This window comes from Arthrobacter sp. Dra40 (assembly GCF_059091905.1).
The window spans coordinates 57672-113850 of record NZ_JBNHHB010000007.1 but is presented as its reverse complement, the minus strand read 5'-3'; the positions used below and the strand labels follow the sequence as shown (position 1 = coordinate 113850).

The 56179-nt window shown below is 66.3% G+C and carries 56 protein-coding genes, 1 other RNA gene and 1 pseudogene (2 of these 58 only partly in view); 30 read left to right on the top strand and 28 right to left on the bottom strand.

The features are described from left to right. On the bottom strand, positions 1–267 hold the 5' end (the start) of the coding sequence (locus tag AC5RWT_RS05885; RefSeq protein ID WP_494079520.1) for a glycosyltransferase. Its footprint begins 873 nt before the window's first position; the window shows 267 of its 1140 coding nt (coding positions 1–267); its start codon is at positions 265–267; the stop codon falls past the left edge of the window. Positions 268–507: 240 nt separating this feature from the next. Between AC5RWT_RS05885 and AC5RWT_RS05880 the strand changes: the two genes are divergently transcribed. From AC5RWT_RS05880 to fdhA, 8 genes are all read left to right on the top strand, one after another. Further along, complete coding sequence (locus tag AC5RWT_RS05880; protein ID WP_494079519.1) at positions 508–1644, top strand: glycosyltransferase; 1137 nt, start codon at positions 508–510, stop codon at positions 1642–1644. A gap of 52 nt (positions 1645–1696) precedes the next feature. Then, positions 1697–2362 carry a glycosyltransferase family 2 protein gene (locus tag AC5RWT_RS05875; RefSeq protein WP_494079518.1) on the top strand — a complete coding sequence of 222 codons (666 nt, stop codon included), beginning with the start codon at positions 1697–1699 and terminating at the stop codon, positions 2360–2362. A gap of 4 nt (positions 2363–2366) precedes the next feature. Next, a complete protein-coding gene (locus AC5RWT_RS05870) occupies positions 2367–2750 on the top strand; it encodes a DUF2304 domain-containing protein (protein ID WP_494079517.1) in 384 nt (127 codons plus the stop codon). Beyond that, positions 2747–3916 (top strand): glycosyltransferase, encoded by a 1170-nt coding sequence (locus tag AC5RWT_RS05865; RefSeq protein ID WP_494079516.1) that lies wholly within the window; start codon positions 2747–2749, stop codon positions 3914–3916. The genes AC5RWT_RS05870 and AC5RWT_RS05865 overlap by 4 nt, the downstream gene beginning before the upstream one ends. Further along, entirely contained in the window at positions 3913–5049 is a 1137-nt protein-coding gene (locus AC5RWT_RS05860) for a glycosyltransferase family protein (RefSeq protein WP_494079515.1), read from the top strand. Before AC5RWT_RS05865 ends, AC5RWT_RS05860 begins: the two co-directional genes overlap by 4 nt. A 3-nt stretch (positions 5050–5052) precedes the next feature. After that, positions 5053–6033: a glycosyltransferase gene (locus tag AC5RWT_RS05855; RefSeq protein WP_494079514.1), complete on the top strand. Its 981-nt coding sequence runs from the start codon at positions 5053–5055 to the stop codon at positions 6031–6033. Positions 6034–6202: 169 nt separating this feature from the next. Then, complete coding sequence (locus AC5RWT_RS05850) at positions 6203–7000, top strand: MIP/aquaporin family protein (RefSeq protein WP_494045599.1); 798 nt, start codon at positions 6203–6205, stop codon at positions 6998–7000. Between the two features lie 69 nt (positions 7001–7069). Continuing rightward, complete coding sequence (fdhA, locus tag AC5RWT_RS05845; protein WP_494045600.1) at positions 7070–8284, top strand: formaldehyde dehydrogenase, glutathione-independent; 1215 nt, start codon at positions 7070–7072, stop codon at positions 8282–8284. A 394-nt stretch (positions 8285–8678) separates the two neighbouring features. Here fdhA and AC5RWT_RS05840 read toward each other — a convergent pair whose 3' ends face one another. From AC5RWT_RS05840 to AC5RWT_RS05805, 8 genes are all read right to left on the bottom strand, one after another. After that, on the bottom strand, positions 8679–9092 hold the full coding sequence (locus AC5RWT_RS05840) for a pilus assembly protein TadG-related protein (RefSeq protein WP_494079513.1): 414 nt from the start codon (positions 9090–9092) through the stop codon (positions 8679–8681). A gap of 86 nt (positions 9093–9178) precedes the next feature. Then, entirely contained in the window at positions 9179–9631 is a 453-nt protein-coding gene (locus AC5RWT_RS05835) for a hypothetical protein (protein WP_494045602.1), read from the bottom strand. A gap of 76 nt (positions 9632–9707) precedes the next feature. After that, the gene (locus tag AC5RWT_RS05830; protein WP_494045603.1) at positions 9708–10052 is read right to left on the bottom strand and encodes a TadE family protein; all 345 of its coding nucleotides are present in this window, start codon (positions 10050–10052) and stop codon (positions 9708–9710) included. Between the two features lie 109 nt (positions 10053–10161). Further along, positions 10162–10392 (bottom strand): hypothetical protein, encoded by a 231-nt coding sequence (locus tag AC5RWT_RS05825; protein ID WP_494045604.1) that lies wholly within the window; start codon positions 10390–10392, stop codon positions 10162–10164. A gap of 53 nt (positions 10393–10445) precedes the next feature. Continuing rightward, positions 10446–11387 carry a type II secretion system F family protein gene (locus AC5RWT_RS05820; RefSeq protein ID WP_494045605.1) on the bottom strand — a complete coding sequence of 314 codons (942 nt, stop codon included), beginning with the start codon at positions 11385–11387 and terminating at the stop codon, positions 10446–10448. Then, a complete protein-coding gene (locus AC5RWT_RS05815; RefSeq protein WP_494079512.1) occupies positions 11384–12241 on the bottom strand; it encodes a type II secretion system F family protein in 858 nt (285 codons plus the stop codon). Before AC5RWT_RS05815 ends, AC5RWT_RS05820 begins: the two co-directional genes overlap by 4 nt. After that, the gene (locus AC5RWT_RS05810; protein ID WP_494079511.1) at positions 12238–13464 is read right to left on the bottom strand and encodes a TadA family conjugal transfer-associated ATPase; all 1227 of its coding nucleotides are present in this window, start codon (positions 13462–13464) and stop codon (positions 12238–12240) included. The genes AC5RWT_RS05815 and AC5RWT_RS05810 overlap by 4 nt, the downstream gene beginning before the upstream one ends. A gap of 238 nt (positions 13465–13702) precedes the next feature. After that, positions 13703–15520 carry an ABC transporter ATP-binding protein gene (locus AC5RWT_RS05805; protein ID WP_494079510.1) on the bottom strand — a complete coding sequence of 606 codons (1818 nt, stop codon included), beginning with the start codon at positions 15518–15520 and terminating at the stop codon, positions 13703–13705. A 200-nt stretch (positions 15521–15720) separates the two neighbouring features. On the opposite strand from AC5RWT_RS05805, the pseudogene AC5RWT_RS05800 reads away from it, so the two are divergent. The 3 genes and pseudogenes from AC5RWT_RS05800 to AC5RWT_RS05790 all read left to right on the top strand — a co-directional run. Beyond that, a pseudogene (locus AC5RWT_RS05800) lies at positions 15721–16611 on the top strand (TadA family conjugal transfer-associated ATPase); the annotation flags it as partial. 135 nt (positions 16612–16746) lie between these two features. After that, positions 16747–17229, top strand: a complete 483-nt coding sequence (locus tag AC5RWT_RS05795; RefSeq protein ID WP_494079509.1) for a hypothetical protein — start codon at positions 16747–16749, stop codon at positions 17227–17229. A 197-nt stretch (positions 17230–17426) separates the two neighbouring features. Continuing rightward, the gene (locus tag AC5RWT_RS05790) at positions 17427–17747 is read left to right on the top strand and encodes a pilus assembly protein TadG-related protein (RefSeq protein ID WP_494079508.1); all 321 of its coding nucleotides are present in this window, start codon (positions 17427–17429) and stop codon (positions 17745–17747) included. 144 nt (positions 17748–17891) lie between these two features. Here the strand turns inward: AC5RWT_RS05790 and AC5RWT_RS05785 are convergent, their stop codons facing one another. After that, entirely contained in the window at positions 17892–18773 is an 882-nt protein-coding gene (locus AC5RWT_RS05785) for an alpha/beta fold hydrolase (RefSeq protein WP_494079507.1), read from the bottom strand. A 142-nt stretch (positions 18774–18915) separates the two neighbouring features. Further along, the gene (locus AC5RWT_RS05780) at positions 18916–20220 is read right to left on the bottom strand and encodes a S8 family serine peptidase (protein ID WP_494079506.1); all 1305 of its coding nucleotides are present in this window, start codon (positions 20218–20220) and stop codon (positions 18916–18918) included. Between the two features lie 395 nt (positions 20221–20615). Here AC5RWT_RS05780 and prfB point away from each other — a divergent pair, with 395 nt between their 5' ends. The 14 genes from prfB to smpB all read left to right on the top strand — a co-directional run bounded on the left by prfB (position 20616) and on the right by smpB (position 34737). Next, a complete protein-coding gene (gene prfB / locus AC5RWT_RS05775) occupies positions 20616–21734 on the top strand; it encodes a peptide chain release factor 2 (protein WP_494079505.1) in 1119 nt (372 codons plus the stop codon). A gap of 240 nt (positions 21735–21974) precedes the next feature. Next, positions 21975–23180 carry a substrate-binding domain-containing protein gene (locus AC5RWT_RS05770; protein WP_494079504.1) on the top strand — a complete coding sequence of 402 codons (1206 nt, stop codon included), beginning with the start codon at positions 21975–21977 and terminating at the stop codon, positions 23178–23180. 149 nt (positions 23181–23329) lie between these two features. Beyond that, positions 23330–24094 carry an ABC transporter ATP-binding protein gene (locus tag AC5RWT_RS05765; RefSeq protein WP_494045858.1) on the top strand — a complete coding sequence of 255 codons (765 nt, stop codon included), beginning with the start codon at positions 23330–23332 and terminating at the stop codon, positions 24092–24094. After that, on the top strand, positions 24091–24987 hold the full coding sequence (locus AC5RWT_RS05760; protein WP_494079503.1) for an ABC transporter ATP-binding protein: 897 nt from the start codon (positions 24091–24093) through the stop codon (positions 24985–24987). The genes AC5RWT_RS05765 and AC5RWT_RS05760 overlap by 4 nt, the downstream gene beginning before the upstream one ends. Next, complete coding sequence (locus AC5RWT_RS05755) at positions 24984–25859, top strand: branched-chain amino acid ABC transporter permease (protein WP_494045615.1); 876 nt, start codon at positions 24984–24986, stop codon at positions 25857–25859. Before AC5RWT_RS05760 ends, AC5RWT_RS05755 begins: the two co-directional genes overlap by 4 nt. Further along, complete coding sequence (locus tag AC5RWT_RS05750) at positions 25856–27076, top strand: branched-chain amino acid ABC transporter permease (RefSeq protein WP_494079502.1); 1221 nt, start codon at positions 25856–25858, stop codon at positions 27074–27076. Before AC5RWT_RS05755 ends, AC5RWT_RS05750 begins: the two co-directional genes overlap by 4 nt. Beyond that, complete coding sequence (locus tag AC5RWT_RS05745) at positions 27073–28680, top strand: class I adenylate-forming enzyme family protein (RefSeq protein WP_494079501.1); 1608 nt, start codon at positions 27073–27075, stop codon at positions 28678–28680. The genes AC5RWT_RS05750 and AC5RWT_RS05745 overlap by 4 nt, the downstream gene beginning before the upstream one ends. After that, on the top strand, positions 28677–29321 hold the full coding sequence (locus tag AC5RWT_RS05740; RefSeq protein WP_494079500.1) for a TetR/AcrR family transcriptional regulator: 645 nt from the start codon (positions 28677–28679) through the stop codon (positions 29319–29321). The genes AC5RWT_RS05745 and AC5RWT_RS05740 overlap by 4 nt, the downstream gene beginning before the upstream one ends. Continuing rightward, the gene (locus tag AC5RWT_RS05735) at positions 29314–30066 is read left to right on the top strand and encodes a 3-hydroxybutyrate dehydrogenase (protein WP_494045619.1); all 753 of its coding nucleotides are present in this window, start codon (positions 29314–29316) and stop codon (positions 30064–30066) included. The genes AC5RWT_RS05740 and AC5RWT_RS05735 overlap by 8 nt, the downstream gene beginning before the upstream one ends. Then, positions 30063–30998, top strand: coding sequence for an alpha/beta fold hydrolase (locus tag AC5RWT_RS05730; protein WP_494079499.1), 936 nt, complete (start codon positions 30063–30065; stop codon positions 30996–30998). Before AC5RWT_RS05735 ends, AC5RWT_RS05730 begins: the two co-directional genes overlap by 4 nt. A gap of 89 nt (positions 30999–31087) precedes the next feature. Then, positions 31088–31789 (top strand): cell division ATP-binding protein FtsE, encoded by a 702-nt coding sequence (ftsE, locus tag AC5RWT_RS05725; RefSeq protein WP_494045621.1) that lies wholly within the window; start codon positions 31088–31090, stop codon positions 31787–31789. Beyond that, positions 31786–32700, top strand: coding sequence for a permease-like cell division protein FtsX (ftsX, locus tag AC5RWT_RS05720; protein WP_494045622.1), 915 nt, complete (start codon positions 31786–31788; stop codon positions 32698–32700). The genes ftsE and ftsX overlap by 4 nt, the downstream gene beginning before the upstream one ends. A 100-nt stretch (positions 32701–32800) precedes the next feature. After that, positions 32801–34180 carry a peptidoglycan DD-metalloendopeptidase family protein gene (locus tag AC5RWT_RS05715; RefSeq protein ID WP_494079498.1) on the top strand — a complete coding sequence of 460 codons (1380 nt, stop codon included), beginning with the start codon at positions 32801–32803 and terminating at the stop codon, positions 34178–34180. An 83-nt stretch (positions 34181–34263) separates the two neighbouring features. Continuing rightward, entirely contained in the window at positions 34264–34737 is a 474-nt protein-coding gene (gene smpB / locus AC5RWT_RS05710) for an SsrA-binding protein SmpB (RefSeq protein WP_494045624.1), read from the top strand. Between the two features lie 44 nt (positions 34738–34781). On the opposite strand, the gene AC5RWT_RS05705 is transcribed toward smpB, so the two are convergent. Next, the gene (locus AC5RWT_RS05705) at positions 34782–35921 is read right to left on the bottom strand and encodes a carboxylate-amine ligase (RefSeq protein ID WP_494079497.1); all 1140 of its coding nucleotides are present in this window, start codon (positions 35919–35921) and stop codon (positions 34782–34784) included. A 132-nt stretch (positions 35922–36053) separates the two neighbouring features. On the opposite strand from AC5RWT_RS05705, the gene ssrA reads away from it, so the two are divergent. Further along, positions 36054–36423: a transfer-messenger RNA gene (gene ssrA / locus AC5RWT_RS05700) on the top strand. 67 nt (positions 36424–36490) lie between these two features. Here ssrA and AC5RWT_RS05695 read toward each other — a convergent pair. Next, positions 36491–36862: a hypothetical protein gene (locus AC5RWT_RS05695; protein ID WP_494045626.1), complete on the bottom strand. Its 372-nt coding sequence runs from the start codon at positions 36860–36862 to the stop codon at positions 36491–36493. A 203-nt stretch (positions 36863–37065) separates the two neighbouring features. On the opposite strand from AC5RWT_RS05695, the gene AC5RWT_RS05690 reads away from it, so the two are divergent. After that, positions 37066–37902: an AfsR/SARP family transcriptional regulator gene (locus tag AC5RWT_RS05690; protein ID WP_494045627.1), complete on the top strand. Its 837-nt coding sequence runs from the start codon at positions 37066–37068 to the stop codon at positions 37900–37902. A gap of 61 nt (positions 37903–37963) precedes the next feature. On the opposite strand, the gene AC5RWT_RS05685 is transcribed toward AC5RWT_RS05690, so the two are convergent. From AC5RWT_RS05685 to AC5RWT_RS05640, 10 genes are all read right to left on the bottom strand, one after another. Continuing rightward, complete coding sequence (locus AC5RWT_RS05685) at positions 37964–39064, bottom strand: carboxylate-amine ligase (RefSeq protein ID WP_494079496.1); 1101 nt, start codon at positions 39062–39064, stop codon at positions 37964–37966. Positions 39065–39198: 134 nt separating this feature from the next. Continuing rightward, on the bottom strand, positions 39199–39924 hold the full coding sequence (locus AC5RWT_RS05680) for a metal-dependent transcriptional regulator (RefSeq protein WP_494079495.1): 726 nt from the start codon (positions 39922–39924) through the stop codon (positions 39199–39201). 43 nt (positions 39925–39967) lie between these two features. Further along, positions 39968–40864, bottom strand: a complete 897-nt coding sequence (locus AC5RWT_RS05675; protein WP_494079494.1) for a metal ABC transporter permease — start codon at positions 40862–40864, stop codon at positions 39968–39970. Next, complete coding sequence (locus AC5RWT_RS05670; protein WP_494079493.1) at positions 40851–41630, bottom strand: metal ABC transporter ATP-binding protein; 780 nt, start codon at positions 41628–41630, stop codon at positions 40851–40853. The genes AC5RWT_RS05675 and AC5RWT_RS05670 overlap by 14 nt, the downstream gene beginning before the upstream one ends. Further along, positions 41627–42541, bottom strand: coding sequence for a metal ABC transporter substrate-binding protein (locus AC5RWT_RS05665; RefSeq protein ID WP_494079492.1), 915 nt, complete (start codon positions 42539–42541; stop codon positions 41627–41629). Before AC5RWT_RS05665 ends, AC5RWT_RS05670 begins: the two co-directional genes overlap by 4 nt. A 65-nt stretch (positions 42542–42606) precedes the next feature. Beyond that, complete coding sequence (locus tag AC5RWT_RS05660) at positions 42607–43365, bottom strand: class I SAM-dependent methyltransferase (protein WP_494079491.1); 759 nt, start codon at positions 43363–43365, stop codon at positions 42607–42609. 25 nt (positions 43366–43390) lie between these two features. Beyond that, a complete protein-coding gene (gene hisN, locus AC5RWT_RS05655) occupies positions 43391–44275 on the bottom strand; it encodes a histidinol-phosphatase (RefSeq protein ID WP_494079490.1) in 885 nt (294 codons plus the stop codon). A gap of 66 nt (positions 44276–44341) precedes the next feature. Continuing rightward, positions 44342–45445, bottom strand: a complete 1104-nt coding sequence (gene rsgA, locus AC5RWT_RS05650; RefSeq protein WP_494079489.1) for a ribosome small subunit-dependent GTPase A — start codon at positions 45443–45445, stop codon at positions 44342–44344. A 2-nt stretch (positions 45446–45447) separates the two neighbouring features. Beyond that, the gene (gene aroA / locus AC5RWT_RS05645; RefSeq protein WP_494079488.1) at positions 45448–46773 is read right to left on the bottom strand and encodes a 3-phosphoshikimate 1-carboxyvinyltransferase; all 1326 of its coding nucleotides are present in this window, start codon (positions 46771–46773) and stop codon (positions 45448–45450) included. A 5-nt stretch (positions 46774–46778) separates the two neighbouring features. Beyond that, positions 46779–47360: a DoxX family protein gene (locus AC5RWT_RS05640; protein ID WP_494045637.1), complete on the bottom strand. Its 582-nt coding sequence runs from the start codon at positions 47358–47360 to the stop codon at positions 46779–46781. A gap of 330 nt (positions 47361–47690) precedes the next feature. Between AC5RWT_RS05640 and AC5RWT_RS05635 the strand changes: the two genes are divergently transcribed. Next, complete coding sequence (locus AC5RWT_RS05635; RefSeq protein ID WP_494045638.1) at positions 47691–48395, top strand: sigma-70 family RNA polymerase sigma factor; 705 nt, start codon at positions 47691–47693, stop codon at positions 48393–48395. Continuing rightward, positions 48392–48655: a mycothiol system anti-sigma-R factor gene (gene rsrA / locus AC5RWT_RS05630; RefSeq protein WP_136784606.1), complete on the top strand. Its 264-nt coding sequence runs from the start codon at positions 48392–48394 to the stop codon at positions 48653–48655. The genes AC5RWT_RS05635 and rsrA overlap by 4 nt, the downstream gene beginning before the upstream one ends. A gap of 128 nt (positions 48656–48783) precedes the next feature. Here rsrA and AC5RWT_RS05625 read toward each other — a convergent pair whose 3' ends face one another. The 5 genes from AC5RWT_RS05625 to AC5RWT_RS05605 form a co-directional block, all read right to left on the bottom strand. Beyond that, the gene (locus AC5RWT_RS05625) at positions 48784–48858 is read right to left on the bottom strand and encodes a 50S ribosomal protein bL37 (RefSeq protein ID WP_394940783.1); all 75 of its coding nucleotides are present in this window, start codon (positions 48856–48858) and stop codon (positions 48784–48786) included. A 91-nt stretch (positions 48859–48949) separates the two neighbouring features. Continuing rightward, on the bottom strand, positions 48950–49546 hold the full coding sequence (locus AC5RWT_RS05620) for a PadR family transcriptional regulator (protein WP_494079487.1): 597 nt from the start codon (positions 49544–49546) through the stop codon (positions 48950–48952). Next, positions 49546–50370, bottom strand: coding sequence for a DUF4097 family beta strand repeat-containing protein (locus tag AC5RWT_RS05615; RefSeq protein WP_494079486.1), 825 nt, complete (start codon positions 50368–50370; stop codon positions 49546–49548). Before AC5RWT_RS05615 ends, AC5RWT_RS05620 begins: the two co-directional genes overlap by 1 nt. 190 nt (positions 50371–50560) lie before the next feature. Then, positions 50561–51160, bottom strand: a complete 600-nt coding sequence (locus AC5RWT_RS05610; RefSeq protein WP_241914993.1) for a GDSL-type esterase/lipase family protein — start codon at positions 51158–51160, stop codon at positions 50561–50563. Positions 51161–51245: 85 nt separating this feature from the next. After that, on the bottom strand, positions 51246–55043 hold the full coding sequence (locus AC5RWT_RS05605) for a multifunctional oxoglutarate decarboxylase/oxoglutarate dehydrogenase thiamine pyrophosphate-binding subunit/dihydrolipoyllysine-residue succinyltransferase subunit (protein ID WP_494079485.1): 3798 nt from the start codon (positions 55041–55043) through the stop codon (positions 51246–51248). Between the two features lie 351 nt (positions 55044–55394). On the opposite strand from AC5RWT_RS05605, the gene guaB1 reads away from it, so the two are divergent. After that, a protein-coding gene (gene guaB1 / locus AC5RWT_RS05600) for a GMP reductase (RefSeq protein WP_494045642.1) crosses the window boundary here: on the top strand, positions 55395–56179 show its 5' portion. 670 nt of this gene lie beyond the right edge of the window; 785 of the gene's 1455 nt are visible here — the first part of the coding sequence; it begins with the start codon at positions 55395–55397; its stop codon lies off the right edge, out of view.

Genomic DNA, 56179 nt, shown 5'->3' with positions numbered 1-56179 from the left:
AACGAGCTCGCGGGCCTGCTTGACCGCAGGAGCGCTGAGCTCCACCGCGGAATGCTGGTGCAGCGCCAGCAGCAGCACGCCCAGCGGCGTCTGCGGAAGCGATGGCAGCGACGCGTCGATTTCCAGATGGTGGGTGGCTCCGGGCGGACGTGCGCCGTAGCTGAGCGTGGTGACTTCACCGGCTTCGGCCAGCAGTTTGAGCTGCCGCAGCACGCGGGAATCGGCCTGGATATCCGAGAAAGAGATACACAGGATTTGCTGGGCCACCACTGCTCCTTGTCACCGATGCCGGGCGGATGCCGGACATTGAAAGATTACCGTCCGCTGATCGAACGGCTGTGCGCGGCGGGGCACCCGGCGCGCCGGACCGCCGCACGCTGCTGCCGCACGCTGCTGCCGGACCCTGCCGCGGTGCGGAAGACCCGAGGTGGCGTGCGGGACGCCGAGCTAGGATGGCGATGGAAGCCGGAGTTAGCCGGCTGCTGCCGAAATAGGTCCAGGAGCCCCGTGAAGATCGCCATCACCAAGAGCACGTTGCGGATCCCGCCAACGTACTTCGCCACGGCGCACGCCGAGCGGTTGAAGGATCGGCACGAGTTTCACGTTTTCACCTTGGTGGCCCAGATCGAGGACGCCTCGGTCACCGTCCCTATCACCGACTTCGTCCCGGCCCCGGGGCTGGGCTTCCGCCGCCGCGAGTTGGTGATGCCCGCGTTCATGCGGTCCATGGCCGTGGCCGTAAGCCGCTTTAAACCGGACATCATCCACCAGCACTTCGCCACCTGGTCGGAGCCGGCGGTCAAGGCATCCACCGTCTCCGGAGCCCCGCTGATCACCACCATGCACGGCTCCGATCTGGTGTCCTTGGCGAATCCGGCGGACACGATGATGGCCCGGTGGCACCACCGCAATGTCCTGGCCGCCGCGGCACACAGCACCCGGCTCCTGGTGGTCAGCAACTACATGGCCGGGCGGGCAGCCGACCTGGAACTCGATACCGGAAAGATCCATGTGCACTATCAAGGCGTGGACACCGATTACTTTGTACCGACCCGCCACCACTCCGATGAGATGCCCGTGGTGCTGTTCGTCGGCGCGCTGAACATGCAAAAGGGCATCCGGGACCTGCTGGACGCGTCGCTGGCCGTCTCGCGCAAGGCCAGGCACCGGCTGGTGGTGATCGGCGACGGACCGTTGCGAGACGCCGTGGCCGAGCACGCGGCCAGCCATCCGCACATCGATTTCGTGGGCCGCCAGGACCGAGCCGGTGTCCGGTCCTGGATGCAGCAGGCGCAGATCCTGGTGGCACCCAGCCAGGAAGCCGGCGGCGCGCGGGAAGCGGCCGGCCTGGTGCTGCTGGAAGCCCAGGCCTGCGGGACGCCGGTGCTGGCGTACCGCAGCGGCGGCATTCCCGAAATGATGGAGGACGGCGTCACCGGCCTGCTGGCACCGGAAGCGGACTTCCGCCAACTGCAGGACGGGCTGCAGCAACTGCTGCAACTGGGCAGTGCAGAGTACCTGGCTATGCGCCGGGACGCACGCAAGTTCGTGGTGGACCGGCGGAGCCTGGCGGGCAGTGTCCGGGAGCTGGACGGCCACTATCAGGATCTGGCAGCGCAGGCGCCGGCCCCGCGGCGGGCATGAGCGCTGGGTGCTGCTGCGGCTGGGACTATTCCCGTTGTGGAATACTAGGCGGGTGAGTCGTTGCTGGGTCGTCGTGCCGATGTATAACGAGGCCGCCGTCGTCGGCTCGGTCATTGCGGAGTTGCTGCAGACCTTTCCGAACGTGGTCTGCGTTGACGATGGCAGCACCGACGATTCCGCCGCCATGGCGCGCAAAGCGGGCGCCGTCGTCGTGGTCCATCCGGTGAATCTTGGCCAGGGTGCCGCGCTGCAGACCGGATTCGAATATGCCGTGCAGGATCCGGAAGTGGACGCGGTCATCACGTTCGACGCCGATGGCCAGCACCGGGTCCAGGATGCCGTTGCCATGCTGAACCGGGTCCGGGACGGCGAGGCGGATGTGGTGCTGGGCTCCCGTTTCCTCGACGGCCGGGGCGACGTCTCGGCGCTCAAGCGGCTGGTGCTGCGCACGGCCGCCGTCCAGTCCAGACTGTCCACCGGCTACCGCCTCACCGACGCCCACAACGGACTGCGCGCGATGTCCGCCGAGGTGGCGCGCAAGATCCACCTGACGCAGAACCGGATGGCGCACGCGTCCGAGCTGATCCATCAACTCTCCGCGCTCGAGGCGCGGGTGGTGGAGCAGCCGGTACACATTGTCTATACGGAATATTCCAAGTCCAAGGGGCAGTCCCTGCTCAACGGCGTCAACATCCTCGCAGACCTCTTCTTCCGGTGATCCCATGCTCATAGTCGTCCAAATTGTCCTGGTCCTGGCCGTCGCCCTCGGCGCGCTGGCACTCATGCGCGGGGGCCAGAACGCGCGCCACCAAGCCGTGCGCCGGATCCTGCTGATGCTCTTCGCCGTGCTGGCGGCACTCTCCGTGTTCTTCCCCGGCATGCTGACCGCCGTAGCGAATGCGCTGGGCATCGGCCGCGGCACCGATCTGGTGCTCTACGGGCTCATCGTGTGTTTCCTGATCTTCATGGCCAGCTCGTTCCAGCGCACGCGCCAACTGGAGGCACGGATTACCAAGTTGGCCCGCCGGATTGCGCTGGACGAAGCGCCGCGCCCGGAGGACGCGGCCGGACCCGATGACTCCGCGCGGCCGGGGACCGGCCCATGACGGTGCCGGAAGCCGAGATCGTGATTGCCGTGCACACGGCGGACCGGCCCGTCCGGCGGGCTGTGGAATCCGTGCTGGCCGCCGCGCCCGGACGCGTCGGCGCCACCGTCGTGTGCCACAACATGGATCCCGGGCCGGTGCGCGAACAGCTGGCCGGCCTGCCGGAGACCGTGCGGCTGCTCGAACTGGCCGACGGCATTCCGTCCCCGGCCGGTCCGTTCAACTATGGCCTAAGCCAGGCACGTGCCGGCTTCGTCGGCATCATGGGGTCGGACGACACGCTGGAGCCCGGAGCCGTCTCCGCGTGGCTGGATGCCGCGCAGGCCACCGGCGCCGCCGCCGTCATCGCGCCGGTCCGCTACCGCGGCGGCCCGCGGATCCTGACCCCGCGCGCCCGCGTGTTCCGTGGCCGGCTGCTGGATCCGCTGCGCGACCGGCTGGCCTACCGGACGGCGCCGCTGGGACTGATCCGGCGCGCGGCGATCGGCCAGCTGGGGCTCCGGCTGAGCCAGGGACTGCGCACCGGCGAGGACCTGGAATTCGGCCTGCGGCTGTGGTTTTCCGGTGAGAAGATCGCCTACCCGGCCCACGCCCCGGCGTATCTGGTGGGGCAGGACGCGGACGAACGCGTGACGTCGGCCGTTCTGCCGCTGAGCAGCCAGTTCCAGGACGTCACGTCGCTGGTTTCCGGGACCTGGTATCCGGAGCTGCCCGCTGCCCAGCGGGAAGCCATCGCGGTGAAGCTGCTGCGCGGCCACGTGATCAGCGCCGCCGTCCGCCGAGGTGCGCAGTTCGCCTGGGGAACCGAGGACCGGCAAGCGATCTCCGCCGTCGTGCGCTCCCTCACGGCCGTGGCACCCGGGGCGCCGCGCCTGCTCAGCGCCCCGGACGAACGCCTGCTGCTGGTGCTGCGCGATGCGGTCTCCGGCGAGGAAATATCGGCCGAATTACGACGGCGGGCGGCCGCCAATGCGCTGCAGCGCACCTTCACCCGGCGCTGGCTCGCCAACGCCCGGCGCGAAGCGCCGCTGCGGACCAACCTGAACTCGCTCGTTTTCACCGCGGCGTGCCGGCTGCACCGCTCCCGGCCGTCGGTACGCGCCGCGGCCGCGGGATCACCGGCCGCTCCGGCATCCGACAGAACCGATGGAAGGCAGCCTCGTTGACTGGACCCCGCTCCCTGCTGATCCTCTCGCTCTCGCCGCTGCGCAGCGACCCGCGGGTGCTCAAGCAGATCACGCTGTTCCGCGACACGTACCGGGTGTTCACCTGCGGGTTTGGCCCGGCACCGGACGGCGTCGCCGAGCATTTTGAACTGGATACCGCGCTGGCCAGCTGGCCCCGCGATCCGCAGCGGCTGGCCCTGCGCCGCTACGTGGACGTGTACTGGAACATTGCCGCCGTGGCGCAAGCGCGCAAGCTGCTGCGCGGCCAGCACTTTGATGCCGTGCTGGCCAACGACACCAACACCGTGCCGCTGGCGCTGTGCCTGGAGCCGAAGCATGGCGTGCACGCGGACCTGCACGAGTTCGCGCCGAAGGAGCACTTCAACAAGCCAGCCTGGCGGGCGCTGGTGGCCCCCTACGTGCGCTGGCTCTGCCGCACCTACCTGCCCGCCGTGTGCTCGGTCACCACGGTGGCGGAGGGCATCGCCGAGCAGTACACCAAGGACTTCGGCGTCGCCGCCTCGGTGGTCACCAACGCCGCCCCGTACGCGGACAAGCAGCCGCGGCCCACCGGCGAAAAGATCCGGATGATCTACAGTTCCGCCGGGCAGCGCTACCGCAAGATCGAAGACATCATGGCGGCCATGCGCGGTGCCCCCGAGCACCTGGAACTGGACCTGATCGTGATGCCGAACGAACCGGCCTACGTCGCCGAGCTCAAGGCACTCGGCGAGGAGTTGCCGCGGGTGCGGTTCCGCGAGCCGGTCCCGTATGACCAGTTGGTGGACACCGTGGCCGAATACGACGTCGCCATCTCGATCATCCCGCCCACCAACTTCAACCTCGCGCACGCCCTGCCGAACAAGTTCTTCGAGGCGGTCCAGGCCCGCACCGGGCTGATCATCGGCCCGTCGCCGGCCATGGAAACCTTGCTGCGCCGGCACGGACTGGGTGCCGTCACCGCCGACTTCAGCCCCGCCGCGCTGGTGGAGGTGCTCAAGATGCTGACGCCCCAGCTGGTAGATGAGTGGAAGGCGAACGCGCACGCCGCCGCCCGCGAGTTGTCCTCCGAACACCAGATCAAGGGCTGGGAGCACGCGGTGGACGGCCTGTTCGCCCGGCAGGAGGCCTGAGCGGTGGCCGCCGAACCGCGCGTCCTGCACATCTATGACGCGGCCGACGTCGGTGCCACCTTGGTCAAGTATGGCCGGCGCGCGGGGAAGCCGTGGCGGCACTTCAACGTGGTGCCGCCCGAAGGCACGGCAACATCCGTTGTGGGCCGGGCGGGGAAGCTCGCCGCAGGTGCCGCCTGGCAGGCGCGGCGGGCGGCCGCCATCCTGCGGTCGGACCTGCTGCACGTGCATTCCGGCTCGCGGATCGGCGTGGTGCGGTCCCGTCCGGTCAAGCCGTTCCTGCTGCATTTCCACGGCACTGATATCCGCACCCAGTATTACGAATCCGCCCGCCGGCCCGCGCTGCAGTGGGGAGCCGACCATGCCGCGAAGGTCCTATACTCCACCCCGGACCTGCGCGTACACGCCGAAGCCGCCCGCGCAGACGCGGCCTACCTGCCGAACCCGGTGGACCTGGAGGAGCTGCCTGAGTGGCGCCGCACTGATCGGCCGCGGATTGTTTTCGCCTCCCGTTGGCATTCCTCTAAGGGCGGCCAGCAGCAGCTGGAACTGGTGCGCGCGCTACGCGCCGCCGTCGGGCCCGACGTGGAACTGCAGGGGCTGGACTGGGGCGACGGTGCGCCGCAGGCCGCGGAGCTCGGGGTCGTGCTGGTCCCGAAGATGCCCAAGCCGGAATACTTGCGCTGGCTCGCGTCGGCGCACGTAGTGGTCGGCCAGAGCGCCGGCATCCTGGCCATGAGCGAACTACAGGCCATCGGCATCGGCCTACCCGTCGTCATGCAACTGGCGGAGGGGTACTACCAGTCGCCTCCAATCCTGCAGGGGGATACCGCCGACGCGCTGGCAACTGCGGCCACCTCCGCCCTGGCTGACCCGGCAGGCACGTCCACTGCCTTGGGCGGCCGGGCCTGGCTCCAGGAACACCACGACCCGGTCCGTTTGGTGCGCCGGCTGGCCAAGTTCTACGCCGAAGCGGCCGAATAGAGCGCCGCTGCTCCGGCGTCAGACGAGCCCGAGGCAACATTCGCAGGGTTAAAGGATGCCCGTATCTGCCACTATTGACGCCCTTCGGAAGCCCGGCCTAGACTCTGAGCACTTCCACCTTGTTCCATTTTCGTAACATTTCCTCGTTTTCCACATGGAATGGTGCAAAATGACCCCGACTTTAATGCGGCGGCTTGCGGCCGAAGTGATCGGCACCGCAGTACTGGTGATTTTTGGAGTCGGCTCGGTGCTGGGGGCGCTGACTGTGGGCGCCGGCGATCTGACCTATCCGGGGGTTGGGTTTATTTCCCTCGGATTTGCCATTGCCATTGCCGTGGCCATCTATGCGTTCTTGGCGGTTTCGGGCGCCCACATCAATCCGGCCGTGACCTTCGCGCTGGCGGTCACCAGACGATTTCCCTGGGTGGAAGTAGTTCCCTACTTTCTTGCCCAGTTGGTCGGCGCCGCCGTCGGCAGCCTCCTGCTCGTGGCCTCGTTCGGCATGAGCGCGGTGGACTTCGGCGGAGGCGCGACCATGTTGGGTGACGGGGTCTCCTACGGCCAAGGCATCATTGCGGAGGCGGTGGGAACCTTCCTGCTCATGCTCTCGATCATGGCGGTGGCGGTGGACCAGCGGGCGCCGAAGGGCTGGGCGGGCCTGATCATCGGGCTCGCTGTCGCCGGTGCCATCCTGGTAATGGCTCCGCTGACCGGCGGTTCGCTCAACCCGGCCCGGACCTTTGGCCCGAACCTCGTGCAGTCCATCTTCGGCGGCGCCGTCGAATGGTCCCAGTACCCGCTCTACATACTGGGTCCCTTCATCGGCAGCTGTGCCGCCGCCATCGCCTACGACCTGGTCGTCCGCCCGCGCGAGGTCCCCGAAGGCGAGCCCCGCGCCGACGATGTGTCAATGTCCGCGGAAAAGGACAAGAAACCCGATTCCGACAAAGAACAAAAACCAGAATAAGAGAAACAATGCGGCTGCGCAGGGCCCGTTGGCTTAGCGCGGTTTTGGGATAAAAACGGAGGGAAAACCATGACGGGAAATCGTGTAGTCGTCTATAAGGGCCCGGGGGAAGTGGCGGTTGAAACGATCGACTACCCCAAGCTGGAGCTGCCTTCCGAGGTCGCCAACAAGATGGGAATCCAACAGAAGGCACCGCACGCCGCGATTCTCAAGCTGGTGGCGACCAACATCTGCGGAAGCGACCAGCACATGGTGCGCGGGCGCACTACCGCGCCGGTCGGCCAGTCGCTCGGCCACGAGATCACCGGGGAGGTGGTCGAGACGGGTGACGACGTGCTCTTCGTGAAGGAGGGCGATATATGCTCGGTGCCCTTCAACATCGCCTGCGGCCGCTGCCGGATGTGCAACGAGGGGAAAACCGGCGTCTGCCTCAACGTGAACCCCGCCCGGCCGGGTGCCGCCTACGGGTACGTGGACATGGGCGGCTGGATCGGAGGCCAGGCCGAGTACGTGATGGTGCCATATGCGGATTTTAATCTGCTCAAGTTCCCGGACCGGGACCAGGCGCTGGAAAAGATCCTGGACCTGACCATGCTCTCGGACATCTTCCCCACCGGCTACCACGGCGCCTTCACCGCCGGGGTCACCACAGGTTCCACGGTCTACATCGCCGGAGCGGGGCCGGTGGGCCTGGCTGCGGCCTTCTCCTCGCACGTGCTGGGCGCCTCGGCCGTCGTCGTCGGCGACATGAACGCCGACCGGTTGAGGCAGGCCGCCAGCTTCGGCTGCGAGACCATCGACCTGAGCCAGGAAGGCTCGCTGCCGGAAAGGATCGAGCAGATCCTCGGCGTCCCCGTGGTGGATGCGGCGGTGGACGCGGTCGGGTTCGAGGCCAAGGGGCACGGAGCCAATGCCGCTGAGGCACCGGCGACGGTGCTGAACGACATCATGTCGGTGACCCAGGTGGGCGGTGCCCTGGGCATCCCGGGCCTCTACGTCACCGGAGACCCGGGCGGCATCGACGAGAACGCCAAGGTCGGCCAGATCGGTGTGCAGTTGGGCACCGGCTGGGCGAAGTCGCTCTCGTTCACCACGGGGCAGTGCCCGGTGAAGAGGTACAACCGCAGGCTAATGGACCTGATCTTGGCAGATAAGGCCAACATTTCCAAGGCCGTGAACGCTACCCCCATCAGCCTGGACGAGGCGCCTCAAAGTTACCGGGAATTCGACCAAGGAGCGGCCAAAAAGTACGTGATCGATCCACACGGGATGGTCGCCGCGTAGGACCTCCGTTCGGAAAAGCAGCGGTGACTGGCTGCGCCCCGGCCTGCGCCTGGGCGCAGCCACCGCCGCAGATTGGCAGCATCGTCTCCGGGTCCGGCCCCTCCTACGTCCCCGTCTGGCCGAGCGTCCTACGTCGCGCGGGTCCTCACCTTCGCGCAGCACCGCCCGCGTTTGACGTCCGCCGTCTTGGCCTGCATGAAGTTCAACACCGGAGCCCGGAGAAGGTAATCGTTGGCTCTCCGAACAGCTTCCTTTGCAAGCTGCGCCTGGTCGGGGGGGCGGTGGGCACATCTCCGTGCTGGACGCCTCCGCCGAAACCGTCCTGCAGCAGTTGCACCAAGAGGCGCTTCGGTAAATGCCCGAGGTAAGGGATCATGCTGGCTACCGGCTGCGCTCAGCGTGTGAGCTCGGAGCGTGCGTCGCTGGAGACGGTGACCGGTATGCCTGCCGGGACCAGGAAATTGACCAGCGGTGGCCGGACCACCGCGCTCAGTTCGACGTGCGCCGTGCGCCGCTCCGGGGAGCCGGTGCCGCCGCCAACCGTCAACTGGTCGAATCTCCCGTAGGCATCCGTCTCTGACAAGTAGCGAAGGACCGATCCCCGGACGGATCCGCCGTCCAACGATGGCACAGGAGCGCCTGATCCGGGCTCGACGTCGGCCAAGGCGAAAGTGTCTGCGGCTGCCAGCGCTGCCCCGTCGGCGACGGATAAGAGCTTTTTCCTTTCGACGTAGAGGGTCGATGCCCCCATCACCACGGTCAGGATCAGCAGGCTCAATAAGACGAAGCCTATGAGCAGAACCAGCACTTGGCCGTCTTCATCCCACCGCCCCTGCTGGTGGCTGGCTCCTACAAGGCCACGCGCTGCTCTGGGACTCGCGGGTTCCTTGGCCATCATCCGTACCGTTCTACGATTTGAGTCGCCGAGGAGTTCACGGTCGCCATGCTCAGCCCGGTGCCGCCGAGTAGCGGCAGCGGGACTGAAATCGAGACTTCTGCCGTGACCGACGAGCCGGGTTCCAGGCACGCACCGTTGCCACAGCTGATTCTGAGATCCAGTTGATCCGGGCCTATACCGAAGTCTCCTGCTGCAAAGAGCGCCGCCTGATGCGCTGCCTGACCTCCATCTGTGGCCTCGTCGGACCCGGCATACACCTTCGCCGCTTGGTCGGCAGCATTCACCACGGCAAAAGAGGCGGCCTGTACCTGCGAAACGGAGATAACGAAATAAACCGTCGGCACCAAGAGCAACGTTCCAAGGAAGACGAACTCAACGACCGCGCTCCCCGCCTCGCCTCCCTGACCGTCGCCCAGGCATTCCCTCAGCCGCTGCCGCAGGCGCGTCATCGCGCCCCTCCGACAGGTCAGGGCTTCGGCACCCGTTCGGCGGCACCCTGCCCCGGGCCGGGCAGCCGCTGTGCGGTCAGCGTGGAAGCGCCGCATGACCGTGGACTTCCAAGGCACCGCTTGGACCGACCAGTCCCAGCGCAGGCAGCGGCGCCCGGACCGTAACCCGCAACGTGCGCACGCCGGACCGGAGGACCTCCTCGACGTGTACATCTTGTGCATAGTCGCCGGTCAGCGCAGCGGAGATCAAGGCAATTGTCCGCTCCTGCGCGTCGGCGGCACCTCGATCGGCCAAGGTTCCGTAGCGGGCACCGGACCCTGCGGCGTCGATAAGTGTGTTGCGGACATGCAGGACTAGGGTCAGCTGCATGATCGACACAAAGATCAGGGTGAGCACTCCACCGACCAAAACGAAGTCCACGCTCGCTGAGCCACGATCGGCTGAGCGGACCCGGTCCTGGCCGGGACTACGGCTGGCGGCTGATTCGGTAGACCGCCGCAACCGGCGATCCCACAGACAATGACCCACGTCAGGGCTGCGTCACGCGGCCAATTGCGTCATTGAACAGGCCTTCCAAAGCCGGTTTGGCTAGAGCCAAGATGCCTGCCACGAGGACTGCCGACATCAGCGTAATCATCACCCACCCCGGGACATCCCCGCGTTCTCCATCCGCGGGCCGAACTGACTTTCGCACGCGATCCAGCCCTCCGCTCCAGATCAGCGACAGCGTGGCAACGACCCTGAGCGATAGTTTCGTCATGTCCTCGTTCCTTTCTAGTTTGCGAGTTTGACTCATACGGTTCCTTCTGTCCCTCACCAGCCGAGATTGATCAGCGCAATTCCCGGATACACGGCAAACAACACCGTCAACGGTAAGACGCCGAAAACCAGCGGCACCATCATGCCGATTTCCTTCTTGCCGGCCGACTCCATCAGGTTCCGTTTGGCCATATCGCGCACGTCCTGTGCTTGCGCCCGCAGGACATCCGCCAGCGGGGTCCCGCGTTCAACAGCAACGGTCATCCCATCGACAAAGCGCACCAGCGCAGGCAAACGGGTCCGATGTGAAAACTCCTGCAACGCCGTCAACACCGGCGTACCCGAGCGGGTCTGTGCGAGTACCACCGCAAATTCCTGAGCCAGTTCGCCGTGAGCGCTGCGACAGATTCTCTCCAGTGCACCGGTCGCGCTTTCACCTGCACTGACTGCCAATGCCATCAATTCCGCCAGACTAGGGAATTCCGCCAGCATCTTTGCCTCGCGGCGTTGTATCTGGGCGGTCAAGAGGTAGTCCCGCAGCATGAACCCGCCGGTGGCCAGCCCAACGGTCAGAATCACCGCAAGCACCGGATCCAGCGAGCCTCCTGCCGCCGTCGTAATCATCCACGCGATGCCGATGAGGAACCCTGCCACTGCCCACAGCAATTGCTCGGCGCGAAAATCGACCGTGCTCTGCTTGCGTCCGGCCTGCAGCAACCGCTTGGACAACAAGGTCGAACCGAAGTTGAATCGCCCAAGCCACGCGACCGAGTCACGGAGCACCGGCCGGAAAATTCTCTCCAAGGGACCGAACGGCGTGACATTTCCCGGTCCGTTGTCCAACAGCCGCGATTTCATCTCGATCGCCTTCAGCTGAGGGGCAATACGATCGGCAAATCTCGTGGGACGGAAGAACGGCAAACGCGTAGCCGTCAGCCACAGCCCCACTCCCAGGGCAATGCCGACCAACACAGTCAATGCCCCCATGTGGATCATCGGAGTACCCGCTCCTCTTCGGGGAGCGATCCAATACGCAGCATGAGCCGATAGCACACCAGCGAAACGACTAGACCGCCGAGCAGCACGGCTGCCCCGGGTGCGGTGTTGTAGGCTGCCACCGCTTCGGGCCTGGTGGCCAACAGCATCAAGATGATCCAGGGAGCAGCAACGGCCAACCGGGCAGCGTTGACCGTCCACGACTGCCGTGCCTCGAGTTCGCTGCGGGTCCGTGCGCTGTCACGGAGAAAGTCGGCCAAGGTTCCGAGCAACCTGCCCAAGTCGGTGCCGCCAACCTCTCGCGTCATGCGCAGCGCCTCGACGATCCGATCAGCCACCGGATCCGACAGTCTGGCTTTGAGCCGTTCCAACGCATCGTCGAAATGCCCGCCTGCCCGATAGTCGGTGGCGAACGCGCTGAAGGCCGGCCGCAACTCCACCGGCCCACGCGTTCCCAGCTGAACCAGTGCCTCGGGCAGGGACAGCCCCGCCCGGATCGCGGACCGGAGATGGTCGACGACGTCCGGCCAGATTTCGCGTAAAGCGGCGGTACGACGGCGCGCCCTCCAGCGAACGAGAACGAGCGGGAGCCAGCCTCCGAACAAGCCGAAACAGGCTGCGATCGGGCCCGACGCCGCCAGGGCAAAAACGATCAGGAAAGTAGCCGCGGCCGTTCCCACACAGCTGGCCAGGAGCGCCTTCGACGAGACCTTCTCGATACCGGCCTGATTGATCACGAGCTGGAGCCGGCTCAGCCGCTTCTGCCGCGAAGGTCTGCCCGGCGGTTTTTCCCAGCAAGACCACCAGATCAAAAACAAACCGATCCCGCCCACAAGTCCCGTCGCCGCCGTCATGACACGGGTTCCAGCAGTTGCATCACTTCGTATCCGGCACGCATAAACTTTTCCTCCGCCGGACTCGCGGAGGGACTGACCTCCAGCTGGCCACCCTGCCGGCTGAAAACGGTGGACGTCTCGATGATGCCGTTCTCCACTCGGCGGCCCAGCGAAACAATCTCTACGACCTGTCTCCTGCCGTCTGGCCGGCGGGCACAATGGACGACGAGGTCGATGCACGATGCCACCGTTGGAACCACAAAGGCTGACGAGATGTTCTGGCCCGCCAGCAGTGGCAGCGTACATATCTTGGTAATTGCGTCGTGAGCACTATTTGCATGGACGGTGCACATGCCAGGAAGCCCGCTGTTAAGTGCCACGAGCATGTCCAAACTTTCCGCTTCCCTGACTTCTCCGACTATCAACCGATCGGGTCGCATCCGCAGGGCCTCTTTAACCAAACGCCGCAACGGTATGGCTCCTTCGCCTTCCAGATTCGGTTGCCGACACTGCAGCCCTACAACTTCGCGCAGTGGCAACTGCAATTCGAAGATTTCCTCGACCGTGACAACGCGCTCCCGGCTGCCAATAGCGGCTGCCAAACAGTTAAGCAACGTGGTCTTCCCCGCCTGAGTAGCTCCAGATACAAGGATGTTCAGTCCGCTGCTGACCGTCGCCCCAAGGAAACGGGCTGCTTCCGGCGTCAGCGATCCCAGGTCGACCAAGTGCTCCAACCGGGAAGCGTGGGCAATGAACTTCCTGATGTTGACCGACCAGTGCTGGCGGGTGATGTCCGGAATGACCACATGCAGGCGTGAACCATCGGGCAGGGCAGCATCGACAAAGGGCGAGGACAAGTCCAGGCGGCGGCCGGAGGACTTGAGCATCCGCTCCACGAGGTCCCGCACCTGCTGTTGCGTGAGCGTCACCGATGTCAGCTCCGACTCCCCGCCTCTGGCTACATATACCTCCGACGGTGAGTTGATCCAGACTTCTTCAATCGAGGGATCGTCCAGCAGCGGCTGCAACGGACCGAATCCGGCCACCGCATCAAAAATGTACTTGCGTGCATGGTCCAGTTGCCCGAGCGGAGGGAGGGTCCCCAACAAGGACCGATCGTCATAGTTCATCACCGCTGCTTCGACCAGCCGTCGGACCTCCGGACCTTGGCGGGCAGGGTCCAATCCGCGTTGGCGGATCAGCTCGCGGACCTCACCCTCGACGATCCGGATGGCATCCATCCTTCCCCCCTTTTCAACCCCCAAGCGCAACCGCCCCGCGAAGTTGAGACCGGCGGGCAGCCGCTTGCACTGAACCCTAGGCGACCACTCTTCCGGCGGGCTAGCCCCAACCGGCGGATTGTGGAAAACCCGTCCCAACTTTCATCCGCCACTGGTCAGAAGCCGCAGCGGGTGACAAAGGCGCGATGCAACCCTCCTTGGGAGGAACACCACCGATCAGCAAGAACCAGGAGCCGCCTTACCGGCGTTCGTCCACCGGCTTCTCGGTCTTCCCAAGGCCCGCCAGCGCAGCCTGCTCGGCGAAGTCGGGGACGCTGGCCACCACCTCGTCGAAGGTTCCGGCCGCCGCCACGGTTCCGCCGCGCATGAAGAACACTATGTCGGCGTCCCGGATGGTAGCCAGGCGGTGCGCAACGGTGATGACGGTGACGTCACCATGCAGCCGCCGGATCGCCGTCGTCACCGCCGCCTCCGTGGCGGTGTCGAGGGCGGAGGTGGCCTCGTCCATGACGAGCACCCGCGGGTTGTCATAAAGGGCGCGGGCAATGCCGAGGCGCTGGCGCTGTCCGCCGGAGAGGGCCATGCCGCGCTCACCTACCAAGGCGTCCAGGCCGCCGTCGCGCTGCATCACTGTGTCCAGCAACTGGGCACGGCGCAGGGCAATGGTCACCCGCTCCCGGTCCACGCGGGCCTCGTCCCAGGCCAACGCCACGTTCTGCGCGATCGAAGCGTCGAAGAGCGAGACTTCCTGCGGCACGTAGCCGATCCGCCGCCGCCAGGAATCCAGCACGAACTCCATTGGTTCGCCGCCGACCATGACGTGTCCATGGCTAGGCTCGAGCAGCCCCAGCAGCAGGTCCACCATGGTTGATTTGCCGGCGCCGGACGCACCGACGAAGGCCACGTGGCTGCCGGCCGGAATCCTGATGTTCACGTTGTGGAGGGCCGGCGCCGCCGCACCCGGATAGCTGAAGGCGACGTCCCGGAGCTCAATGTCCGCGGCGTGGTCCGGCAGTTCGTGCTGCGGACGTTCATCCCGCTGCCGGGACATTTCGGCTTCGCCCTCGTGGATGTCCTCGACGATCTGCCGGGCAAAGGACGCGCTGGTGTTCACCGAGGATTGCACCGCCTGCATACGCGTCAGCGACGGGATCAAACGGAACCCCGCGACGGCGAACAGGCCGACGGCGCTGACCGCTCCGGCCGGTCCGCCGGTTAGGTAGCCGACGCCGCCCAGCAGCGCGAAACCGAGGACCAGCGCGGTCTCCAGCACGTAGCGCGGGATCTGCGAAATCTGGATGGCGCCTGCGCGCGCTATCGAGGACTTGGTGCGGGTGCCGTGCACCTGTTCCTGCACCTCGGGTCCGCGGCCGGCCAGCGTGATTTCCTTAAGCGCTCCCAGCGCCTCGTACAGGGTCTTGGCCGTCCGGTTGGACCATTCGCGGTTCTCGCGGCCAATCGCGACGGCGCGGGGCGAGATTACCTTGGCCAGCAGCAGCGCCACCAGGCCCAGGTAGATCATGGTCACCACCGCTATCAGCGGCTGCGCCACGAAAAGCACGACGACGACCGCCGCCAGCGTGCCCAGCTCGCCGAACAGGCTCATCGCCGGCATCAGCACCCCGGAGACCGTGATTCCCACGCCCACGTCCACGGACCGGACAATCTCGGCGGAGTTGCGCCCCAGCCGCTTCTCCCACGGCGAGGCCAGGTAGGCGGCAAAAAGACGGTCGCCGATGGCTACTTCGTGCCGGGCGAAGCGCTTGGTGGCGAACCGCAGCAGCAGCACCGCCAGGATGCTCTTGAGCACAATCAGGAGGCAGATGAAGGTCAGGATCGGCAGCGCCATCCCGTTTTCGGCAACGTTGCCCACCAGCGGCAGTTCTGCGTCGGAACTCCCCACCAGGGCCGGCAGCAGCGCGGCAATCAAACCCAGCGCCACGACGTCCAGCAGGGCCAGCCCCGCGGATGCCGTGCCGTAGCCGGTGAGGAAACGCCGGCTGCCGGCCGGCAAGGTACGCAGCAGCGGCACGAGGACGTCGAAGATGCTTTTCATACTGCCCCTCAGCCTATTGCATCGCGCCTTTATCACCCGCGACAGCTCCTGACCAGTGGCTGAAGTTGGGACGGGTTTTCCACAATCCGCCAGCTGGGGGTATCCCGTCAGAAGAGTGGTCGCTTAGGGTTCAGCGCAAGCGGCTGCCCGGTCTCAACTTCGCGGGGCGGTTGCGCTTGGGGGTTGAAAAGGGGGAACGGATGGATGGCATCCGGATCGTCGAGGGTGAGGTCCGCGAGCTGATCCGCCAACGAGGCTTGGACCCTGCCCGCCAAGGTCCGGAGGTCCGACGGCTGGTCGAAGCAGCGGTGATGAACTATGACGATCGGTCCTTGTTGGGGACCCTCCCTCCGCTCGGGCAACTGGACCATGCACGCAAGTACATTTTTGATGCGGTGGCCGGATTCGGTCCGTTGCAGCCGCTGCTGGACGATCCCTCGATTGAAGAAGTCTGGATCAACTCACCGTCGGAAGTCTATGTAGCCAGAGGCGGGGAGTCGGAGCTGACATCGGTGACGCTCACGCAACAGCAGGTGCGGGACCTCGTGGAGCGGATGCTCAAGTCCTCCGGCCGCCGTTTGGACTTGTCCTCGCCCTTTGTCGATGCTGCCCTGCCCGATGGTTCACGCCTGCATGTGGTCATCCCGGACATCACCCGCCAGCACTGGTCGGTCAACATCAGGAAGTTCATTGCCCACGCTTCCCGGTTGGAACACTTGGTCGACCTGGGATCGCTGACGCCGGAAGCAGCCCGTTTCCTTGGGGCGACGGTCAGCAGCGGACTGAACATCCTCGTGTCCGGGCAACCCAAGCCGGAAAAACCACGATGCTCAACTGTTTGGCAGCCGCTATTGGCAGCCGGGAGCGCGTTGTCACGGTCGAGGAAATCTTCGAATTGCAGTTGCCACTGCGCGAAGTTGTAGGGCTGCAGTGCCGGCAGCCGAATCTGGAAGGCGAAGGAGCCCTACCGCTGCGGCGCTTGGTTAAAGAGGCCCTGCGGATGCGGCCCTCGGTTGATTGTCGGCGAATTCCGGGAAGCGGAAAGTTTGGACATGCTCGTGGCGCTTAATAGCGGGCTTCCGGTCGTGTGCAGAACCCTCGTGGCCGTGACCTGCGGCTCAAGGTTTTTGCAAGGTGGGGGAACTTACAGTGGTCCCGGCCGCTGTATCAAGGTTTTCCTAGGTGGCTTTTGATAGGGGAAAGAACCAAACTGCAAGGAGCTCAAAATGAAACGCAGGCTGATTCCCACCGTACTCGTCGCCGGACTTATTGCGACTGCTGCTCCCGTAGCCGCTGCCAACGCAGCGCCACCAGACCCTGTCAGCGACAGCGACACGCTGACAAACTTTTGTACCTTCGACGTCGAGTACACACTGACCGGAAAATCGAAGGTGATCACCAAGCCCGACGGGCAAAGGATCATCACTTCTCCCGGCCAGCGCATAACGCTGTCCGCCAACGGCAATACTGTCAGCTATGTCATCACCGGCACACGCTTTGAACGCGACGTGGTGGCTGACGGCGAAACCACCACCGAAGTGGAAGTGAAGGGACGCAACATCCTGATCAATTCGATCGCGACATCTGAGAGGCCTGGAATATTCCTTGTGGTGGGCAACTTCAATTTTGCCCTTGACGCAGCCGGCGATGAGGTGCGGGTGTTCGACGGTCGTGGCCAGGTCACGGATGTCTGCGAGGCACTCTCGTAACTGCGCTATCCCCGGAAGCATTTGACTGTCCTGCAAGAGAAAGCAGCGTGGCCTCGACGGCGCCGCGGATCACGCGTTGCACGTCGGCGAGCTCGCTCCGAAGGCTAGCCCGATTCGCCTCCGACATACGACGGTCTCTGAGCGCTTTGAGCAGATCCTGTTCCGTTGCGACCCAATGTGGACGGTGCTCCGAGGTGATGACGGAGTTGCGGCACATCGGCTTCGTCTTATTGAGCCTGGTGATCCTGACCGTGGTGATGGGGGCATCGACCGTCTACGTCGAAAGGAAAAAGCTCTTATCCGTCGCCGACGGGGCAGCGCTGGCAGCCGCAGACACTTTCGCCTTGGCCGACGTCGAGGCTGGCTCAGGTGCTTTGGTGCCATCGTTGGACGGCGGATCCGTGCGGGGATCGGTCCTGCGTTACTTGTCAGAGACTGATGCCTACGAGAGATTCGACCAGTTGACGGTTGGCAGCGGCACCGGCTCCCCGGGGCGGCGCACGGCGCACGGCGAGTAGAGCGCGGTAATCCGGCCACCGGTGGTTAATTTCCTGATCCCGGCAGGCATACCGGTCACCGTCTCCAGCGACGCACGCTCAGAGCTCGGACGATAACCTGTAGCTCGTGTCAGGCGCCAGCTTTGGTCTGTTTTCGTTGGGCAGTTACCGAACCGCTTGCTGGTGCAGCAGCTGCAGGACGGTTTCGGCGGAGGCATCCAGCACGGAAATGTGCCCACCGCTTTCGACCAACTGCAGTTCGGCGGAGGGCAGCCGGTCAGAGAGCCAGTGCGCCGTCGCCACCGGAACGTTCCGGTCCACCGTCCCGTGCCAGATAAACGCTGGTACTCCGGGGTCCTCGACGGTGAATCCCCAAGGCGACGCAGCGAGCCTCATGTCGTCACGCACTCCGGTGGTGCCGTGTCGCAGGGCGTCGGCTAGGAAAGCAGCGAAGCGCGGTGCCGCCCCGGTCCGGGCTGCGACTGCCTGGTCCGCCTCCGGCATGCTCTTGCCCGAGGCGGCGATCATCTTTTCCGGGCTGCGGGTGCCGAACTTCATGAAGGCCAGGACGGCGGAGGTCAGCCGCGGCCGGTGCTGCGCGAACTTTAGGACCCTGGCGACGTCGGTTGATCGGCCGTCGGCCAGACCCGGGACGTCGGAGGGGCCGGACCCGGAGACGATGCTGACGCCGTCAATGCGGTGCGGGATCCGGTGCAGGCAGGCGAGGGCGGAAGGGGCGCCCATCGAGTACCCCATCACGCTGAACTTCTCCAGGCCCAGCCGGTCCGTGAACACTTCGACGTCGTCGGGCCATTCGAGAAGGGTGCGGCCCGGCTTGGGGGTGGACCCGCCGATTCCCGGCCGGTCCACCGCCAGCAGCCGCACACCGGCCTGGGCGGCGGCGTCGCCGAGGTTGAAGAACGCGGTTTCCAACTTGCCGCTGGGCGCACCATGGTGGTGCACCACCGGAGGGCCAAAGGGATCGCCAAGGTCGAAGTAAGCCAGAGTACGGCCGTCAGCTAGAGTGCAGGTCTTTTCCTCGTACACGGTTCCCCCCCCCGTTCATACCGGCCAAGACCCGATCAGCCTAGCAGCAGCCGGATCGGCCGGAAACGGATGGGCCGAGACCGCGCGTCGGTGGTGCGCGGCCACCGGAAGGGCGCGGAGGCACGCCACCGTGTTTTGGCGCCTAGTCGCACATAGCTGTGGTGGTGAGGTAACCGTAGTATTTGCCGGCAGCCGGTCGGAGCGGGTCACCGATGAACCCATACTGGCTGTTGTCGTTGTTGTACGCCTCGACGGCCGCGAGGAATTGCTTCATTACGGACGACCCGCCGCCCTGGCACATTCCGCTATAGATGCAGCGGGCGACTGAGCCGGCGACAGCCGGACTGGAGAAGCTCGTTCCGTGTGCCGTGTTGTAGAGGCCGCCCGGGTAAGTGGAGGTGATACAGACCCCGGGGGCTGCAACGGTGTGCGCTATGTCGGCAGGTTGAGTCGCGAAGTTGGAGAAGTTGGCGAACTGGTCATCGGGGCTGGGAACTGACCCTCCGCTGCAGATCGGCGTTGCCTTGCCGCCGGGGCGGCCGTCGTAGTCCGCCATGGCTGTGGCGGTGAGCACCTCGTCATAGGTGGCCGGAACGGTGTTAGCCAAGTCCGCCGCCGCATTGCCGGCCGCAACCGTCCAGGTGATTCCCTGCTCAACCCCCTGGCAAATCATCTGGTGCAGGGCATCGACCCCGTTGCCGCAATTTCCCTGGTCTTGGCCAAGGCCGCCGATGCTCATGTTGGCGACTTGGATGTCGTTCTGCGGGTCCGAATCCGTGCGTGTGGAGACTACCCAGTCGGCCGCGCAGAGCAGCGCAGCCTCTGAAATGGTGCCGGCGTCTGACATCACCCGGACGGACCAGAGCGGGGCGCCGTACGCGGTGCCGATGACGCCGAAGGTGTTGTTCTTCGCCGCCAGAACTCCGGCAACCATCGTTCCGTGCCCGTTCCGGTCAACGGGAGTTGCGTCGACCGCGGTGCCCGTGGAGCAGTCCACGCCACCGCGGACGTTCAGGTCTGGGTGGGTGCTGTCTATACCGGAGTCGATGACGGCGGTGTTGACCGCGATCTCCTGGCCGTTCGCAGCCGCCTCTTGAGGGGTGCCGCCGACACGCAGCCACCAAGTGGGCAGGAATCCAGTGACCGCGGGTGGCTCAGCGTCAACGGCCTCGTCTTCTGCCAACGTGAATGCCCGCTCGGGCGCAACGAAATCAACGGCCGGATCGGCATCGAGTTGGGCCGCCTTTGAGGCCGTCATGGTCCCCGAGTAGCCCTTCAGCGCGTGTTCATAGGTGCTTGAAAGGGTAAACCCGTATTCTTTCCCCTGCGCAGCTGCGGTGGAATCGACATTCGTGACGCTGTCCTTGAGAACGACTGTGTAGTCGCTTTCATCCTGGGCGGCTGCGGGTCCGGAAGCGGCGACGATGGTGGCGCCGGCCAAAATCACCGCGCTGAAAGCCCCAAGAATTCGTCGTGACCTCTCTGGATGCGGCGGCCGGCTGTCCTGCCGGCTTTCGGACTTTTGCCGCTGTCGCCGGGTATGAACCGGGCGATGACTTTGACTGGACATTGCAGCCTCCCCACAAGGTGGAATGTAAATCAGGATGCCCTCGTCCCCGTGCGCGGAGCGTGAACAACCTGCACTTTCCGCACTCCCAAAGGTTATTGCAAGCTCCGCGCCGGTGCTAGAGGCAGCCGGAAGGCGCGGGCAGGATTTCCCGTCAGCGCCGCCCAAGACGCACGCCCGGAAGCCACGCTGACCGGGGCCACGGAAGTCACGAAAATGACGGCCCGACCTGCCGGGGGAGAGGAATCCTCACCATGGCGTACGCTTGGAGAACCATGGCTGAGATCGACTTTCCCGCTGAAATCCGCGCGTTACGCGCCACGTACGAATCCATCGAAGCAGTCTCCGACGTGGAGAGGATCCGCAAGGATATCGCCGAGCTGAGCGAACAGGCGGGCGTGCCGGATCTGTGGGACGACCCGGCTGCGGCGCAGAAGATCACCTCCAAGCTGTCGCACCGCCAGAGCGAACTGGAACGGCTGGAGAAGCTCGCGGCCCGGATCGACGATCTGGAGGTCCTGGTGGAACTGGGCCAGGAGGACGCCGGCGACGAAGACTCCATGACCGAGGCTGCCAGTGAACTGACCTCGCTCAAGAAAGCGCTGTCAGAACTCGAAGTCGTCACCTTGCTGTCCGGGGAGTACGACGAGCGCGAGGCCGTGGTGACCATCCGCTCCGGCGCCGGCGGTGTGGACGCTGCCGACTTCGCCGAGATGCTGATGCGCATGTACCTGCGCTGGGCCGAACGCCACGGCTACCCCACCCAGGTGCTGGACACCTCCTACGCCGAAGAGGCCGGCCTGAAGTCGGCCACGTTCGAAGTCAAGGCGCCGTTCGCCTTCGGCACGCTCTCGGTGGAAGCGGGCACCCACCGCTTGGTGCGGATTAGCCCGTTCGACAACCAAGGCCGCCGCCAGACCTCGTTCGCCGCCGTCGAAGTCATCCCGCTGATTGAACAGACCGACTCGATCGACATTCCGGACAACGAGATCAAGGTGGACGTGTTCCGCTCCTCAGGTCCGGGCGGCCAGTCGGTGAACACCACCGACTCCGCGGTCCGGTTGACCCACATTCCCACCGGGATTGTGGTTTCGATGCAGAACGAGAAGTCGCAGATCCAGAACCGCGCCGCCGCGTTGCGCGTGCTGCAGTCCCGGCTGCTGCTCTTGAAGAAGGAGCAGCAGGACGCGGAGAAGAAGGCGCTCGCCGGCGACGTCAAGGCGTCCTGGGGTGACCAGATGCGCTCCTACGTGCTGAACCCCTACCAAATGGTCAAGGACCTGCGTACCGAACATGAGGTCGGGAACACCGGCGCCGTGTTGGACGGCGAGATCGACGACTTCATCGACGCCGGCATCCGTTGGCGCGCCAACAGCCGCCACGCGGAAAACTAACCTCAAAGGCTGCACGAAAGCCCGGTCCCTCCCTCTGGAGCGGCCGGGCTTTTCGCCGTCCCAGGGAGCTCTGCAACCGAATCGTGACCCAGCCCTTTGGCTGTTATGTTGACACTGCTGTGAGCCGCGCCATAGATTTGCTGTAATCTGAATCACCTTTCAGGTTTGGGGTGACCCGACCATCAGGTTCAGACAGTTCCAGATTTCTCCTCAGCAGATTCTTCAACGAAAGGCATCGGAGTGAAGGCAACAAAGAAGTTCCTGATGGCCGCAGCACTGGCCACCGGACTTGCCGTGAGCGCCTGCGCGCCCACCACCGGCGGCGAGACCGCCGGTGCGGCCGGCGAGGCCAGCAGCGCGCCCGAGAGCATCAACGTGGGCATCGTCTATTCCGAATCCGGCCCGCTCGCCGCTTATGGCGCGGCCTACTACCAGGGCCTGCAGGCAGGCATCGACTACGCCACCGAGGGCACGGGCGAGGTCAACGGCACCAAGCTGAACCTGACCTACCATGACGACGGCGGTGATCCCGACAAGGCGGTCAACGTCGCCAAGGACCTGATCGGCAAGGACTACAAGATCCTTGCCGGCACGGTGGTGTCCGGCATCGCGCTCAAGCTCGCCGAGCAGGCCGAGCAGAACAAGGTGCTGTACATTTCCGGCCCGGCCGCCACCGACGCGCTGCAGGGCATCAACGACTACACCTTCCGTTCCGGCCGCCAGAGCCTGCAGGACGTGGCCACCGCGGGAACCTTCGTGGATGACCTCAAGGGCAAGAAGGTAGTGGTGTTCGGCCAGGACAACGCGTTCGGCCAGGGCAACCTCGCCGCCGTCAAGGCCGTGCTCGGCGAGCAGGGCGCCGAGGTCGATGACGTCCTGGTGCCCGAAGACGCCACCGAGTTCACCCCGTTCGCCCGCCAGCTGATCGATGCGAAGCCGGATCTGGTCTTCGTGGCCTGGGCCGGCGCCACCTCGGGTTCCATGTGGCAGGCACTGAGCCAGCAGGGCGCGTTCGACGCCGCCCCGATCGTGACCGGTCTGGGCGACGCCGCCACCTTCGGTGCCTACGGCGCCGCCTCGGACAAGATCAGCTTCCTGAACCACTACTTCCACGGCGCCGCCGGAAACGATGTGGAGAAGGCCATGATCGAGCATGTCGAGGCCGAGGGCAAGAAGGCGGACCTGTTCACCCCGGACGGTTTTGTTGCCGGCCAGATGATCGTGCAGGCCGTCAAGGAAGGCGGCACCGACGTCGACGCCATGGTTTCCGCATTGGAGGGCTACACCTTCGACGGGCCCAAGGGCGAGACAACCATCCGTGCCTCCGACCACGCGCTGCTGCAGGAGATGTACCAGGCCAAGCTCGTGGAGCAGGGCGGCGATTGGGTGCCCGAGCTGATCGAGGCGATTCCGGCCGACACCGTGGCACCGCCGGAAGCCAAGTAACCGAAACCGGCAGCCGGAGCCCCGCAACACGGCTCTGGCTCAAGGTACCGCAGGTCCAGGGGCGCCGCCGCCCACGAGGTGCGCGGCGTCTCCGGCCGCGGACCGGCCCGGCAACGACCACGGTCCGTGACCGCACAGAAAGTGACATGATGACCTCCCCAGATCAGCCCGCGCTCCTGGTGCAGGGCCTCGGCCTGCAGATCGGCGGCGCCCGCATCCTCGAGGATGTTGGATTTTCCGTGGCCACCGGCGAAATGGTCGGCGTGATCGGACCCAACGGTGCCGGCAAAACCACGTTGTTCAATCTCATCTCCGGCGTGCTCAAGCCGACGGAAGGATCCGTCAAGCTCGACGGCGCAGACGTCACCTCGGCGTCGATCCACCACCGGGCACGGGCCGGGCTGGGCAGGACGTTCCAGACCTCGAGCCTGTTCCCGCGGCTGAGCGTGCTGGAAAACGTCCGGCTGGCAGCGCAGGCCGCCCTCGGCGGAAGCCTGTCCGTGTTCCGCTTCCCCTCGCGGACGGATTCCGCAACATCCGTCGCACAGCAGAACGTGGCCGAGGTGGGGCTGGAGGACAAGCTGCATACTGCTGCCGGAGACCTGTCGCACGGCGATAAGCGCAAGGTGGAGATCGCCATGCTGCTGGCCGGCGATCCCGCCGTGATCCTGCTGGACGAACCGATGGCCGGCGTGGCCTCCGGCGACGTCCCGGGACTCAGCGCGATCATCCGCCGGATGCACCGCGACCGCGGCTGCACCGTGATGATGGTGGAGCACCACATGGATGTGGTCCTCGGGCTGGTGGACCGGGTGGCGGTCATGCACCACGGCAAGCTGCTGGCCATCGACACCCCGGACGCGGTGATGGCCAATCCCACCGTCCAGAGCGCCTACTTGGGAGAACCCGTATGAGCCAGCAACCGCAGCCAAGCGCGGACGCCGCGCGCGCCGGAGCCACCGGCGGCCCGGCCCAGGCCACGGCCGTCCAGCCGGCGGCAGCGCAGGCCCGTGCCCACGCCCGCCCGGTGCTGGAAATTGCCGGCCTGACCGCCCACATCGCCGGCCAGCAGGTGGTGGAGGACGTCAGTTTCTCCGTCCCGGCCACCGGCATCACCGCCCTGCTCGGACGCAACGGAGTGGGCAAGACCAGCACCATCAAGGCCGTCATCGGCCTGATCTCGCGGACTGGCAGCGTCACGCTGGACGGGGAGCGGATCGATAAGGAACCCACGTTCAAGATCATCCGCCGCGGCGTCGGCTACGTCCCGGAGGACCGGGAGGTGTTCTCCAAGCTGACCGTGGCGGAGAACCTGCGGCTGGCCGAACGGGACGCGTCCCCGCGCCGCCAACTGGTGGAGGAGCTCTTCCCCGACCTGCTCAAGCGCGCCGCGCAGATGGCCGGCACGCTCTCCGGCGGGCAGCAGCAGATGGTCTCCCTGGCGCGGGCATTGCTGAACGAGAACAAGCTGCTGCTGATCGATGAACCCACCAAGGGCCTGGCCCCCAAGATCGTGCAGGAAGTCGCCGAGACGCTGGAACGCGCCGCGGAAACGGTGCCGATCCTGTTGGTGGAACAGAACCTGCAGGTGGTCCGCCAGTTGGCTTCCGGAGCGGTCGTGCTCTCCGGCGGCAGGGTGGTCCACACCACCAACAGTGCGCTGGAGTTCCTGGACAACGAAGACCTGACGCAGCGGCTGCTGGGCGTCCACGCCGAAGCCGGGCACGGCGAAGACGCCGCAGCAGGGCACGGCGAGACCGCCGCCCCGGCCCACACCCAGACCGACCGGAACGGAGCGCAGAAGTGAGTACCATCGTCTTGCTGACCGTCACCGGCCTGGGGCTGGGCGCGCTGTACTTCCTGGTGGCCTCCGGGCTGAGCCTGATCTACGGCCTGATGGGCGTGCTGAACTTCGCGCACGGCTCCTTCCTGACCTTGGGCGCGTTCGCCGGCTGGGAATTCGCCCGCCGCGCCGGGGCCGACAACTGGTGGACCTTCCTCGGCTCGCTACTGGTCGGCGCGGTGGTGGGCGCGCTGTTTGCCGCGTTCACCGAATTCGTGCTGATCCGCAAGCTCTACGAGCGGCATATCGAACAGGTGCTGGTCACCGTCGGCCTCTCGCTGGCGTCGGTCGCGCTGTTCGACGGGATCTGGGGCACCGACACCATCCACATCTCCGGACCGGCCTGGTTCCGGGAGACCACCGGCATCCTCGGGGCGCAGATCTCGAACGACCGGTTCGTGGCCATCATCGCCGCGGTGCTGGTACTGCTGGGCCTGGTGTTCTTCCTCAAGCGCACCCGCTACGGCATGATCATCCGCGCCGGGGTGGAAAGCCGCTCCATGGTGACCGCGCTGGGCATCGACGTCCGCAAAGCCTTCACGCTGGTCTTCGCCATCGGCGGCGCCGCAGCGGGCCTGGGCGGGGTGCTCGCCAGCCACTACTTCCAGTACGTCTCGCCGCTGCTGGGCGGTTCGCTGCTGATCTTCGCCTTCATCGTCACCGTGATCGGCGGCCTGGGTTCGCTCACCGGCGCGGCCATCGCGTCGGTGGTGGTGGCGCTGCTGCAACAGTTCGCCAACTTCTACCTCAACGGCACCGGGGATTTCGTCGTCGTCGTGGCCCTGGCCCTTGTCCTGCTCTTCCGGCCCTCCGGCCTGCTCGGGAGGAAATCATGACCACCAGCAAGACCGACCCGCAGTCCGAGGCGCAGCCGGCGGCTGCCGGCCCCTCTGCCGGCCGCGGCGACACAGACACCGCAGGCGCGGGGCAGCGGCGGTCCCGGAAAGCCAAGAACGACGGCGGTGCTGCCGCCGGCGGCCGCAGCCTGCTCAAGTGGGGTGCCGGGGGAGCGGGCGTGGTCTTGCTGGCCCTGCTGCCGCTGCTGAACCTGTCCCTGCCCGGCGTGCTGCCCGGGCCCACCTACACGCCGGGTTCGCTGCAGCTGATCGCCATGTGCATGCTGATGGCCGCCGCGGCGCTCAGCTACCACCTGCTGCTGGGTGTGACCGGGCTGCTCTCCTTCGGCCACGCGCTGTACTTCGGTGCCGGCGTGTACGGGCTCGGCGTCATCCTGGACACGTTCGACATCCCGCTGCTGCCGGCGATGGGGCTGACGCTGCTGCTGGTGATTGTGCTGGCCCACGTGGTCGGCGCGGTGGGACTGCGCGTGACCGGCATCCCGTTCGCCATGGTGACCCTGGCCTTCGCCGAGGCCGGCCACGTGATGGTGGGCCGCAACCCGGGCCAGGCCACCGGGGGCGAAGAGGGCCTGACCCTTGCCACCGAGAACCTGCCCGAGGCCCTGCTGGGTGTGGCCAACACCCGCAACCTGTACTGGCTGGCGCTGATCGTGCTGCTGGTGGTCTTTGCGGTGGTGACCTGGGTGCAGTACAGCCGGGCCGGCCATGTGGCCGCGGCGGTGCGGGAGAACGAGCTCCGCGTGCGGGTGATCGGCGTGCAGCCTTATCTGGTCAAGCTGCTGGTGTTCGTGGTGGGCGGCGTGCTGGCCTCGGCGGTGGGCATGGTGTACCTGCTGCTGCAGTCCGGGGCCGTCCCGCGCAGCCTCTCCGCCGACTTCACCATCACCCTGCTGGTCATGGTGGTGCTCGGCGGCGTGGGCTCGCGCTGGGGTGCGATCATCGGCGGCGTGTTCTACACGCTGCTGGACCAGCGGCTCACCGCGCTGGCGCAGTCGGAGGCCATTGCCGGCCTGCCGGACATCCTGCGGATTCCGCTCTCGGAGCCGCTGTTCATCCTCGGTACACTGTTCATCCTGGTGGTCCTCTTCCTGCCCGGCGGCATCACCGGAGCGGTGCACCGGGCCACCCTCAGCCGCGGCCAGCGCCGCCAGGCAGCCGCCCGGCAGCGCCAAGCACTGGAGAATGCCGAGTGAACCAGCAGCACAACCAGCAGGACGGGCTCCACACCCTGGGCCGCTGGACCGCCGACCGTGCCGTGTCCACGCCGGAGCGCGTGGCGATCGACGACCGCGGGGTAGTCCTGCGCTACCGCGAGCTCGATGCCCGGGCCGTTGGCCTGGCCCGCCGGCTGCTCGCCGCCGGCTACGGGGTGGGGGACCGGATCGCCACCCTGACCGGCAACTCCGCCGACCACGTGGTGCTGTTCTTCGCCTGTGCCAAGGCCGGCCTGGTCCTGGTGCCGCTGTCCTGGCGCCTGTCGCCGCGGGAGATCGCCGACCAGTTGCAGCTGGCCGACCCGGCGCTGCTGCTGGTGGAGCACGAATTCGACGCGCTCGCCGCGGCCGCCGCCGCGATGCTGCCGCTGCCGCCGCGCACCGCGGCTCTCGGGCCCTCGGGGGTGGAGCGGCAGGTGCCGTACCCCACCCGGCGGGCGGCAGCGGGCATGGTCGAGGCCGCGGTGCAGCGGGAAGTGCACGACGACGATGCCCTCCTGATGATTTTCACCTCCGGCACCGAGGGGCACAGCAAGGCCGCCATCCTCACGCATGCCAACTGTTTCTGGACCAACCTCTCGCTGTCCCGGACCATGGAGCTCTCCAGTTCCGATGTGGTGCTGGCGGCCCTGCCGCAGTTCCATGTGGGCGGCTGGAACATCCAGCCGCTGCTGGCGTGGTGGACCGGTGCCACGGTGGTGCTGGAACGGACGTTCGATGCCGGCCGGGTGCTGCAGCTGATCGCCGAGCGCAAGGTCACCACCATGATGGGCGTGCCCGCCCAATACGCCATGCTGGCCGAGCACCCGGACTTCGCGTCCGCCGACCTGTCCAGGCTGCAGCACGCCATCGTCGGCGGGGCGTCCATGCCGGCACCGCTGCTGCGGATCTGGCACAAGCGGGGCGTGGCACTGAGCCAGGGCTATGGTCTGACCGAAGCGTCGCCGAATGTGCTCTGCCTGCCCAATGAAGATGCCGCGTCCATGATCGGCTACGCGGGCAAGCCGTACCCGCACGTCAGCGTGGCGGTGGCGGACCCGGCCACCGGCGAAATCCTCCAAGGCGAAGCCACCGGCGAGCTGCTGGTCTCGGGTCCGGGTGTCTTCGCCGGGTACTTCCGCAATCCGGAGGCAACGGCGGCAGCGCTCGCCGGCGGCTGGCTGCGCACCGGGGACCTGGTGGAACGCACCGCGGAGGGCTTCTACCGGATCGTGGACCGGATCAAGGACCTGTATATCTCCGGCGGCGAGAACGTGGCGCCGGCACAGGTGGAACAGGCCCTGCTGTCGCATCCCGCGGTGGCGGAGGCCGCCGTCGTCGGCGTCCCGGACGAACGCTGGGGGGAGACGGGACTGGCCTACGTGGTGGTCCGCCCGGGCCAAATCACCGACGCCGAGGAGCTGGCCGAGCACTGCAAGGCGCAGCTGGCCTCCTTCAAGGTCCCCGGGCGCTTTGACTTTGTGCCAACCTTGCCGCGAACGGCGCTGAACAAGGTGGCGCGGGGACGGCTGCGGCAGGCCGCGGTCCGGCCCGGGCCTGCCGCATGGACGGCAGCAGCTGCAGGATCGGAGCAGGAATCATGAGTGCCGCACCACGCACCGCCCGGGGCACCCGGACACGCGCCAAGCTGCTGGCAGCGGCGGAAACCGTGTTCGCGTCGGTGGGCTACCACGACGCCTCGATCGTGAAGATCACCGAGCAGGCCGACGTCGGCCTGGGCACGTTCTACCTCTACTTCCAGGGCAAGCAGGCCATCTTCGACGAAGTGGTCGAGGACCTCAACCGGCGGGTCCGCCACGCGATGACCGAGGCGGCCAAGTCGGCCGGCAACCGGCTGGAAGCCGAGCGCGCCGGGTTCAAGGCTTTCTTCCGCTTCACCGCGGAGCACCCCGCCCTCTACCGGATTATCCGGCAGGCCGAGTTCGTCTCGCCGGGCGCCCTGCGGATGCACTACACCCGGATCGTCAACGGCTACATCGAGGGGCTGAAGGCGGCGCAGGCCACCGGCGAGGTCCGCCCAATGGATCCGGACGTCGCGGCCTGGGCACTGATGGGCATAGGCGAGCTGATCGGCATGCGCTGGGTGCTCTGGGAGGACGACCCCGGTGCGCAGCCCGTTCCGCGGGAAGTGCCTGACCATGTTTTTGAAGAAATGATGCAGTTTATCGAGCGGGCGCTGGCCCCCGGACAACCGCACGGGACGGAAGGACAACCCCATGGCTGAACAGACTCTGACAGGCCGCAGCGCCGTGGTCACCGGCGGGGCCAGCGGCATCGGTGAAGCCTGCGCACGGGCGCTGGCCGAGCGCGGCGCCAAGGTCACCGTGGCTGACCTGGACGGCGCCGCCGCCGAACGAGTGGCGCAGGAGATTGGCGGCGTCGCGTGGCAAGTGGACCTCAGCGACACCCGGGCGCTGGAGACGGCGACGGTGGATACGGACATCCTGGTCAACAACGCCGGCATCCAGCGAATCAATCCCATCGAGGAATTCGCGCCGGATGACTTCAGGCTGATGCTGCGCCTGATGCTGGAGTCCCCGTTCCTGCTGATCCGTGCGGCGCTGCCCGGCATGTACCAGCGCGGCTTCGGCCGGATCATCAACATTTCCTCGGTGCACGGGCTGCGGGCCTCCGCCTACAAGTCCGCGTACGTCTCCGCCAAGCACGGGCTCGAAGGCCTCTCCAAGGTCACGGCGCTGGAGGGCGGCGCGCACGGCGTGACCAGCAACTGCATCAACCCCGGCTACGTGAAAACGCCGCTGGTGGAGAAACAGATTGCCGACCAGGCCCGGCTGCACCAGCTGCCGGAGGAGGAAGTGGTGGCCCAGGTGATGCTCACCGAGAGCGCCGTCAAACGCCTGACCGAACCGCACGAAGTGGCCTCGCTGGCCTGCTGGCTGGCCGGCGCCGACGCCGGCATGGTCACCGGCGCGTCCTACACGATGGACGGCGGATGGTCCAGCCGATGAGCGCCGAACCGGCAGCCCTGCCTTATTCAACGCTGGACGTTCCGGTCCGCGGCGGCACCCTGCGCACCGGCGTGTGGGGGCCGCAGGACCCGGATGCGCCGGCCGTCCTGGCCGTGCACGGTGTGACGGCGTCGCACCGCACCTGGGGCCTGCTCGCGCAGGAGCTCGACGGCGTGCGGCTGATCGCCCCGGACCTGCGCGGCCGCGGCCGCAGCAACCAGCTGCCCGGACCGTTCGGCATGGCCGCCCACGCCGACGACCTCGCCGCGGTGATGGCGGCACACGGGGTGGGCAGCGCCGTCGTCGTCGGTCATTCCATGGGGGCGTTCGCCTCCGTGGTGCTGGCGCGGCGGCATCCGGAACTGGTGCAGTCTCTGGTGCTGGTGGACGGCGGGCTGCCGCTGCAGGTGCCCGCCGGGCTCAGCGACGAGGAAGTCATCCAGTCCGTGCTGGGGCCGGCGGCCGAACGGCTGGCGGCAACGTTCCCCAGCCGGGATGCGTACCGGGACTTCTGGCGCGTGCACCCGGCCTTCGCCGACCACTGGAACGCGCTGGTGGAGGACTACGTTGACTACGACCTCGCCGGCGAGCCCCCGCTGCTGCGGCCGTCGACGAACTACCAGGCGATGGCCCGCGACACCGCCGACCTGAACGGCGGGGCGGCCCTGATGGACGCGCTGGAGTCGCTGGCGGTGCCGGCCGTGCTGCTGCGGGCTCCGCGCGGCCTGCTGAACGAAGACGCCGGCCTGTATACGCCCGGCTACGTGGAGCGTTGGGCCACCAGGCTGCCGGAACTGCAGGTCCGCGACGTGCCAGGAACCAACCACTACACCATCGTGATGGACAGCCCGGGTGCCGCCGCGGTGGCCGGAGCCGTCCGCCAGGCCCTGCGCGCGCTGGTGAAACGACACACCCGGAATGCTGCAGGCTAAACCCAAGACTGCGTGCTTATAGTCGAGAGGCTGAGGTTTCTTCCCCCAAGCACAGGCCCTCGTCCTCGGCACTGAGGCACAAAGTAGTCATGATTCGATTCGATAACGTCACGAAGATCTACGATCAGAACTCGCGTCCTGCCCTGGACAGGATCAGCCTGGAGATTGACCGCGGGGACTTCGCGTTCTTGGTCGGCTCCTCCGGGTCCGGAAAGTCAACGTTCATCCGGCTGGTTCTGAAAGAAGACCGTGCCACCCGCGGCGCCGTGTACGTCGCTGGCCAGAATGTGGCCAACATTCCCAGCTGGCGCGTGCCCAAACTGCGCCGCGGCATCGGTGTGGTGTTCCAGGACTTCCGGCTGTTGCCCAACAAGACGGTTTTCGCGAACGTGGCGTTTGCCATGCAGGTGATCGGTCGAAGCCGTGCCGTGATCCGCGAGACGGTGCCCGAAGTGCTCAAGACAGTGGGCCTGGAAGGTAAAGACCACCGCATGCCGCATGAACTCTCCGGCGGCGAGCAGCAGCGCGTTGCCATTGCACGGGCCGTGGTGAACAAGCCCGGGATCCTGCTGGCCGACGAACCCACGGGCAACCTGGATCCGACCACCTCCTTGGGCATCATGAAGGTGCTGGACCGGATTAACCAGAACGGCACCACCGTGGTGATGGCCACGCATGACAACGTGATTGTGAACGAAATGCGCAAGCGCGTGATCGAGCTGCGCGACGGCGTGCTGGTGCGGGACCAGGCCGAGGGCATTTACCTCGGCGAGCCGGAGGAGGCCAAATGAGACTGGCTTTTATCCTCGGTGAAATCGGTTCCGGCCTGCGCCGGAATCTGTCCATGGTGGTCTCCGTGGTGCTGGTGACGTTCATTTCGCTCACCTTCGTGGGCGCTGCGGGCATGCTGCAAATGCAGATCAACCAGATGAAGGGCTACTGGTACGACAAGGTCCAGGTGGCCGTCTTCCTGTGTGTCGACACCTCGACGGCGGCCAGTTGCGCGTCCGGCCCGGTGACGGACGAACAGCGCGCCGAGATTGAGGCCACGCTGACCAGCCCGGCGGTGGAGCAGTACGTGGACACCTACCTGTACGAATCGCAGGAGGACGCGCTGGGCCACTTCCGCGACCAGTTCGCGAATTCGCCGATTGTTGATTCGGTGACCGCCGACCAGCTGCCGGAATCCTTCCGCATCTCCCTGGTGGATCCGCAGAAGTACGAGGTCATCAACGAAATCTTCTCCTCGCTGCCGGGCGTGGAGGTGGTGGTGGACCAGCGCGAGATCCTGGAAAAGGTCTTCAACGTCATGAACATCGCCTCGCTGGTGGCGGTGGGCATCGCCGTCGTCATGATCGTCTGCGCCATCCTGCTGATCGCCACCACCATCAGGCTCTCGGCCTTCAGCCGCCGTCGGGAAACCGGCATCATGCGCCTGGTCGGAGCCTCGAAGGCAGTTATCCAGCTGCCGTTCGTGCTGGAAGGCGTCATCGCCGCCGTGGTCGGCGCCTTGCTGGCCTCGGTCACCCTGTGGGCCGTGGCGCACTTCTTCATCGGCGACTGGCTCGCCAGCCAGTACCCGGACACCGCATTCATTTCCTCCAACACCATGCTGGTCATCGGCCCCGCACTGGTGCTGTTGGGGGCTGTTCTGGCAGGAATATCGTCCCTGCTGACCCTGCGCCGCTACCTGAAGGTTTAGAATCGTGAAACGTGAGCAGAACTTGACAATGGGGAGCCAGGCTGTGAGCCGTTCAACGCCGCGGAAGAAGTGCCTTCCGCAGGGGATTCTGAGTGCAGCCATGGCGGCTTTGCTCGCCTTCTCGCTGGGCTCTGCCGGCCCGGCCCAGGCCGACGAGCTCGACGACCGCAAGGCGGCGCTGGAACAGGAAATCGAGGAGATCGAGCATTCCCTGGAGTTCCTCAACGCGGACATCGTGGAGGCGGTCAAGGAGCTCAAGGAGTACCAGAGCCGGCTGCCCGGAGCCCAGCAGAAGCTCTCCGAGGCCGAGGGCCGGGTGGACGCGGCTGCCAACAAGGTCGCCGCCCTGGCACAGCGCGTGGACCTGGCCCTGCAGACCAAGGACAAGATCAATCAGCAGCTGGCCAGCGATGCCGAAGAGCTCAAAGAGACCAAGAAGGTCATCGGTCAGATTGCCACCCAGGCCTACAAGCAGGGCGGCGTGCCGTCCAACCTGTCGCTGTTCTTCGGATCCGACGGCGATGCGAGCCTTGCCAACACCATCGACCTGGCCGACCAGGCGCTGCGCAGCCAAAACGCGGCGCTGGACAAGCTGTCCCAGCAGAACGCCACCAACGTGAACTCCCAGGCGCGGCTGGAGGCCGTGGAAGAGGAAATCCGGGACCTGAAGGCACAAGCCGAGGAAGCGCTGGCGGCGGAACAGACCGCCCGCGACGAGGCCGCGGCCGAGAAGCAGAAGGTCGACCAGCTGATTTCCGAGACCTCGGCGCTCTCCGACAGCCTGCAGGCCCGCAAGCCGGAGATCGAGCAGGAATTGGCCAAGTCCGAGCAGGCCCAGCAGCAGGTGCTCGGGCAGATCAAGGAGCGGCAGGAACGGCTGCGCCGCGAGGCCGAGGAGAAGGCCCGGCGCGAAGCCGAAGAGCGGCGCAAGGCCCAGGAAGCGTGGGAACGCGAACAGGCCCGGATCAAGGCAGCCCAGCAGGCGGCGCGGAACAACGGCCAGCCGGTGCCGCAGATCATTCCCAAGGTCAAGCCGCCGAAACCGGCGAGCTCTTCGCCGTCGTCCTTCGGCTTGATCGCCCCAACCAGCGGAGTCATCACCTCCGGGTTCGGTTGGCGGAGCACCCCGCCCGGCACCATCGATTTTTTCGGCACCGGCGGCTACCTGCACAGCGGGATCGATTACGGGCCCGGCTGCAACGCCCCGGTCTATGCACCGGCCGCCGGCACGGTGGAGCGCGCAGACGGCTCGGTCTGGGGCGGCGGCAACAGCGTGACGATCAGCCACGGCTGGGTGGCCGGCAACGTGCTGGACACGAACTACTACCATCTGAACAAGTACGTGGTGTATGCGGGCCAGCGGGTCGGGCAAGGGCAACTGATCGGCTATGTGGGCAGCACCGGCAACTCCACCGGCTGCCACCTGCACTTCGAAACCATCCTGAATGCCGAGTTCGTGAACCCGATGAACCTGCTCTAAGGCTCCGGCTGGAGCGGGCGCTGCGGGACTAAACGCCGCAGCGCAGTTATAATGGATCGTTCCGACGACGAAGGAGTTACCCCGTGCCCAGAGAAAGTGGCCGAAAGGTAGTGGCCACCAATCGAAAGGCCCGGCACGACTACCACATCATGGATACCTACGAGGCCGGGATGGCCTTGATGGGGACCGAGGTGAAGTCCCTGCGCGAGGGCCGGGCCTCGCTGGTGGACGGCTTCGCCATCTTTTACAACGATGAGTTGTTCCTGGAGTCCGTCTATATCCCGGAATACCTCAACGGGAGCTGGACCAACCACGCCGCCCGCCGCCGGCGGAAATTGCTGCTGCACCGTGCCGAGCTGGAGAAGATCGCGCGCCAGACCCGCGAGTCCGGCTACACCATCGTGCCGCTGCAGCTGTACTTCAATGACGGCCTGGCCAAAGTGGAGATCGGCGTGGGCCGCGGCAAGAAGGATTACGACAAGCGGCAGACGCTCCGCGAGAAGCAGGACAACCGCGAGGCCCTTCGCGCCATGCGGGAAAAGAACCGCGGGGCCTGATCTGCGGGAGCCGTGGCTCTACCGGGAGGACCCTTCCGGCAACCTCAGCCGTCCGTAATGGACCGGCGCACCAACTCGAGCCATGATGCCAAGCCGCCGCGGGCCAGCGCCGCCCGCTGGCGCTGCGCCCCGTTGCCCTCCAAGCGCAGCCGGGCGCACTGCTCATGCACCCAACCGCGGTCCCCGTGTTGTTCCAGGGCGTCGTCGATGTGCCGGAGCAGCAACTCCAGAACATCGAACGCAGGCCAGAGGGTGGCCGAGTCGAGGTGAACCAGTTTGTCCGACAGCCCGAACCGGGCGGCCTGCCAGAGCGCCACGTCCAGGTGCTCGGGGAAGTGGTTGGCAACCGGGCGCCCGGCGACGGCTGCGGCCTGTTCGGTAGCCACCAGCGCACGGGCCAGTCCGGCCAGCAGCACGCTGTCGGCGGCCGTGAGCTGGCTGTCGGCGGCCCGGATTTCGATGGTGGGGAACTGGTCCGAAAGCCGCGCGAGCCAGGAGATGTGCCCCGGGTCCGGTGCTACCCCGGAGGCATACAGCCGCCTGATGCGGACCCGGTAATCGTGCAGGTCGGCAAAGAACGGCGGGCACCCCTGGATCTGCCACCGGCGGTACAGGATGGTCCGCCAGCTGGCGAAGCCGCTGTCCGCATGACGCCAGAACGGCGAGTTGGCCGCGACCGCGGTCAGTAACGGCAGCCAGGGCCGCAGCCGGTTGAGCACCTGCAGCCGCACCTCGGGATCCGGCACTTCAACGTGGATGTGCATGCCCGTGACGTACTGGTCGGCGACCAGCGCCGGCGCACGTTCGGCAATACCGCGGTAGCGGGGAGTGTCGGTAACGGACGCCGGGGACAGATCGGCGTCAAAAATCACTCCGATTCCCGCGGCGGCCGCCCCGGTTGCGAGGGCGCTGTCGGCCAAATCGCGGCGGAAGTCCAGCAGGGCCTCGGCAGCTTCGGCCAGCGTATGGCATACCGGTGTGGCGGTCTCCACCTGGCAGTCCAGCAACTCGGTGCTGACCCAGTCCGGGTTGGTGTCCAGGCGCAAGGCCGCCCGCACGGCCGGACCGGTCGGCACCGGCTGTGCCGACCGGGGATCCATCAACAGGAATTCTTCCTCGATACCGAATGTCGCCGAGATGGAAGCCTGTCCCGGCGGTGTGCCTTCCGTCGCACGCACGACCATGGTTCGAGCGTAATCTCGCCCGCGCATGCTGGCTATAAGGGGCGGGAATAGACAGCTGTGGGGATGGGTTACACTGGATGGTCCGGGCAGGTAACTGGCCCGGCACAGATGGTTATTTTGATAACTACATACGGGGATGACAGGTTTCGACGATGTTAGTCGCGCCAGGGGAAGCGGGCCGAGGATGCAGAGTTATCTCGGAAACGCTCTCTGCAAACCAATAAGTGCCGAATCTAAGCGCACTGACTTCGCACTCGCTGCCTAAGTAGCGTTGCAAGTCCGTCAGCCCGGGGATGCTCTCGCCCCGGATGCTGGCGTCATTAAGAGAGCCACTGCTGGATACCTTCGCCGTTGGGGTATTCGGGACATTTAGACGGCTGGGCCCGGGTCAGCCACCTGTTTGCAGGATGGCTGGGGCCAAGAAAACCCGAAGCAAACTGCGCCCGGAGAAGTCCTGGCAACACAACATCGGACGGGGGTTCAATTCCCCCCATCTCCACTGATTTAGCCCCGGATTTCCGGGGCTTTTTCTTTTCCCGCCGGCCAGCTTAAGCGGGCCAGCCCAGCGGTCAGGAACCGGGCAGCGCCACGTCGACGATCCCGATGAACCGGGTGCCGATCCCGTCATATTCGCTGCGGACCCATCCAGCGGGCAGCGCCGGCAGCTCTTCGGGGTCATGGTGTTGGCAGTAGACATAAGTAAAGTCCGGCCACCATTTCTTTGGCCGGGCCGCCTCGGTATGGCCGCAAATAATGCACTGCAGCGACGTCCAGACAGGCCGTTTGCCCGTGCGGTTGGCGCGCGACTGGGCCAGCCAGGCCGGTGGGTTGGCGTCCATCGCGGCGAGCTCCTCCTGGGATATGCGTGGCGGGATGCCGTGGCGTTTCGCCATCTCCGGTGGGATATCGAGGAACTGGGCTGCTTCGCGTCTGGTAATCATCACCTACCACCATGGACCGGGGCGCCACCTGCCGCAACTTGATGCCGTTCACCGGGGTGTCTGCTTCAGGGGCCCGAGGCCTGTAAGGGCTCGTCCACGTAGTACGCCGAACCGCAGAGGCCTTCTTCACCGCGGCCCCAGAACGCACATCGAAGCCAGGTTCGCCGACCTGATTCCCGCTCTCGCCTCGGCTGCTATGAGGGTTGGACTCAGGTTATTTTCAGGATGAATCCTTTAGCTGCGTTGACAACGCGGAACAGGATGGGAAGCTGAACAGGAAGGTGTTTCGGCAGTGGTTGGGGTGCGCATCAAGATGCCTGGGGGGCACAGAAATGAATGCAAGAGAACACGTCTGGGAAGTCCAATTATTAGGCGGATGGCAGATTCGCCGTGGAAATATTCCCGTCAAAGTAACTATCCGGCAGCAGCGCCTCATCGCCGTTCTGGCCTTATACGGCAGCCAGCCGCGCGCGTTCCTGGCCGGGCTGCTCTGGCCCGACAGTTCGGACAAGCAGGCAACTGGGAGCCTGCGGGAGACCATCTGGATGATCTCCCACCAGCTGCCAGGGTTGCTGGTGGAGAGCCGGGATCCGCTGGCGCTCGCTCCGGACGTAGTGGTGGATGTCCATGAAATCAGCAGCCGACTAGCCGCTCTGGATGGGGATCGCAGCGCCAGCCTGCGCCCGGCCATGCTCGATCGGCTGCGCACCGCCGAGCTGCTGCCCGGATGGTATGAGGACTGGGTCATGGCAGAGCAGGAGCGGTGGAAGCAGATGAGGTTATCGGCGCTGGAACGTCTCGCCAGCCGATATCTGGAGCGCGGCGAGACCGATCAGGCCACGGACGCTGCGGGATTTGCCATCGCCATTGAACCGCTGCGCGAAAGCGCCCAGCGGCTGTTGCTGGAGACGCACATAGCCGATGGCAACTATGCCCAGGCGCTGCGGGCGTTCGAAGTTTTCAAGTCCCGGCTTTGGAGGGAATTCGGGGTGGAACCTTCGGCCAAGATCACGAACCTCATGGCGCCACTGCTCACGTAGCCGGCTTCGGCGGGCGCCAGGGCGGAGCGGGCGAGCCGTTCGTCCTTGGCGCGCCCGCGGACTATGGCTCGGCGGTAAGCGACGTGGCGTAGAGATCCATCAGCGCCGGAAGTCCGCCGGACTCCATTGCTTTTCGCTGCCGTTCGGCGCCGGTTCCCGTGGCGAAAAGCCGTTCAATGCTTGCATCCACCCAGGCCGCATCGCCTTCCTCCTCCAGGGCGGGCCGGATGTAGCGCAGCAGCATGCCCACCACGTCCCGCGCCGGCAGCAGCAAGCCGGACTCCGGGTCCACCAGCCGGTCGGTCAGGCCCTGCCGCCCGGCCTGCCACACGGCGGCATCCAGCAACTCGGGCTCCGGCTGCAGGAAAGTCCGCGAGACAGCTTCATCGGCCAGCACCGTGGAGATCAGGCCCCGGATGACCGCCGCGATCAACACGGCGTCCTGGGCCTCGAGCTGCACATCTGCCGCACGGACTTCAAGGGTGGGGTAGCGGTCCGAGAGCCGCGCCAGCCAGGTGAGGACACCGCGGTCAATGATCACGCCGGAGTCCACCAAGCGCTGGATGCGCCGCTCGTAGTCGGCGGCGTCGCGGAAGACCGGCGCGCAGCCCTGGACCGGCCAGCGGCGGTAGTGCACAATCCGCCAGCTGCCGAATCCGCTGTCGCGGTCCAGCCAGTAGGGCGAGTTCGCACTGAGCGCCACCACGGCCGGCAGCCACGGCCTGATCCGGTTCAGGGCCTGCACTCCGGCTTCCTTATCCGGGACGGACACATGGACGTGTTGGCCGTTGACGAACTGATCGGCCACAATGCCCTTGGCACTGGCCTTGAGCTGGTGGTAGCGCTGACTGTCCGTGACCTCCGGGTAGTCGTCCTGGATTCGCGGTGCGGTGCCCGTGGCCGCGGCCCGGACGCCCGTCTTCCGGACAGCCGAATCAAGTTCCCGGCGGAAGTTCAACAGCGACTCCTCCGCTTCGGTGAGCGTGGAGCAGACCGCGGTGGCGGTTTCGATCTGGCATGTGAGCAGTTCCCGTTGGATGTCCCCACGGGCCACGTGCAACGATCCTTCAAGGTTTTCGGCGACCTTATCCGCCATCGGGACGGGCAGGCCGGTGATCGGATCCAGCAGCAGGTATTCTTCTTCAATTCCCAGAGTCGCCAAGGGACACCTTTCTTCTGCTTCATCTGCCGAGGCTCGGACAAAGCCGAGCCTAACCGATCAACCGGCGCTTGTGTGCGTGGCCAGCGCCACGGACGGTGCCGTACCGGCCCAAAGCCGAGCGGCCGACGTCGTACTCACGAAGCGAGCAGGCAGCCGGGGTGCGGGTCGCTGTGCACCCAGAGCGCGGCGGCCGCTTGGTCGCCCAGATCCAGCTCCCGGGCCGAACCGGTGGGGCCGAAACGAACCACTAACGCACCGCCGAAGGGGCGCCGGCCGACAACTTCCACACGGTCGTCGAGCCTGATCTGCTCGGAGCTGAAGAAGCGCAGCAGATCGGCGTCGGCGTCGCTGATCCGGGTGATTCGGCCGGTGTGCCCGCCGTCTAGTTCCTCCAGTTGCACGGCGTTGGGCACGTGCACCGTGCCGTCCGCCGACGGGATCGGGTCGCCATGCGGATCGCGCTGCGGATTGCCTAGCTTGGCCGCCATCCGGTCGATGAAGGTGTCGGAGACGGTGTGTTCGAGCAGTTCGGCTTCGTCGTGGACCTCGTCCCAGGCATAGCCGAGTTCCTGGACCAGGAAGGTTTCCAGGACCCGGTGCCGGCGGACCATGGTCAAGGCCAGCCGGCGGCCGGCGCTGGTCAGCTCAATGGCGCTGTACGGCCGGTGGTCCACCAGTTGCAGCTCCACCAGCTTGCGCACCATCTCGGAGACCGACGAGTTGGCCACGCCCAGGCGCACGGCCAGCTGGGAGGACGTGATGGGCTTGTCCTGCCACTCGGTGAAGGCATAGATGACCTTGACGTAGTCCTGCACGCTGGACGAGCCGCTGCTGAGCGCGGATTTCCTGGCCGCTGGCATGCGGTTTCACCCTTTCGTCGTACGTTCCCGAAGGACTGCAGGCTTACAGCCTGGTGCTGCTGGTTTCCGGCAGCACGGCGGTGCGCCGGCCCTCCGACCGGCGGCGTACCAACTGCCAGATTACCCCGGTCCGCGGCGCGGACAGGTAGACCACCAGGAACACCAGAGCCTGCGCCAGGACCACCGCCGCACCGGTAGCGACGTCCAGATAGTAGCTGGCATAGATGCCGGCGACCGAGGCCGCGGCAGTGACCGATGCGGCAATCACCAGCATGGCGTCGAACCGCCGGGTCAGCAGGAAGGCGGTGGCGCCCGGGGTAATCAGCATGGCCACCACCAGCACGATGCCCACTGCCTGCAGGCCGACGACGACGGTGAGCGCCAGCAGCCCGAGCAGCAGCACGGACAGCCAGCGGGTATTGAGCCCGATGGCGTGGGCATGGACGCGGTCGAACGCGAACAACGTCAGATCGCGGCGCTTGAACAGCAGCACGCACAGCGTCACTGCACCCAGGCCGAGCACCTGCAGCAATTCGCCGTCGCTGACGCCCAGAACGTTGCCGAACAAGATGTGCTGCAGATCGGTCTGGCTGGGCGTTTTGGAGATGATGGCCAGGCCGGCGGCGAAGAACGCGGTGAACACCACGCCGATCACGGTGTCGCCCTTCAACCGGGTGGAGGAGCGCACACCGCCGATCAGCGCCACCGCCGCCGCGCCGAAGACGAAGGCGCCGATCGAGAAGGGCACACCGATGATGTAGGCCAACGCAACCCCCGGCAGCACGGCATGCGAGACCGCATCGCCCATCAGCGACCAGCCCATCAAAATCAGCCAGCAGGACAACACCGCGGACACGATGGAGGCTGCCAGCGTGACCAGCAGGGCGCGGGTCAGGAACCCGTACTGCAGCGGTTCCAGCAGCCAGTTAGCTAATTCCACGGCGGAATCCTTCCGCGGGGCCGATCAGCGCGGAGCCGAAGGCCAGGGCCAGGTTGTCGTTGGTCAGCACCTCGGCCGGCGATCCGTGTGCCAGGACTCTCTGGTGCAGCAGGATCGCCTCATCGCACAACTGCGGGATGCCGGCCAGATCATGGGTGGAGATCAGGATCGTCTTGCCCTCGCGGCGCAGCTCTTTCAGCAGGGAGATCAGGCCCGCTTCCGAGGCCTTGTCCACGCCGGCGAATGGCTCATCGAGCAACAGCAGCCCGGCGTCTTGGGCGATGCCGCGGGCCACAAAGGCGCGTTTGCGCTGGCCGCCTGACAGCTCACCGATCTGCCGGTGCTGAAGATGGCTCAGGCCCGTCCGTTCCAGCGCAGCCTCCACGGCTTCACGGTCCCCGCGGTGCGGCCGGCGCATGGGACCAAGCCTGCCATAGCGGCCCATCATCACCACATCCCGCACGGAAACGGGGAAGGTCCAATCGACATCTTCGGACTGGGGAACATAACTGACCAGGTTCAATTTACGTGCCTGCCGGTGCGAGAGGCCGAACAGATCCACCGTGCCGGAGGACGGATGCGCCAGCCCCATCAACGACTTGAACAGCGTGGACTTGCCGGAGCCGTTGACCCCGATCAGCCCGCAAATTGTCCCCAAGGCCACCGTGACGCTGACGTCGTCCAGGGCAACGACGTCGTGATAGGCCACGCGCAGGCCGGCCACCGAGATGGCGGGGGCCCCTGCCGGGATGACGTGAGTGCTCACGGCGCCAGTCCTTCCTTAATCAGGGAGATGTCGTGCCTGATCAGCTCCAGATGAGTGGGAACCGGGCCGTCCGGTCCGGAGAGGGAATCCACGTACAGCGGCGTGATGAACCGGGCACCGGTAGCTTTTGCCACCTGCCGCATCGATTCCGGGTTGACGGTCGATTCGCAGAACACCGACGGGATCCGATGTTTGCGGACCTGCCCAATGACTTCTTTGATCTGCCGCGGCGTGCCCTCGGCATCCGAGTTCACCGGCCAGAGGTACGCCTCGTCCAGCCCGGCGTCGCGGGCCAGATAGGAAAAGGCCCCTTCACAGCTGACCAGGGCGGGAACGGCTGCCGGATCGGCGAAGGCCGCCTTCAAATCCTCCATCACCAGGTCCAGTTCATGCCGGTAGGCCGCGCCGTTGCGCTGGAAGTCTTCGGCGTGTTGGGGCACCAGGTCGCTGAAGGCGTGCACGATGTTGTCGACGTAGATTTTGGCCGCCTCCGGCGACATCCACGCGTGCGGGTTCGGCCGGCCCTCATAGTTTCCGGCCGTGATGTTCACCGGCTCCACGCCGTCGCTGAGCACCACATGCGGGGCCGGGACCGCATTCAGGAACCGTTCGAACCAGCGTTCGAGGCCCAGGCCGTTGTCCAGGACGAGGTCGGCATCCTGCGCTTTGACCAAGTCCGACGGCGTGGGCTGGTAACCGTGGATTTCCGCGCCGATCTTGGTGACGGAGATGACCTCTACATGGCCACCGCCGATCCTGTTGGCCATGTCGGCCAGAACGGTGAAGGTGGTCAGGACCAGCGGCCGTTCGCCCGCCGAGGCGGCGGCGGGTGCGGACGGACGGGCGCAGCCAGCCACCGCCAGCATGGCGGCTACGGCCAGCAGGCACACCTTCGTCCAATTTTTCGGCATGCCTAAATTTTGCCGGACGGTAGGCCTCAACACAAGCCGCGGGGGCCTAGGCAGCGCTCAGGCGCTCAGAGCGCCCGTGCCCGCCAACTGTGGGTGAGGTACGGCAGGCCGATCGGCGCCCCGGGGGAGTAGCCCAGATGGTCGTGAAGGTACCAGTCGAGGTTGGCCAGCACTTTCGTCCTGGTCGCCTCGTTGGCGCGCAGGTAATAGCTGCGGGTCTTCGCCAGCTCCATCACATCGAGCGTGCTGAGCGGATCCTGCCACCGGGTGTCGTGCCCTTCCAGTCCGCTGAACTCCGGGCCGATGCGGGGACGGAAATCCGGCTTCAGCACGTCGCCGGCATGCATGATGCGCGTGAGCCGGTGCACCCACGGTACGCCGGTATCCAACTGGTTCCAGACCAGTCCCAGGACGCCGCCGGGTTTCAGGATCCGTGCGGCCTCGGTACTGGCCCGGAGCGGGTCCGTCCAGTGCCAGGCCTGGGCCACGGTGACAAGATCCATGCTGGCGTCGGCAATCCCGGTCTGCTCCGCGGTGCCGACTACGGTGGTCACGCCGGGCAGATTGCGCTGAAGCTGGGCGAGCATGTCCGCGGACGGGTCCACCGCCACCACCTTGAGACCGCGCGCGGCCAGTGCGGCGGTGTACTTGCCGGTGCCGGCCCCCAGATCAGCGGCGGTGCGGGCGTTGGCCGGCAGCAGCCAGTCCACGGCGTCGTCCGGGTAGCCGGGGCGGATGCGGTCGTAGTGTTCGCCGCCCTGCTGGAATGTGTCGCCGTAGGCCCGGCGCCGCTCATCGTCCATCCGGGGACCGCCGTGTGCCACGTGGTGCTCCTTGTGCAGCGGCCGGTTAGCGGCTCTCGCCGCCGGCTTCGATGCCGCCGGCTGCTCCGTCGTCGTACGCTGCCGTGGCCGAACCCGCCGGGCGCTGTCCGCGCAGTTCGGGGTTCAGGCGGTGCAGGGCCGCCTGGTGCAGCAGGCCGTTGGTGGCCAGCGCATTGCCGCCGAACGGGCCGTCTTCGCCCTCCAGCGAGCTGAACCTGCCGCCGGCTTCGGTCACGATCGGGACCAGCGCGGCCATGTCGTAGAGGTTCAACTCGGGTTCGCAGGCGATGTCCACGGCGCCTTCGGCCACCAGGCAGTAGGACCAGAAATCGCCGTACGCGCGGGTGCGCCAGACCGATTCGGTCAGCTCGAGGAAGTCGTCCAGGTTCCCGCGTTCCTTCCAGCCGCTCAGGCTGGAGTAGGACATGGAGGCATCCTCCAGTCGGTCTACCGCGGAAACCTGCAGCCGGGTGGCCGCGGCCAGCGACCGCCCGGTATAGGCGCCGGTTCCCTTGGCTGCCCACCAGCGCTTGCCCAGCGCGGGAGCACTGACCAGACCCACGACCGGTTGCCCTTCGTCCACTAGGGCGATCAGAGTGGCCCAGACCGGCACGCCGCGGACAAAGTTCTTGGTGCCGTCAATCGGGTCGATGATCCAGCGGCGGGCGCCGTGGCCGCTGCTGCCGAATTCTTCGCCCAGCACCGCATCGCGCGGCCGGGACCGGGAGAGCTGCCCGCGGATGGCTTCTTCGGCCGCGCGATCCGCGTCGGTGACCGGCGTCAGATCCGGTTTTGTCTCCACCTTCAGGTCAAGGGCCTTGAAGCGGGCCATGGTCTGCGCGTCCACGGAGTCGGCCATCACATGGGCCAGGCGCAGATCGTCGTTGTAGGTTTGCGGAGCGTGGGTCATAGGTTTCAACTTATCGGTAAGTGCGGTGCGGACGCGGGAGGCAGCGCCCGCAACCGGACGCCGGGCCTAGACGGTGCCGAGCTCCTTGGCCTCCGGCCGTTCCTCGGCGCCGAGCAAACGGCGCAAGGACGCCAGCCTGGCTGGTCCGGCATCACCGGCACCGCCGGCAGCCACATAGGCGTCCAGTCCGCAGTCGACGGCTGCGGCGTCGTGCTTGCAGCCGCGCGCGCAGTCGGCCGTGCCGGGCTCCAGATCCGGGAAGGCCGACAGGATGCGGTCCGGATCCACGTGGGCCAAGCCGAAGGACCGGATGCCCGGAGTGTCGATGATCCAGGTGCCGGCCGGAGCGTCCAAAACTTTCAAAGCCAATGCCGACGACGAGGTGTGCCGGCCGCGCCCGGTGACGGCGTTGACGCCGCCGGTGGCCCGCTGGGCTCCGGTCAGCGCGTTGACCATGGTGGACTTGCCCACGCCCGAGTGGCCCAGGGTGACGGTGACCTTGCCGTCGAGGTAACTGCGCAGCTCTGCCACGGCCTCGGTATCCAGCCGGGCGGACAGGCCCTCGTCGGAGAGCGTATCCACGCCGGAAGCGTCCACGGCCGCCGTGCGGCTGACGATCACCGGGAGGTCCAGATGCTCGTAGTTGGAGAGCAGCTCGGCCGGATCCTTGAGGTCCGCTTTGGTGACGCACAGCAGCGGGCTGATCCCGGCGTCGTACGCCGCCACCAGCGCCCGGTCGATGAACCCGGTGCGAGGTTCGGGATTCGCTGAGGCCACCACAATGACGAGCTGATCCGCGTTCGCTACGACCACGCGCTCCACCGGGTCGGTGTCGTCCGCGCTGCGGCGCAGCAGGGTACGGCGTTCCTCCACCCGGACCAGCCGGGCGAGGCTGTCGGGTTCGCCGGAAACATCGCCGACCAGCGCCACGAAGTCTCCCGCCACCACCGGGGTGCGGCGCAACTCCCGGGCGCGGGCAGCGACGACGACGCGCTCGCCGTCGGTGTCTTCATCGACGACGGCGGTGTAGCGGCCACGGTCGACGGTCACGATCCGGCCGAGCTCGGCATCCTCGTGCGCGGGGCGGTCTTTGGTGCGCGGCCGCGTTCCGCGCTTGTTCGGGCGGATGCGCACATCCGATTCATCCCAGCTTCCAGTGCTACGCGCCACCGTCAGCCCTCGGTGGCCGAGGGCGCCGGTGCGGCAGCGTACATTTCCTGCCAGAGCTGCGGAAACTCCGGCATGGTCTTGGCCGTCGTCCCGATGTCCTCGACCTCCACACCGCGGACGGCCAGGCCGATGATGGCACCGGCGGTAGCCATGCGGTGGTCTTCGTAGGAGCGGAACAAGCCGCCGTGCAGCGGCCGGGGCCGGATCCGGAGTCCGTCGGCCGTCTCCTCTGCGTCGCCGCCCAAGCGGTTGATCTCGGCCACCAGGGCAGCCAGGCGGTCGGTTTCGTGGCCGCGCAGGTGGGCGATGCCGCTGAGGCGGGACTCGCCGTCGGCCAGCGCGCACAGGGCTGCCGCGGTGGGGGCCAGTTCGCTGGTATCGGCCAGGTCCGCGCCGGTGATCTTCTCGCCGCCGACCACGGTCAGCGTCCCGCCCTCCAGCGTGACCGTGGCGCCGAGCCGGGGCAGGATGTCCCGCCAGGCGTCGCCCACCTGGGTGGTGGAAGTGGGCCAGTTGGGCACCCTGATCCGCCCGCGGGTGGCCAAGGCGGCGGCCAGGAACGGTCCGGCGTTGGAGAGATCCTGCTCGATCCGGGTGTCGAAGGCGCGGATCGGGCCGGGGGAGACCACCCAGTGGTTCGGACGGGAATCGTCCACGCTCACGCCGAGGTCGCGCAGCAACTGCACCGTCATGGCGATGTGGTCCAGGCTCGGCACGCGCTCGCCGACGTGCTCCAGATGCAGGCCGTCGCGGAAGCGCGGACCCACCAGCAGCAGGGCGGAGACGAACTGCGAGGACGCGCTGGCATCGATCGCCAGATGGCCCCCGGGCACAGCGCCGGTCCCGGTGATGCGGAACGGGAGACTGCCGCGTCCGCCGTCGTCCACTGCCACGCCCAGTTGGCGCAGCGCGTCGATGGTGGGGGACATCGGCCGGCGCCGTGCCGCGGGGTCGCCGTCGAACTCCACGTCTCCGGTACAGAGCGCTGCCAGCGGCGGCACGAAGCGCATGACGGTGCCGGCCAGACCGCAATCGACACCGGCACCCCCAAGCGGATGCGCCGGATCAATCGGTTCCACCAGCAGGTCTGGGCCGAACCGGCCGTCCCCTTCCGCCTCAGTGATCCGCGCGCCCAGGGCACGAAGCGCTTCCACCATCAGGAAGGTGTCGCGTGAATGCAACGGGGCGCGCAGCCGGGACGGACCCTCGGCCAACGCAGCGAGCACCAAATAGCGGTTGGTCAGGGACTTTGAAGCAGGGATCTGGACCGTTGCGTCGATCGGCTTCTCTGCATAGGGAGCCGGCCAGCTGTTGGCAACCATGGGCATTGCGTTCAGGATCCCACCACATCCGAGGTGGCTTCCCGCACCGCACGTTCGGCCTTTTTCAGCTGGTTGCGGGCGTCTTTGCCCATCGATGTCGCGTTGCGCCGCGCTCCCTTGCTGATGGAACGGACGTTGCGCCGTGCATCCGCCGCGAAGTGCTCGGCACGCCAGGCCAGGCCGGGCCGTCCGGCGGTGTCAACGGCTGCCAGCATGACCGCTCCGATCAGCGACAGGTTCTTCAAAAGCCGGTTCCGACGCACTCGTCTGGCTTCCGGTGTGGCGGAATCAGCCACCCGGTATTCCACCATCGTGTTGACGGCGGTGGTGCCGGCCAGCAGGGCCGCAGCAAGGCGGGAGAACCTGCCCATGCCCAGCAGGACGCCTGCCCCCACCTGGGCTGCGCCGATGACTCGGGCAATCGTCTTCTCTTGCCCGACCAACGCTCCTGCCGCGGGAAGGACGGATTTTGTCTGCTGAACCAGCGGCCGCAGGGACACGGCCGCTTCCTCAGCGTGGCGCAAACGGTCAAAGCCGGTGGCTACGAAGCTGGTGGCCAGCAGGGGACGGGCGGCAAGGCGGACGATTGACATGGAAGCCTCCTGGGCGTCGGCGTGCGTCGAAGGAATCTGTACCCTTCCCATCGGCCGGACCGCGGGAAGGCGGCACTGGACACTAGTCTGGCACTTTTGTTGGCACTGCACACCTTGCACGACGGTTTGGCATCGTCGGCGGGGAATAGCCGGGCGGCATCGGACGTTACGTCTGGCGAGGAATGCCGGTGCATTGTCTCCGGTCTAGGACGTGTCGGAACGAAGGGAATACCTGTGACTACAGCGCTTGCCGAACCGGCCCTTGCAGGGCCGGTAGACGGCGCAGCATCGGCCCAGGGGTTCGTGAAGCTCAGCGTAGACTGGGAGCCAATGACGACTGAGAATTCGGACGCCACCGAGAACCGCAGCAACCCCGGAACAACGGGGCAGCCGGATGAGGTTGACGTCCAGACGGAAACTGCCGACCAGCGCCGTGCCCGCTTTGAACGCGACGCCATGCAGTATGTGGACCAGCTCTACTCGGCCGCGATGCGGATGGCACGCAACCCCAGCGATGCCGAGGACTTGGTGCAGGAGGCCTACGCCAAGGCGTTTTCGGCGTTTCATCAGTACAAGCCGGGGACCAACCTCAAGGCCTGGCTGTACCGGATCCTGACGAACACTTACATCAACCTCTACCGGAAGCGCCAGCGCGAACCGCAGCAGTCCAACACGGACCAGGTAGAGGACTGGCAGATGTTCCAAGCCGCCTCCCACACTTCCTCAGGACTGCGGTCTGCGGAAGCGGAAGCCTTGGACCACCTGCCGGACTCTGATGTGAAGGACGCCCTCCAAGCCATCCCGGAGGAATTCCGGCTGGCTGTTTACTTCTCTGATGTAGAGGGCTTCGCGTACAAGGAAATATCGGAAATCATGAACACCCCCATCGGTACCGTGATGTCCCGCCTGCACCGGGGACGCAAGCTGTTGCGCGAGCTGCTTGCGGACTATGCGCACGAACGCGGCATGGGCGGTACCAAGGACAGGAAAAACGCCGCAGCGACGGTGGGGACACAACAGGAGAACGTCAAATGAGCGACTGCCACGGACTGGGCGACTGCGAAGACGACCGGATGCAACGGATCTACGAGTACGTTGACGGCGCACTCTCCCGCGACGACCTCGCGGAGATTAAGGCGCATCTGGACAGCTGCCAAGAGTGCGCCGAAGAACACAATTTGGAGTGCCTGATCCGTTCGGTGGTGAAGCGCTCCTGCCAGGAGGCCGCACCGCAGACCCTCAAGGAACGTATCTTGGACAAGATCGGCCACATCAGGGAATCAGACACCGTATAGGTTTGGGGCTGGCCCGCCTCCCGGGCTCGGGCCGCCTGCAGCACACAACAGAAGAACCCCCGCCGTCCCATCGGGCGCGGGGGTTCTTCCGTCAGCAGCATCAGCCGCGCGGGCTGGTGCCCAACCGCTTAGGTGTTGGGGCGCTTGCTGTGGTTTGCGCCGCCGCGCTTACGGTCACGACGCTTGCGTGCACGCTTGCTCATGGCTGCCTCCTTTGCTGGATGAAAAAGAACTGCGCACCAGTCTTTCATATGCCCGGGCCTGCTCCTAACTGAAGGAGCTCCACGCCAGTAGTCAGCGCAGCGCAGCAGTGATGGATGCCTTGGCCTGGTCCAGCACTGTCCGGATGGTCTGCACCGCGACTTCGTCTACCGTTCCGGTGGCGCTGCGCCGGCGCAAGCGCACCCGGACGTCGTCGCGGAAGTCGTTGATCAGGTGCTCCAGTTCCTTCACGGTCCGAAGCCCGGCGGCGTCGGCTGCCCGCGGAGATGTCCTGGCTTTACTGCGGGCGGCCTCGGCCGAGGCGGCAAGATCCGCCCGCAGCCCCTTCATGGAGCTGCGCAGCTCGTCCCGCAACCCATCGGCGAGACGCCGCACGGACGCGGAGATATCAGCTTCGACGTCGGCCAGCTCGTCCTGGCGGGCGGCCAGTTCCCGCCGTCCGGCATCGGTGATGCTGTAGACCGTGCGCCGTCCATCCGAGGCAGTGGAAACCAGCCCCTCCTCCTCAAGTTTGGCCAGCCGGGGATAGACGGTGCCCGCGCTGGGGGAGTAGGTGCCGCCGAACCGGTCGCTGAGGGCGCGGATGATGTCATAACCGTGCTTGTCTCCTTCTGCCAGCAAGGCGAGCAGATAGAGCCGCAGGGCGCCGTGGGCGAATACGGGAGGCATCAGTTCACCTGGCTTCCGGCCGTGTCCCGGTGGAAAACCGCCAGGGTGCCCGAGACCGTGGTGGACCGGACGGTGAGCCCGCGGCCTTCGGGACCTATCCGGGTTTTCACTTTCTCCGAGAAGCCGAAGAACTTCTGGTCGTTGACGGTGATGCTGCCCGTCGCCGAAGAAGCAGCGACGTCCACGCCGTATTGTTCGGGCACCCGTACGGTGACGTTGCCGGAAACGGAATTGACGGCCAGGTCCTGGGGCGCCCCCTCCAGGTCGAAGCTCAGGTCGCCGCTGACCGTGCTGGCCCGGACATGGTCCAGTTCGCCGGAAGCCGTGACCTCGCCGGAGACGCTCTTCACCGCCAACGTGCCGCCGTGGTGACGGACGATAATCTCGCCGCTGACCGTATTGACGGTGAGTACACCGGTAGTTTCGTCTGCCATCATGGACCCGGAGACAGTGCTCAATTCCGCTTTGGCGGCCATACCGGATACCAGGCCGTCCCCGCTGACGGTGGAGGCCTTGACGGGAACGTCCCGTGGCAGCGCGATGCTGATCACGGCCTCCTCCCGGTAGCCGGAGACTGCCAGATTGACCTGCCGTGCCAAGAACCCCAAAGGGCCCTCGCCGCCCTTGTTGTGGCTAATTTCCAGCGTGCCGCCGCGCAGGGTCATTTCCAGCGGCGCGCCGATGACTTCGGAAACCTCCACCCTGACGGTCGGCTCGTCGTGCACGATGATGTCCAGCCGCCCTTTGACGATGGAGGCCTTGAGCATGCGGACCTCGTCAACGTCGATGGTCTGTGGACCGTCGATGCTCCACGTTTCGTTCATGGCTTGTCCTGCCTGTGGCGATACACCGCTCCCAACGCGATATATCTCGTCATGAAGGACACGATATATCGCGTCCCACCCACTGGCAAGGGTCTGCCGCCCCTAGAGACAAGAACGGCGGGACCGGTACATGACCGGTCCCGCCGCCTGGGCGATGAAGGCGCCCCAGCCGTCCGGCGGGAGCAAACCGCTAAAACGGCTCGGGCAGGTCCAACCACGGATACCAGCCCCGATGCAGGACCAGCCAGGCGAGCAGACCGTAGCCCGCTTGGCCGGGGGCTCCGCCGTTACTGGCCAAATCGGTGCGCCACTGCTCGTGATTGAGCAATGGCGTGAAGGTGTCCACGAAGACGTGTTTGCGGCGCGTGGTGACGTCGCCGAAGGCGGTCGACAGCTCGGCCAGCTGGGCATTGCGCTGGGCATCCAGTCCAGGCGGCGGACCCACAACGAAGACCTTGACGCTGAGCTGTGCCGCGCCGTCGAGGATGTTCGCCAGGTTCAGGCGGCTGCGGGCCGTGGACAGGCCAAGCTCGAGGTCGCGGCCGGACAGACCGATGATGAGCCGGTTTTCGAAGCCGTCATCAAATCGCCGGCCGGCTTCTTGAAGCCAGCGGCCGGCCAGCTCCTCCGTACCTTCGTTCGGCGATGCCAGAACGAAGGATTCCAAGGTGGCTGGATCAGGGTTGGTCCGGGCCAAGGTTCGGCCCAACCAACCGAGGGCGCGCGGGTCTCCCACGCCGGCCAGCAGCTGTTCACCCACTGCGGCGATCCTGATTCTGCGTTGCTCCACGAGTAGCTTTCTGGTTCGACGGGTTGGAGACGGTGCTTAAAAGAAAGTGGGCGGGGCGCCCTGTGGCCCCCGCCCACTATCCTACTTACCGGCGTTCAAAGGCCTTCTTGACCAGAACGTCCTGTTCCACAGCGTGGCGCTTGGCCGAGCCGGTGGAGGTCGCGGCGGAGGCCGGACGGGAAACCAGTCGCAGCGGCTTATCGAGGGCCTCCGGCAGGTACAGACCCATGAACGGCCACGGGCCCTGGTTGGCGGGCTCGTCCTGCGCCCAGACCACGTCGGCGTTCGGGTACTTCGCCAGCTCGGCCTTGATCTCCTCGACCGGCAGCGGGTACAGCTGCTCCACCCGGATGAGCGCGGTCTTGGTGTCCGAGTTCTTCTGGCGAGCGGCCAGCAGATCGTAGTAAAGCCGGCCGGAGACCAGCACCACGCGCTCCACGTCATTGCCGCTGAGGTCCTGGACGTCGCCGATGACCGGCTGGAACGTTCCGGTGGTGAAGTCCTCCACCTGGGCGGCAGCGGCCTTCAACCGCAGCAACTGCTTCGGCGTGAAGATGATCAGCGGCTTGCGGGGCCGGCTGTAGGCCTGGCGGCGCAGCAGGTGGAAGTGCGAGGCCGGGGTGGTCGGGTTGGCCACGATCATGTTGTCCTCGGCGCACATCTGCAGGAAGCGCTCGATCCGGGCCGACGAGTGGTCCGGGCCCTGACCTTCGTAGCCATGCGGCAGCATCAGCACCAGCGAGGACCGCTGGCCCCACTTCTGCTCGGCCGACGAGAGGAACTCGTCGATGATGGTCTGGGCGCCGTTGACGAAGTCGCCGAACTGCGCCTCCCAGAGCACCAGCGCATCAGGGCGCTCCACCGAGTAGCCGTATTCGAAGCCCATGGCCGCGTATTCGGACAGCAGCGAGTCGTAGATCCACAGCTTGGCCTGATCGTCCGACAGGTTGCTCAGGGGGGCCCATTCTTCGCCGCTCACGCGGTCGTGGAAGACGGCGTGGCGCTGCACGAAGGTACCGCGGCGGGAGTCCTGGCCAGCCAGGCGCACCGGGACACCCTCCATCAGCAGCGAGCCGAACGCAGCCAGCTCGCCAAAGCCCCAGTCGATATTGCCCTCGCGGGACATCTGCTCGCGGCGCTCCAGCAGGGCTTTCAGCTTCGGGTGGACGGTGAAGTCTTCCGGAATTTCCACATGCGCCTTGCCGATCTTGGCCAGCGTCTCTGCGGAGATGGCGGTGCCGGACGGCACGTTGGCCAAGTCCTCGGCCTGCTGCGAGAGCGGGCGCTCCAGGTCGGACACGGCCGCGGAGTCCTTGGTGATGATCGGCATCGGCGAGGTCTGCGCGGCATGGGTTTCGGCGAAGACGCGCTCCAGCCGTTCCTGATAGTCGCGCAGCGCCTGATCCGCCTCGTCCTGCGTGATGTCGCCGCGGCCCACCAGGGCCTCGGTGTACAGCTTGCGGGTGGAGCGCTTGGCTTCGATCAGGTTGTACATCATCGGCTGCGTCATCGAGGGGTCGTCGCCCTCGTTGTGCCCGCGTCGGCGGTAGCAGACCATGTCGATGACGACGTCCTTGTGGAAGCGCTGGCGGTACTCGTAGGCCATCTGGCCCACGCGGACCACGGCTTCCGGGTCATCGCCGTTCACGTGGAAGACCGGAGCCTGGATCATCTTGGCCACGTCGGTGGAGTACACCGAGGACCGCGAGGACTGCGGCGAGGTGGTGAAACCGACCTGGTTGTTGACCACAATGTGCACGGTTCCGCCGGTGCGGTAGCCGCGCAGCTGGGAGAGGTTCAAGGTTTCCGCCACCACGCCCTGGCCCGCGAAGGCCGCGTCGCCATGGATCATGACCGGCAGCACCGGGAACTCGTCGCCCCGGTCCAGACGGTCCTGCTTGGCGCGGACGATGCCTTCCAGCACCGGGTCGACGGCCTCCAGGTGGGAGGGGTTGGCGGCAAGGTAGACCTTGGTCTCGTTGCCGTTGTCGGAGGTGAATTTTCCTTCGGTGCCCAGGTGGTACTTCACGTCACCGGAGCCCTGGACGCTGCGTGGGTCCTGAGTGCCCTCGAACTCGCGGAACACCTGTGCGTAGGTCTTGCCGGCGATGTTCGTCAGCACGTTCAGCCGGCCGCGGTGGGCCATACCGATGGCGACTTCATCCAGACCATCGTCGGCGGCGTCGGAAATCACTGCATCCAGCAGCGGAATCAGGGATTCGCCGCCCTCCAGCGAGAAGCGCTTCTGGCCCACGAACTTGGTCTGCAGGAAGGTCTCGAACGCCTCGGCGGCGTTCAGCTTGCCCAGGACGCGCAGCTGCTCTTCGCGGCTGGGCTTGGCGTAGGGGCGCTCCAGTTCGTTCTGGAACCACTCGCGTTCGGCCGGATCCTGGATGTGCATGTACTCGATGCCGGTGGTGCGGCAGTAGGCATCGCGGAGCACGCCGAGGATGTCGCGCAGCTTCAGGCGGTCGGCGCCGCCGAATCCGCCGGTGACCCACTCCCGGTCCAGATCCCACAGGGTCAGCCCGTAGGTGTTGATATCCAGGTCCGGGTGCTTGCGCTGGACGTATTCCAGCGGGTTGGTGTCCGCCATTAGGTGGCCGCGGACGCGGTAGGCGTGCACCAGTTGCTGGATGCGGGCCACCTTATTGACCTGCAGGTCAACGTCCACCTGGTTGTCCGGGCGCCAGCGGACCGGCTCGTAGGGGATGCGCAGCGCTTCGAAGATCTCGTCGTAGAAGCCCTGCTCGCCCAGCAGCAGCGATTCGATCAGGCGCAGGAACTCGCCCGAGCCGGCGCCCTGGATCACGCGGTGGTCGTAGGTGGACGTCAGCGTGATGATTTTGCCGACGCCCTGGGCGGCGATGGTCTTTTCGCTGGCACCGCGGAATTCGGCCGGGTACTCGAGGGCACCGACGCCCACGATGGTGGCCTGGCCCTTGGACAGCCTGGGCACGGAGTGCACGGTCCCGATGCCGCCCGGGTTGGTCAGCGAGACGGTGGTGCCGGCGTAGTCGTCGGCGGTCAGCTTGCCGGCGCGGGCCCGTTTGATCAGGTCCTCGTAGGTATGCCAGAACTCGGAGAAGTTCATAGTCTCGGCGCGCTTGATGTTCGGCACCACCAGCAGGCGGCTGCCGTCAGGCTTGGGCATGTCGATGGCGATGCCGAAATTCACGTGGGCCGGCTGGACCGCCGCCGGCTTGCCGTCGATCTCGTCATAGTGGACGTTCTGGCTGGGGAACTGGCCCAGCGCCTTGACCACGGCGTAGCCGATCAGGTGGGTGAAGGAGACCTTGCCGCCACGGGCGCGGGCCAAGTTGGAGTTGATCACCACGCGGTTGTCGATCAGCAGCTTGGCCGGAACCGCGCGCACCGTCGTCGCGGTGGGCACGCTGAGGCTGGCGTCCATGTTGGTGGCGATGGCCTTGGCCGGGCCGCGGAGCACGGAAACGGTGTCTTCTTCGGCGACTGCGCTGGGCGCTGATTTGGGCAGCTGGGCCGGGATCGGCGCAGGCTTCGGCTCTGCCTTCGCGGCGGGCTTGGCCGGGGCAGCGGCCGTGTCGGTGGAGGTGTTCGGTGCCGGTTTGGTGTCGGCGGGAATCGGCTTGGTTCCTGCCCGATCGATGGCAGTGCTCTCACCCGAGGCCTTGGGCGTGTCCTTCACCGGAGCGGGGCGGGACGGGGACTGGACCGAGGTGGGGGCGGACGAAGCAGCAGCGGTGTCGTCCAAGCTGCCGGCGCCATTGGCCGCCTCGAAGATGCTCCACCATTTCTTGTCCACGGAATTTTTGTCTTGGAGGTACTGCTCGTAGATTTCGTCGACGAGCCATTCGTTACCGCCAAATTCCTCGGGTAGACGAAGGTTGGGATGCTCTGGCACTTGTAATACGCCTCTTCCGTGAGTTGCCGCTTGCCCTGCAGATCACGCGCTTCTCTGGCTGCCTTCCGGACCTGCCGGTTAGCAGCGGAATTGCGAGTGCGCGTCTGGCGCGCACTAGATCTGGACCAGTAGCCAGTCTAGTGACACTTTCGCAACGCAGGCTAATCTTTACCGCCCGTGCCCCCGAACATCGCCCCGATTCGTTCCCGGCACCGGTGCCTCTAGACTTTGCGGGGGAGCCTGGCCGGTCCACCGCGGTGCTTCCGCAGGCTCCCGGGCACCTTACGGTTCCCGCACCACCTGCACCTGCCGTTCCGCCGGTCTGCACCGCGACGAGGAAAGCGAGCATCCATGCGCCTGATCAACCAGCCGATGACCGACCTGACGTATTCGGACGTCTTTTTGGTGCCTTCGCGCTCGGACGTCACCTCCAGGCTGGACGTGGACTTGTCCGCCGGCGACGGCACGGGCAGCACGATTCCGCTGGTGGCGGCGAACATGACCGCCGTGAGCGGACGCCGCATGGCGGAGACGATGGCGCGCCGCGGCGGGCTTGCCGTGCTGCCACAGGATGTGCCGCTCGAAGTGCTCGCGGAGGTCGCGGGCTGGATCAAGGACCGCCACACTGTCTTCGAAACACCGTTGAAACTGACCGCCGACAGCACCGTCATTGACGCCCTGCACCTGATGGACAAGCGGTCGCACGGCGCCGTGGCGGTGGTGGACGAGGCGGGCAAGTGTGTGGGCGTGGTGCGCGCCGAGGACTGCGAAGGTGTGGACCGCTACGCCTCGCTCGAATCGGTGATGGCGGCCCACCCGCTGCTGCTGGAGGCTTCCATGTTCGACGCCGGGGCGGGCACCTCGCTGCGCCAGGCCTTCGATTTGTTCGACTCGGCGTCGGCGAACTTCGCACCGGTGGTGGACGACGACGGCGTGCTGCTGGGCGCGCTGACCCGTGCGGGCGCGCTCCGGTCCACCATCTACACCCCCACGCTGGACCCGCAGGGCAGACTGCGGGTAGCGGCCGCCGTCGGAATCAATGGCGACGTGAAGGGCAAGACCGAGGCACTTCTGGAGGCGGGCGTGGATGTGCTGGTGGTGGATACCGCGCACGGGCACCAGCGCAAAATGTTCGA

What these genes read in the sequence shown, in the direction of transcription:
- AC5RWT_RS05870 (WP_494079517.1), top strand. Translation starts at nt 2,367, where the DNA reads ATGCTCATAGTCGTCCAAATTGTCCTGGTCCTGGCCGTCGCCCTCGGC.
- AC5RWT_RS05865 (WP_494079516.1), top strand. Translation starts at nt 2,747, where the DNA reads ATGACGGTGCCGGAAGCCGAGATCGTGATTGCCGTGCACACGGCGGAC.
- AC5RWT_RS05850 (WP_494045599.1), top strand. Translation starts at nt 6,203, where the DNA reads ATGACCCCGACTTTAATGCGGCGGCTTGCGGCCGAAGTGATCGGCACC.
- fdhA (WP_494045600.1), top strand. Translation starts at nt 7,070, where the DNA reads ATGACGGGAAATCGTGTAGTCGTCTATAAGGGCCCGGGGGAAGTGGCG.
- AC5RWT_RS05835 (WP_494045602.1), bottom strand. Translation starts at nt 9,631, where the DNA reads ATGACGCGCCTGCGGCAGCGGCTGAGGGAATGCCTGGGCGACGGTCAG.
- AC5RWT_RS05825 (WP_494045604.1), bottom strand. Translation starts at nt 10,392, where the DNA reads ATGACGAAACTATCGCTCAGGGTCGTTGCCACGCTGTCGCTGATCTGG.
- AC5RWT_RS05820 (WP_494045605.1), bottom strand. Translation starts at nt 11,387, where the DNA reads ATGATCCACATGGGGGCATTGACTGTGTTGGTCGGCATTGCCCTGGGA.
- AC5RWT_RS05815 (WP_494079512.1), bottom strand. Translation starts at nt 12,241, where the DNA reads ATGACGGCGGCGACGGGACTTGTGGGCGGGATCGGTTTGTTTTTGATC.
- AC5RWT_RS05810 (WP_494079511.1), bottom strand. Translation starts at nt 13,464, where the DNA reads ATGGATGCCATCCGGATCGTCGAGGGTGAGGTCCGCGAGCTGATCCGC.
- AC5RWT_RS05805 (WP_494079510.1), bottom strand. Translation starts at nt 15,520, where the DNA reads ATGAAAAGCATCTTCGACGTCCTCGTGCCGCTGCTGCGTACCTTGCCG.
- AC5RWT_RS05795 (WP_494079509.1), top strand. Translation starts at nt 16,747, where the DNA reads ATGAAACGCAGGCTGATTCCCACCGTACTCGTCGCCGGACTTATTGCG.
- AC5RWT_RS05790 (WP_494079508.1), top strand. Translation starts at nt 17,427, where the DNA reads ATGACGGAGTTGCGGCACATCGGCTTCGTCTTATTGAGCCTGGTGATC.
- prfB (WP_494079505.1), top strand. Translation starts at nt 20,616, where the DNA reads ATGGCTGAGATCGACTTTCCCGCTGAAATCCGCGCGTTACGCGCCACG.
- AC5RWT_RS05765 (WP_494045858.1), top strand. Translation starts at nt 23,330, where the DNA reads ATGACCTCCCCAGATCAGCCCGCGCTCCTGGTGCAGGGCCTCGGCCTG.
- AC5RWT_RS05760 (WP_494079503.1), top strand. Translation starts at nt 24,091, where the DNA reads ATGAGCCAGCAACCGCAGCCAAGCGCGGACGCCGCGCGCGCCGGAGCC.
- AC5RWT_RS05750 (WP_494079502.1), top strand. Translation starts at nt 25,856, where the DNA reads ATGACCACCAGCAAGACCGACCCGCAGTCCGAGGCGCAGCCGGCGGCT.
- AC5RWT_RS05740 (WP_494079500.1), top strand. Translation starts at nt 28,677, where the DNA reads ATGAGTGCCGCACCACGCACCGCCCGGGGCACCCGGACACGCGCCAAG.
- AC5RWT_RS05735 (WP_494045619.1), top strand. Translation starts at nt 29,314, where the DNA reads ATGGCTGAACAGACTCTGACAGGCCGCAGCGCCGTGGTCACCGGCGGG.
- AC5RWT_RS05730 (WP_494079499.1), top strand. Translation starts at nt 30,063, where the DNA reads ATGAGCGCCGAACCGGCAGCCCTGCCTTATTCAACGCTGGACGTTCCG.
- ftsE (WP_494045621.1), top strand. Translation starts at nt 31,088, where the DNA reads ATGATTCGATTCGATAACGTCACGAAGATCTACGATCAGAACTCGCGT.
- ftsX (WP_494045622.1), top strand. Translation starts at nt 31,786, where the DNA reads ATGAGACTGGCTTTTATCCTCGGTGAAATCGGTTCCGGCCTGCGCCGG.
- AC5RWT_RS05715 (WP_494079498.1), top strand. Translation starts at nt 32,801, where the DNA reads ATGGCGGCTTTGCTCGCCTTCTCGCTGGGCTCTGCCGGCCCGGCCCAG.
- AC5RWT_RS05705 (WP_494079497.1), bottom strand. Translation starts at nt 35,921, where the DNA reads ATGGTCGTGCGTGCGACGGAAGGCACACCGCCGGGACAGGCTTCCATC.
- AC5RWT_RS05695 (WP_494045626.1), bottom strand. Translation starts at nt 36,862, where the DNA reads ATGATTACCAGACGCGAAGCAGCCCAGTTCCTCGATATCCCACCGGAG.
- AC5RWT_RS05680 (WP_494079495.1), bottom strand. Translation starts at nt 39,924, where the DNA reads ATGCCAGCGGCCAGGAAATCCGCGCTCAGCAGCGGCTCGTCCAGCGTG.
- AC5RWT_RS05665 (WP_494079492.1), bottom strand. Translation starts at nt 42,541, where the DNA reads ATGCCGAAAAATTGGACGAAGGTGTGCCTGCTGGCCGTAGCCGCCATG.
- hisN (WP_494079490.1), bottom strand. Translation starts at nt 44,275, where the DNA reads ATGACCCACGCTCCGCAAACCTACAACGACGATCTGCGCCTGGCCCAT.
- aroA (WP_494079488.1), bottom strand. Translation starts at nt 46,773, where the DNA reads ATGCCCATGGTTGCCAACAGCTGGCCGGCTCCCTATGCAGAGAAGCCG.
- AC5RWT_RS05640 (WP_494045637.1), bottom strand. Translation starts at nt 47,360, where the DNA reads ATGTCAATCGTCCGCCTTGCCGCCCGTCCCCTGCTGGCCACCAGCTTC.
- AC5RWT_RS05635 (WP_494045638.1), top strand. Translation starts at nt 47,691, where the DNA reads ATGACGACTGAGAATTCGGACGCCACCGAGAACCGCAGCAACCCCGGA.
- rsrA (WP_136784606.1), top strand. Translation starts at nt 48,392, where the DNA reads ATGAGCGACTGCCACGGACTGGGCGACTGCGAAGACGACCGGATGCAA.
- AC5RWT_RS05620 (WP_494079487.1), bottom strand. Translation starts at nt 49,546, where the DNA reads ATGCCTCCCGTATTCGCCCACGGCGCCCTGCGGCTCTATCTGCTCGCC.
- AC5RWT_RS05615 (WP_494079486.1), bottom strand. Translation starts at nt 50,370, where the DNA reads ATGAACGAAACGTGGAGCATCGACGGTCCACAGACCATCGACGTTGAC.